The organism is Mycolicibacterium pallens, from assembly GCF_019456675.1.
GTDB classification, from domain to species: Bacteria; Actinomycetota; Actinomycetes; order Mycobacteriales; family Mycobacteriaceae; genus Mycobacterium; species Mycobacterium crocinum.
The window spans coordinates 803,456-857,395 of the sequence record NZ_CP080333.1 but is presented as its reverse complement, the minus strand read 5'-3'; the positions used below and the strand labels follow the sequence as shown (position 1 = coordinate 857,395).

Below are 53,940 nucleotides of genomic sequence, written 5' to 3'. Positions count from 1 at the left end.
GGGAAACATCCGCGACGGCACCCGGTGCACCCGGATCCCGTCGTAGATCCGGTCGGCCGCCGGCTCACCACGCGGGGTGTCCGGGGCGATGACGAGCCCTTCATGACCGGTGCGGCGCAGATGCTCGAGCACCCGCAGCACCGAGTTGGTGACTCCGTTGACGTTGGGCAGGAACGACTCAGCGACAATGGCAACGCGCACGATTTCACTGTGGCAGCGGCGCCTGTCAGCGAGGTTGCGCCCAGGCATACACGACACGAAAAGCAGGTGGAACGCGGTACCGTGCGAGCATGCGGATCTGGTCTGTGCTCGTGGTGGCGCTGGTCGTCCTGGTTACCGGTTGTAGCAGGGAAATTACCGGTGTGGCACAGGTGGATCCGCATGGGCCGCCGACAGCGCTGAGTAAGGACGGTTTCGGCATCATGGCCGGTGATCCCAATGCGCGGATTCACATCGAGCTGTACACCGAACCGCAATGCAGCCACTGCGCCGATCTGCAGAAGGATTTCGGCGACGAGTTGGCCAGCTACATCAACCTCGGCCAGCTTGTCGTCACCTACCGCCCGTTGACATTTCTCGACGACAAGCCGGGCGGTTACTCCGACCGGGTGAGCAACGCGCTGTTCCTGGCGGCAGCCGGACCGAACACGTCGGCCAAGGCGTTTCAGGCGTTCGTACAAGACCTTTGGGGACACCAGGATTCACACGGCAAGGGGCCCAGCGACGCTCAGATCGCCGATATGGCCCGCGACAGCGGTATCCCCGCCGCAGCGGTCGATGCGATGCGTGCGGGTAAGACTGCGCTGGACGTCCAGGAGATGGCGGACACCAACTTCGAATACCTCTACGAGATCGACCCGGTGAACACCGGAACGCCAACGGTATTCGACCTGACCACCAATGAGAAGCTCGACATCTACGACAACAACTGGCTGTCCAAGCTGATGTCGACCTGATTGACCCGGCGCTCCACCAGAACCAGTCCCGTGAGCACGAGCCCGCCGATCAGCCACGCCACCACCGCGATCGAACCGGCCGGGATGATCGCGAGCGCAGCCGTACGGTGTTGCACCCGAACGAGATCCGGGTTGTTCCGGTCGTACTCGACGTAGATCCGCATTCCCTCCGCGAGCTCCGACGGATAGAGCACACCGAGCTCGGGGCGGTAGGTCACGCGATCCGGGGTGACGAACTCGATCGTCGAGCGCCGCGGGCCGGCGGACAACACCTCGGCCTGCGCGACACCCATGTTGCGTTCGATCTGCCGATCATTGCGCCAGGCGCCGGCCACCAGCAGCAGCGACTGCAGGGTGACCAGACCGATGAGGATCCACACCGCACACTTGCTCCAGCGCAACACTTTTCGCCGAGTGGTGTCGACGACATCTGGATCACGCCGAGGCAGTGCGGCTTTGAGCAGGGCGAGGAGCCTGCTGATCACAGTGCCGCCCTGATCGCGGCATGCAGTTGCCGCAGCGACGACCGGTCGGCCTTGACTTCCAACACCCGCATGCCCTCGTGCGGCTCGTCGATGGCTGCAGCCAGCTGGTCGACCTCGATCTGCCAGGCTTCGATGTGATAGGCCCGGCACAGCGCGCCGACGTCGACGTCGTGCGGGGTGCCGAAGATCCGCGACGACACATCGGAGAACCGCGGGTCGCCCTGCTCGAGCAGCTCGAAGATGCCGCCGCCGTTGTCGTTGGACACCACGATCGTCAGGTCTTTCGGCGTCGGCTCGGTGGGACCGATCAGCAGTCCGGAGCTGTCGTGCACGAACGTCATGTCGCCGATCAGACCGATGGTCCTGCCGGTGTGGGCCAGGGCGGCACCGATGATCGTCGATACCGTGCCGTCGATGCCGGCCACCCCGCGGTTGGAGCGCACCTTGATGCCGTCGGTGTTCAGCCCGACCAGGGCCGCGTCGCGAACCGGATTGGAGGCGCCGAGCACCAGCTGGTCCCCCGGGCGCACCGCGTCGGCGACCGCGGCCGCGACGTGCAGGCCGGTGGTCAACGGGTGGGCGGCCAGCTGCTGACGCACGGCGGCCATCGTGTTGGCGTTGGCCTCTGCGCAGCGCTGCAGCCACGCCGGGTCGGGCGTGCCGGTGGTTTCGGCGCGGGTGCCGGTGGCCGCGGAGTTGCCGGAGACGTCCGGCCAGCGCGGTCCGGTGGTGAGGGCGAACACCGGCACCGACGGGTCGGCGAGCAGCGTCGACACCGGCCGGTGCAGCGTGGGGCGGCCCAACATGATCACCTGGCGGGGTTTCAGCAAGGGCAGCGCCAGCGGGTGCAACGGGTTGACGGCGTGCGGGGCGGTCGGCTCGGCGACGGTGGGCAGTGCGGCCAGGTTGGGGTGGACACCAGCGCCGTGTCCGGCGATCACCACGGTGTCGGGGGTGAGGTCGATCTCCAGCGGCTGGTAGAACGCCACCGGTGGGCTGTAGGTCCACGGCTTACCGTCCGGCCGACCGGGCGGAATGTCGGCCGGGCCAGGATCGGCGTCGGGTACCAGCGGCTCGCGCAGCGGGATGTCGAACTGCACCGGACCGGCGTTGGCGGTGCGAGCCCCGGTGGCGGCGGCCAGCACGCGGCAGGTCGCCGAGCGCCAATGCGCGTTGAGCCCGTCGAGCTTGTCGGCCGAGTCCTCCGCCAGACCCAGGCTGATCGCCGCGCGGACCTGGGTGCCGAAGTAGCCGAGCTGCTCGAAGGTCTGGTTCGCACCGGTGCCCAGCAGCTCGTAGGGCCGGTTGGCCGAGAGCACGATCAGCGGCACGCGGGCGTAGTTGGCCTCGACGACGGCGGGACCCATGTTGGCCACCGCGGTGCCCGACGTCATCGCCACGCACACCGGGGCGCGCTCGGCCACGGCCAGACCGATCGCCAAAAAGCCGGCGGTGCGCTCGTCGATGCGGACGTGCAGGCGCAGCCGGCCGGCCCGGTCGGCGTCGGACAGCGCGAAGGCCAGCGGGGCATTACGCGAACCCGGGCACAGCACGACGTCGCGGACGCCGCCACGAATCAATTCGTCGACGACGACGCGGGCCTGAGCCGTCGATGGGTTCACTACTACAGCGTGTCACACGCCGATCGGACCCTGCTCAAACGAGGGTGCCTGCGAAGAAGTCCAGCATCGCGTTGTTCACGGTGTCCGGGCGTTCCAGGAATCCCAGGTGGCCGGTGTGCCCGATCTGCACGTACCGGCCGTTGGGGATGGCGTCGGCGACCTCGCGGCCCAGCGCCGCCGGGGTCAGCAGGTCGTCGGCGAACCCGATCACCAGCACCTCATTGGTAATGGAACGGTAAGCGGCCAGCCGGTTCTCTTTGGGGTAGACCTCGAGCTGGGCGCGCAGGCCGGGCGTGCGCTTGATCGGGAACGCGGTGAACATCTCCACCCAGTCGCCGATCGCCTTCTCGTCGTTGATCGTCTTCGGCGAGAAGTTCTCCAGCACACGCACTTTCGCCGCGTACGCGGGCGGCAGCTGAATGCCCGCCTTGGTCAGTTCGACGTCGGCGGCGCGGAACGACTTGCGGGTGCGGTCCAGGCGCCCGCGGGTGCCCATCAACACAGCCTGGCTGACCAGTTCCGGGCGGGTCAGCATCAGCTCCTGGGCGATATAGGCGCCCATTGAGATCGCCACGATCCGGGTCGGGCCGCCGACGACGTCCTCGATGAGGGCGGCGGTGTCGGCGATCATCTGCTCCGGCGTGAAGTCACCGGCCTCCTCGGTGGCCCCGATCCCGCGATTGTCGAACGTGATGCAGCGATAGCCCGCCGCCACGAACCGCGGAATCTGGTGGATGTGCCACGTGCGGCCGGCACCGCCGGTGCCGGCGATGAACAGCACCGGATCGCCGGAGCCATTCTCCTCGTAGGCCAGGTTGATCACCTGGCAGAGGCTACGCGACCCCTTTTCCGCCGTGCCCGCGACCGCGCGGCATCGATCGCGCCGGTCCACAGCAGCCCCGTCATCGCCTTGAGCTGGGTGGGGTTGGCGATCTCTTTCGCCATCAGCGCGGTGGCGGTGGCCTTGGTGCTCGCCGAGGCCTTCGACATGTGCCCGGAGTCGAACGGCGGTTGCGGGTCGTACTCCATCGACAGCTGGATCGCCTTGGCGCGTTCCTCGCCGCCGATCTGGCCGGCCAGCCACAGCGCGAGGTCGATGCCGGCCGATACGCCCGCGCTGGTGACGATGTCGCCTTCGTGAACCACCCGCTCGTCCTTGACCGGCGTGACCCCGAGGGTCTTGAGTGCGGTGAGCGCCGCCCAGTGCGACGTCGCCCGCTTGCCCTTGAGCAGTCCGGCGGCCGCCAGGATCACCGATCCCGAGCACACCGACGTCGTCCACGTCGCGGTCTCGTGTGCCCGGCGGATCCAGTCGAGCAGCTTCTCGTCGCGGGCGTGCTCCATCGTCGTCATGCCGCCGGGCACGAGAATGACGTCAGGAGAGGGGGTTTCGTCGAAGGAATGGGTGGCGCCGACGACCAGCACACCGGAGTCCGCGGTGACCGGGCCCGCTTCGTGCCACAGGAAGCGAACCTCGGCGTCGGGCAGCCAGCGCAGCACCTCGTAGGGCCCGATGAAATCCAGGGCGGTGAAACCGGGATAGAGCACGATGGCGATCTGCATGGGATTCTCCTTTATACGAACGTCTTGCGGTATTGGTCGGGTGAGATGCCGACCCGGCGAATAAAGTTGCGGCGCATGGTTTCCGATGTTCCGAAACCACACCGTGCGGCGATGGTGACGACGGTGTCGTCGGTCTCTTCGAGCTGACGGCGGGCGGCTTCGGTGCGGACCCGCTCGACGTAGGCACCGGGCGCCTCCCCCACCTCGTCGGTGAACACCCGGGTGAAGTGGCGCGGGCTCATCGCCGCGCGACGAGCGAGGTCGGTAATGCTATGGGCTGCACCGGGTTCGGCTTCAATGGCTTCTTGGACCTCACGGATCGGCTGGCGGCGCGCTCGCGGCATCCACACCGGCGCGGCGAACTGCGTCTGTCCACCGGGGCGGCGCAGATAGAGCACCAGGTAGCGCGCGACGGTCTGAGCGACCTCGGTGCCGTAGTCGTCCTCGACGAGGGCCAAGGACAGGTCGATGCCCGACGTCACCCCGGCCGCCGTCCAGACGGTGGCCGAGCTGCGCAGGAAAATCGGCTCGCGGTCGACGGTCACATCGGGGAACTCGCGGGCCATCCGGTCGGCGAACGCCCAGTGCGTGGTAGCGCGGCAGCCGTCGAGCAGGCCGGCCTGGGCGGCCAGGAACGACCCGGTGCAGACGCTGACGACGCGCCGGGAATTGGCGGCTGCCGTGCGGATCCAGGCCATGGTCGCAGGGTCACGCCGGGCGTCGTCGACACCCGCACCGCCGGGCAGGACCAGGGTGTCGATGTCCTGCGGGTCGGGCATCGCCTCGGCGACGAACGCCAGACTCGTGTTGGTGGTCACCGGCAGGCCGTCGCGCGAGGCGACGGTGACCCGGTATCCGCCCTCGGTGAGCATCGCGGCCCCCGTGAACACATCATGCGGCCCGACCAGGTCCAGCGCCTGCACGCCCGGGAACCCGAGGATCACCACCGATCGCGCCATGAGTCTCAGTGTCGAGGTTCGCGGGGATGGCGTCTAGGCCATGGACCCCACAGATCAGGACAGCCTTGTCGCGCCGAGACTGCAGTTGTTCACGCGGCCTCTCGCGTTTTACGTACAACAACTGCAGTTTCGGCGCAGCCCTCAGAAGTAGTGCCGATCGAGGTCCTCGAGCAGTCCGATGCCGGTGGGCTGCCAGCCGAATCGCTCGCGGGTGACGGCGCTGCTGGCCGGCATGTCGAGACCGAAGAACGCACCGATCCAGCCGAAGTGCTCCATCGCGTTGTCGGCCGGGATGCTCGTCACCGGTACGCCGAGATTGCGCCCGATGGTCTCGGCGATGTCGCGGGTCGCGACGCCCTCCTCACCGATCGCATGCAGCACGGTCCCGGTGGGCGCGCCTTCGACGGCCAGCCGGAACAGGCGCGCGGCGTCGTCGCGGTGTACGGTCGACCACCGATTGGCCCCGTCGCCGATGTAGGCCGAAATGCCCTGCTCGCGAGCAACTTCGACGAGACGCGGGACGAACCCATAGTCGCCGTTGCCGTGCACTGACGGCGCCAGCCGCACGATCGACACCCGCACACCGCGATCGGTGAATGCCAGCGCGGCGTGCTCAGAGACCCGCGGAGAGTGCGGATTGGCGGCCTGGTCCTCGGTGAGGACCTGACCCGGCGCGTGCCCGGCCGTCCCGCTCGTGACGACCAGCGGCCGGCCGGAGTCGGCGAGGGCCTCACCGAGTGCGGTGATCGCGTCGCGATCAAGTTCGCCTGCATTGGTGAAGTTGTCGAAATCATGGTGGAACGCGAGGTGGATGACGCCGTCGGCGCTTTCGGCGCCGCGGCGCAGACTGTCGAGGTCGCCGAGATCACCGCGATGAACGTCGGCGCCCTGCGCTTCGAGCGCAGCGGCGGACTTGTCCGAGCGGGCCAGACCGAGCAGGTGATGGCCGGCGGCGAGCAACTCGGGCACGACCGCCGAGCCGACCCAGCCGGATGCACCGGTCACGAAAATCTTCATGGGAGAACCTCCATGTCAGTCGCTGTCATCAAACCGTAGCGCTGATGTCAGCAACTGTCATCCCGCTAAAATTCCCGCATGGGCCGCTGGGAGCCGGATGCGCAGGGCCGCCTGCAACAGGCGGCCATGGCGCTCTACACCGAGCGCGGATTCGACCAGACGACGGTGGCCGAGATCGCCGAGCGGGCCGGGCTGACCGAACGCACCTTCTTCCGCTACTTCGCCGACAAGCGTGAAGTGCTCTTCGGCGGCCAGCGTCAGCTGCTGGAGCAGTTGACGAAAAGTGTTGCGGAAGACTCTGATTCGGCCACTCCCCTGGACGCTATCAGCGCGGCGTTACAGGAGGCAGCCGCGATCTTCGACGACCGGCGCGACGGGTCACGACAGCGGCAGGCGGTGATCGACGCCAACCCGGCGCTCCAGGAGCGTGAGCGGACCAAGCGTTTCGCCCTGGCCGCTGCGATGGCCGACGGACTAGTCAGCCGCGGTGTCGCCGAGGCGACGGCCCGTTTGACCGCCGAGGCCGGGGCGGCGGTGTTCCAACTCGCCTTCGAACAGTGGCTGGCCGACGACACGCACGACCTGGCTTACTTCGTGCGCCGCGCGGTCGCCGATCTGAAGGCGAGTTTGTAGCGCCGAGATCGACGTTGTGCAGGGGTTTACTCGCGATTGTTCTGCGATTCGGCGGTTTGGGCGAAGAGGCTCACAGCAGCGGGAAGCAGGCTCGCACCCGCTCGATCCACCAGTCGCGGCGGTCGGCCGGCGCGGCGAGCCCGGCCAGGCGCGCCGGGTCGGGCACGACGTCACCGACGGGCAAGCCACCGTCGACGGGCACGATCTCGGCGACGTCCTCCACGAACAGTCCGCCGGTGCCCAGTCCGCAGGCATGCTCCAGCCGCGGCAGCGCGGCCGCCGCGGCCAGTCCGGCCGCGATGCCGACCGCGGTGTCCAGCGCACTGGAAATCACCACCGGGATGTCGATATCGGCGGCGATGTCCAGCAGCGCCCGCACACCGCCGAGCGGCGGCACCTTCAGCACGGCGATGTCGGCCGCCCGGGCGTGTACCACGGCCAGCGGGTCGGCGGCCTTGCGGATGCTTTCATCGGCGGCCACCGCGACGTCCACCCGGGTGCGCACCTCGGCCAGTTCCGGCACCGTCTTGCAGGGCTGCTCAAGGTATTCCAGCGGACCATCGGCAGTCAGCGCGGCCGCGGCAGCCACCGCCTCCTCGACCGTCCACCCGCCGTTGGCGTCCACCCGCACCGTGGGGATCACGGCGCGCACGGCGTTCACGCGGGCGACGTCGTCGGCCAGGGTCTGCCCGGGCTCGGCCACCTTCACCTTCGCCGTGCGCGTCCCGGGAAAGCGCGCCAGCACCTCCGACACCTGTTCAGCAGGCACCGCGGGCACCGTCGCGTTGATCGGCACCACACCCCGAACTACGGAAGGCCTTGAGCCGTAGGCAGATTCGATGCCGGATGCCAGCCAGTGCGCGGCCTCGGGCGGCTCGTACTCGACGAACGCACCGAACTCACCCCAGCCGGCCGGCCCGTCGATCAGAGCCACCTCGCGAACCATGATGCCGCGGAAGCGAACCCGCATCGGCAGCGCGAGAACGTGCAACCGGTCCAGCAGGTCGTCCAGCGCTACCGCCATCAGATCGCGCGGCCGCGGTTCTCCCAGTACGGCGTGCGCAGGTCGCGCTTGAGTAGCTTCCCGGTGGGGTTACGCGGCAGCGCCTCGGAGATCTCCACACTGCGCGGGCACTTGTAGTGCGCCAGCCGCTCGCGACACCAGGCGATCAGTTCCTCCTCGGAAGTCTCTCCGCCAAGCGACAATTCGACTACCGCCTTGACCGACTCGCCCCACTTCTCGTCGGGGATGCCGAACACCGCGGCGTCGAGCACCGCGGGATGATCGGTGAGCACCCGCTCGACCTCGACGGAGTAGATGTTCTCCCCGCCGGAGATGATCATGTCCTTGAGGCGGTCCTCGACGAACACGAAACCGTCCTCGTCGACTCGGCCGATGTCGCCGGTCCGGAACCAGCCGTCCTCGGTGATCGCCGCGGCGGTGGCCTCCGGCTTGTTGTGGTATCCGATCATCAACTGCGGTGTGCGGAACCACAATTCGCCGGGCTGACCAACCGGAACCTCGGCGAGGGTATCGGTGTCGACCACTCGCACCTCCACCTCGCGGGCCGGCTGGCCGGCGCTGACCAGCCGCTCCGGGCGGGAGTCGTCGCGATGCACCTCCGGCGAGAGCTGGGTGATCGCACCGCACACCTCGGTCAGGCCGTACACCTGGATGAAATCGGTGTCGGGCCAGGCTTTCAGCGCCGACTTCAGCAGTGCGGGCGGCATCGGCGACGCGCCGTAGACGAACGTCCGTAGCGCGCCGAACAGCTTGACCGCGTCGTCACCGGACTCCAGCACCTTGCCCAGCACGGCGGGCACCAGGAAGGTGCGGTTGGCACCCGCCAGGATCGCCCCGGCCAGCGAGGCGCCTTCGACGTCGCGCGTCATGATCGTCGGAATTCCGGCGTGGATGCCGTACTGCACATAGGCCGACCCACCGACATGGAACAGCGGCATCGCCACCAGGTTCTTGTCGCCGTCTTCGAATTCGAAAGTGCCGGCATTGATGGTGTGCGCCAGTACATTTCGGTGCGAGAGCGTGACGCCTTTGGGGCGGCCGGTGGTGCCCGAGGAGTACATGATCAGCACGGCGTCATCTGGGTCGACGTCGGCGGCGTGCCCGACCGGGCTGGCGGACGCCAGCAGGGCCTCGTACTCGTCACCATCGGTGCCCTCGGGCGTGACCTCGATGACCTCCGTGACGTGGACGAGTTTGTCCCGGATCTTGTCGATGGCGTCCTTGAGCTCGGTACCGACGATCAGCAACTTGGCGCCGCAGTCGTTGAGGACGTAGTCCATCTCGTCGGCGGCCAGCCGGAAGTTGATGACGGCGGTGGCCGCGCCGATCGACGCCGCCGCCAGCGTCAGCTCCACGCACGCCGGGTGGTTCTTGTCCAGGAACGCCACCACGTCCCCGCGGCCGATGCCACGCTCCACGAGTGCGCCGGCCAGCCGGCGGATCCGGTCGTCCCACTGCGCCCAGGTCCAGCTGCGGCCCAGGTAACTGATGGCCTCACCGTCGGGCTTGTGCTGCGCCCAGTACGCCGGCCGGTCGTCGAGGAAGCGTGGTTCGGGTGGTTGCATACCGGCCAGATTGCCATGTCCGCGAAATTCAGGTGCCGGCTCTTCGGATCCTGATCGGTCCGCGCCACTGTCCGTCCGGGTCGAGCTCCTCACCCTTCTGCGTGATCACGACGTCACCGCTGCGCGCCAGCTCGCGGGCGAGATCGCGGGTCTGATCCATCAGCTCGCGCCAGTTGTCGGGCTCCACGGCCCGGGCGGCGTCGGACGGGCAGATCGTCCGCGGAGCGCGCTCACTCGTCATCGTCAGGATCGCGGCGCGCAATCGATCACCCACGTCAGTCATCGAGACGCCCTTCCTTCCGAACTGGAACACGTTCTAATGTGGACCGCATGAGTGACGAGCTTCTTCGCCATCCCCTCCATTCTGGCCACCTGACCGTCGGCGCGCTGAAGCGCAACAAGAACAAGCCGGTGCTGCATCTCGGTGACACCACGCTGACCGGCGGTGAGCTGGCCGACCGCATCAGCCAGTACATTCAGGCGTTCGAAGCGCTCGGCGCCGGCTCCGGCGCGACGGCGGGGCTGCTGTCGCTGAACCGTCCCGAGGTGCTGATGATCATCGGCGCCGGGCAGACCCAGGGTTATCGCCGCGTGGCACTACACCCTCTTGGCTCACTCGACGACCACGCCTACGTGCTCAACGACGCCGGTGTGACGTCGCTGATCATCGACCCCAATCCGATGTTCATCGAGCGGGCGCAGGGCCTGCTGGAGAAGGTGCCCGCGCTCAAGCAGGTGCTGACCCTCGGCCCGGTCCCCGAGGCACTGGGCGACTCGGCCGTGGACCTGATCGCCGAGGCCGCCAAGTACGCACCGAAGCCGTTGGTGGCGGCTGACCTTCCGCCCGACCACGTCGGCGGCATGGCCTACACCGGCGGCACCACCGGCAAGCCGAAGGGCGTGCTCGGCACCGCGCAGTCGATCACCACGATGACGACCGTTCAGCTCGCCGAGTGGGAATGGCCGGAGAACCCGCGGTTCCTGATGTGTACGCCGCTGTCGCATGCCGGTGCCGCGTTTTTCGTGCCGACCGTCGTCAAGGGCGGCGAGCTGGTCGTGCTGACCAAGTTCGACCCGGCCGAGGTGCTGCGGGTGATCGAGGAGCAGAAGATCACCGCCACCATGCTGGTGCCGTCGATGATCTACGCACTCATGGATCATCCGGATTCACACACCCGCGACCTGTCCTCGCTGGAAACCGTCTACTACGGCGCCTCGGCGATGAACCCCGTGCGCCTGGCCGAGGCCATCCGCCGCTTCGGCCCGATCTTCGCCCAGTACTACGGGCAGTCCGAAGCCCCGATGGTGATCTCCTACCTGGGCAAGAAGGACCACGACGAGAAGCGGCTGACCTCCTGCGGACGCCCGACACTGTTCGCGCGCACAGCGCTGCTCGACGCCGACGGCAACGAGGTGCCCCAGGGTGAGGTCGGCGAGATCTGCGTGTCCGGACCGCTGCTGTCCGGCGGGTACCACAACCTGCCCGAGGAGACCGCCAAGACGTTCAAGGACGGCTGGCTGCACACCGGCGACATGGCCCGTGAAGACGAGGACGGCTACTGGTTCATCGTCGACCGGGTCAAGGACATGATCGTCACCGGCGGCTTCAACGTCTTCCCGCGTGAAGTCGAAGACGTCGTCGCCGAGCATCCGGCCGTCGCGCAGGTCTGCGTGATCGGTACGCCCGACGAGAAGTGGGGCGAGGCCGTCACCGCGGTGATCGTGCTGCGGCCCGACCATCCGAGCGATGACGACGCGGTGGCGCAGCTGACCGTCGAGATCCAGGCCGCGGTCAAGGAGCGCAAGGGCTCGGTGCAGGCGCCGAAACAGGTGATCGTCGTCGACTCGGTGCCGGTGACCGCACTCGGCAAGCCGGACAAAAAGGCCGTGCGCGCGCAGTTCTGGGAAGGATCGTCGCGCGCCGTCGGCTAGCGCCGAATTGCAGTAGTCCGCCACGCAGCGACATCGACGAGTTGCGACCCATACTTGAGTGATGTTGTCCCGGGTGATCCCGCTCGAGTCACTCAGAGAGCGCGACATCATGTTCTGGCTGCCGCCCGGCGGCGTGGACAACGATGTCTGGGCCGACACCTGGGTGATCCTCGCTGAGCTGGATCCCGCTGATGCGGCGCCGCTTCTCGCGGCGTTGGGCGACGCCGACGTCGGTGCGTACGTGGCCAACCCGAGCGGACTCAAGGGCGCGGCCAGCCCGAGCAAGCAGCTCTACGTGGACCGGGAACAGATCACTCGGGCCACCGATGTGGTGATGCTGTTCTTGCGCGGCAAGGAGCAGCCGGTCATGCCGCGGGCGGAACGGATCGCCCCGAAGATCCGCAGCAGATTCAAGATCCCCTCCGTGCCCCCGGCTGTCGCGACGGCGCTGCAACTCGCGTTCGTCGTAGGACTGATCGCCCTGGGCATGGCATTCGCGTACTACCGCGGCGCTCTGATGTTGGAGCACCGATCGCATCTTCCCGCGTCGACCTCCAATACGCCCGGCATGACGAATCCCAGTTGGACGTATCACCGGCCCTGAGCGGCGTTACTTCCGCACGCTGGCAGCATTGAGCCATGCCCGTGCGCGCTGTGCTGTTCGACTTCTCCGGCACCCTGTTTCGCCTCGAGGAGGACGACAGCTGGTTCGCCGGAATGGAACTGATCGATGACGACGGCCGCCGCGCGGTCGATGAGCATGTTCAGGCCGAGTTGATGGAGCGCCTCACCCACCCCACCGGCGGTTCGGTGACCAGAAGCGAGGAGGCTCAGCGTGCCTGGGTCAACCGCGATCTCGAACCGGCCCTGCACCGGGAGGCCTATCTGCACGCGCTGACCGACGCCGGCCTGCCGGACGAGCACGCCGAAACGCTCTATCGGCGGGCCGTCGACCCGGCGTCGTGGGTGCCCTACCCCGACACCGTCGAGGTGTTGCGGTCGCTGAGGGCGCGCGGTCTGCGCACCGGCATCGTCTCCAACATCGCCTTCGATATCCGGCCGGCCTTCCGCGCCGCCGGGGCGGACGCCGACGACTTCGTGCTCTCCTTCGAAGTCGGTGCGGTCAAACCCGATCCACGGATCTTCGAGCTCGCGCTGCAGCGTCTCGGCGTCCCGGCCGCCGACGCGGTGATGGTCGGCGACAGCGAGGAGAACGACGGCGCTGCGCGCCGGCTCGGCTGCGACTTCATCCTAGTCGACCCGCTACCGGTCGCCGAACGCCCGACCGGCCTCATCGACGCACTGCACGATCGCGGCATCGGGCGCTAGGCGTACCTTTTGGGGCATGGCCGACTCCGAGCGCATCAGACCGCCGTGGTGGCTCAAGCCGATGAACAAGATCTTCATGACGGCGATGCGACTCGGCCTCGCGCGCTTCGGTGGTGAATCCCCGGAGGTCCTGACGGTCCCCGGACGCAAATCCGGTAAGCCACGGTCGACGCCGATCACCCCGTTCACTGTCGACGGCAAGCGCTATGTGGTCGGCGGCTTCCCCGGCGCCGACTGGGTGCGCAATGTCCGCGCCGCCGGCGTCGTGACCCTGACCAAGGGACGACGGGCTCAGGCGGTGCGGGCGGTGGAGCTGTCCGCCGAGGACGCGCGGCCACTGCTGCGGGCGTTCCCCGTCTTGGTACCGACGGGTGTCAGCTTCATGAAGAACGCCGGCCTGGTCACCGAGGGCAAGCCCGAAGAGTTCGAGGCGCTCGCCGGCCGGTGCGCTGTTTTCCGATTCGATCCCCTTCACTGATGGAGTTCACAACCCTTGACTGACAATCCGTTTGACGCGTCGCAGTGGAAGTCCATCGACGGCTTCGAGGATCTGACCGATATCACCTATCACCGGCATGTCTCCGACGGGACGGTGCGGGTGGCGTTCGACCGGCCCGAGGTGCGCAACGCATTTCGCCCGCACACCGTCGATGAGCTGTACCGCGCGCTCGACCACGCCCGGATGTCGCCGGATGTCGGCGTAGTGCTGCTGACCGGCAACGGGCCCTCCCCCAAGGACGGCGGCTGGGCGTTCTGCTCTGGCGGGGACCAACGCATCCGCGGCCGCAGCGGATATCAGTACGCCGCAGGCGAAACCGCCGAGACCGTCGACCCGGCGCGCGCCGGGCGGCTGCATATTCTGGAAGTACAGCGGCTGATCCGGTTCATGCCGAAGGTCGTCATCTGTCTGGTCAACGGGTGGGCGGCCGGCGGTGGGCACAGCCTGCACGTGGTGTGCGATCTGACGCTGGCCAGCCGCGAGCACGCCCGGTTCAAGCAGACCGACGCCGATGTCGGTAGCTTCGACGGCGGTTACGGCAGTGCGTATCTGGCGCGCCAGGTGGGTCAGAAGTTCGCCCGCGAGATCTTCTTCCTGGGCCGGCCCTACACCGCCGAGCAGATGCACCACATGGGGGCGGTCAACGAAGTGGTCGACCACGCCGACCTCGAGAAGGTGGGCGTGCAGTGGGCCAAGGAGATCAACGGCAAATCACCTCAGGCGCAACGCATGCTGAAGTTCGCGTTCAACCTGCTCGACGACGGGCTGGTAGGCCAGCAACTGTTCGCCGGTGAAGCCACCCGGTTGGCGTACATGACCGACGAGGCCGTCGAGGGCCGAGACGCCTTCCTGGAAAAGCGCGATCCCGATTGGAGCCCGTTCCCGCGCTACTTCTGAGAGTCGCCAACGCCAACCGCGTGCAGGTAGAGCAAATACTTTCGAAAGCGACAAATCGAAAGACACGTTTTCCGTTTCGCGTCGGCAACCAGCGGCCCTAGCTACCATCGCCTGAGTTACGCGCGACTGCGCATCGGGTCAAGGGGGCTTCGTGGCATCAGCACGTCTTGTCGGTCAGGTCGGAACGCTCGCGTTCGGCGTCGGTGTCGGGTTCTTGGTCGCGATGGGCTGCGACGGCGCCGTCGCAGCCGCCGCCCCCGGCGATACCGGGCACTCCGGGGCCGGTTCGGCCAACTCCGCACACGCCGCCTCCTCGGGCCGGAGCCACGCGGCTCCGCAATCGGCTCTGAATACGCCCAAACCTGTTGCCGCACAGAGCTCTTCGACGATCAACTCGGTACCGACGAGTGTCTCGAAGTCGTTGGCGACCGCCAAGGCCACCCCCGCGGCGCCGCACCTACCCACACCCGTCGAGGTGCAGCAGGCAGTGACCGGCGCGGTGCAGAACGCCCGCCGCGACCTCGTCGCGCTGGAGCACCGCGTCGAAGCGGAGATCAAGCGCGACGTCACCGGCTTGAGCCGTGCGCTCGGCGTCATACCCGCGAAGCCTAGGATCTACGGCAACCTGGCCAACGCCCAGTACTGGGCGACCCAGAGCGCCGAGAACTGCGTGCTGATGGCGACCGCATCGGTGATCGGTCAGCTCAAGGGCACGATGCCGACCGAACAGCAGATCGCCGATCAGGCGACCAGCACGCAGAGTGTCGTCGATCCCACCCGCAAGATGTACCTCGGTTTGACGACCGACGACCGCGTGGCGATCGGGGACGCCGAAGAACTGTTGCGCCTCAACGGCATTGATGCGACCACCAAGACTGACTACAAGAAGACGCAGGGCCTCATCGCACTGCACGCTCTGGAACGGGACCTCAAAGCCGGCAAGGCGATCATGGTCGGCGTGAAGGCCGACGCGATCTGGAACTATCTCCACGCCACTCCCCCGCCCGGCGCCGTCGCCGAAGCCGCCGACCACGAGATCTCGGTGATCGCCATCAACGCCACGACCCGCACCGTCTACATCAACGACAGCGGCATGGACAAGGGCGGGGTGGCCGTGCCGTTGGCGGTCTTCATGCGCGCGTGGCAGGCGGACAGCTACGAGACCACCTCCGCAGTGCTGGCCGAGGCGGCCAGCGCTGCGCTCGCCGCCTGAACATCGGCGCGGTAACCGGGGCACAGCGCCGGAAACCGCGCCCGAGTCGGCGGACATAGACTCAGCAGCCGTGAACCCCCTGCGCCGCAAACTGACCGAGGCCATCGCCCTGACCGGCATGCGCCCGCCGCTGAGCCTGCCGACCGGCATCACCGTCGACCTCCGCGGCAAGCGGGTGCTGATCACCGGCGCCTCGTCCGGCATCGGTGCCGCCGGTGCCGAGCTGTTCGCCGCGGAAGGTTGCGAGGTCATCGTGGTCGCGCGGCGCGAAGAGCTGCTCGCCGAGGTTGTCGACCGCATCGCCGACGCCGGGGGTTCGGCGACGGCGATCCCCTGCGACCTGTCCGACCTCGACGCCGTCGACGCCCTGGCGCAGCAGGTGGGGGCGGTCGACATCCTGGTGAACAACGCAGGCCGTTCGATCCGCAGGCCGCTGGCCGAGTCGCTCGACCGCTGGCATGACGTCGAACGCACGATGATGCTCAACTACTTCTCGCCGCTGCGTCTCATCCGCGGTTTGGCGCCCGGGATGATCGAGCGCCGCGACGGGCACATCATCAACGTCGCAACCTGGGGTGTGTTCAGCGAAGCCTCGCCGCTGTTCGGGGTCTATAACGCGTCGAAGTCGGCGCTCAGCGCGGTCAGCCGGGTCATCGAAACCGAATGGTCCAGCCAGGGCGTGCATTCCACGACGCTGTACTACCCGCTGGTGGCCACCCCGATGATCGCGCCCACCAAGGAGTACGACGGGCTGCCGGCGCTGACCCCCGAAGAAGCCGGCCAATGGATGATCGAGGCGGCGCGGCACCGCCCGGTGCGCATCGCCCCGCGCATGGCCGTCACCGCCCGCGCGCTCGACGTGGTCGCACCCGGTGCGATGAACCGGGCCATGAAGCGTCAGCGCCTGCAGCCGAACTGAGGTAGACACGACGGCATGGAGATCCTCGCGAGTCGGATGCTGCTGCGCCCGGCGGATTACGAACGCTCGGTGGATTTCTACCGCGACGCACTCGGATTGGCGATCGCCCGCGAGTACAGCGGCGGCACCGTGTTCTACGCCGGGCAGTCGTTGATCGAGCTGGCCGGCCACGGCGCGCCCGCGAACGTACATGGCCCGTTTCCCGCCTCGCTGTGGCTGCAGGTGCGCGATCTCTACGCCACTCAGGAGGAACTGTCGGGGCGCGGAGTCGAGATCGCGCGCGAAGCCCGACGCGAACCGTGGGGCTTACACGAAATGCATGTCAACGACCCCGACGGGATCACGCTGATCTTCGTGCAGATCCCTGAGGACCACCCGCTGCGCCGCGATACGCGAGGCTGAAGGCTAGTGCGATTCGAGCGGCCAGCCGACCGAGGCCAGCCGCGCCGCAACCTGGTTCAGCTCTTCGGGATTGGGGTCCTTGGCGATGACCTCACGGACGGCTTCGCGGATCTGATCTTCGCTCACCGGGGTGTCGAAAGTGGCTGCGCGCAAGATTGATTGGGCCGCCTGAACGACCTCATCCTCCGACAGCGATCTCTTCAGCAAGGCCAGCAGGGGGTAGTAGTCCGTGGGCGGAACGCCTTCCGGATAGCCCTTGTGCAGCCAGCCGAGGACGTTCTCGAGGAAAGTGGGTTGCTGCTGAGTGGTCATCGCAATCTCACTTCTTGAGCATGGGGAAGAGGTCGACACCGAAGTGATGGATGATCGTCGCCCGGGTGATCCAGGCGACGGCCGTCACGATCACCAGCGCGACGAAGAGGAACAGCACGATCCCGACGAACTTCAGCGCCGGGTTCGGCTTGTGCATCGTGTGGTCGGCTTCCTCGCCGCCGGCGCCGGTCGAATACGCCAGCATGCCGGTCGCGAACAGTGCCGGCAGGCCCGCGCCGAGAATGAGCCCGACCACCAGCACCTTGAAGATGGCTTCGAAGTACGTCATCACGTGTCCTTAAGGCTTGTCGCGGCGAGTCAGACCGTGGCGGTCGGCTCGGCCGGCTTCGTGTCCTTGGCGGCGGCCCGGACTTCAGCGGGCACCACCGAGTTGGTCGACGTGTCCCAATCGGCATTGACGTTGCTGTGGTCGACCTTCTGCTGCTGCGCGCGCCACCACATGTAGAAGGAAGCGGCGACCAGGATCAGGAAGATCAAACCGTCGCCCATCAGCTGCGATCCGCTGACGTCCTTGACGATGTAGGACAGCCAGTAGGCCAGCGCCCCGACGAGCGCGGCGGCGGGCAGGGTGACCAGCCAGGCCACCGCCATGCGCCCGGCCACGGCCCAGCGCACCTCGGCGCCGGGCTTGCCCACGCCGCTACCCAGGATCGAGCCCGTGGCGACGTGCGTGGTGGACAGTGCCATACCGGCGGCGCTGGAGCTGAGAATGATTGCGGCAGAAGAGGCTTCGGCGGCCAGGCCCTGCGGGGACTCGATCTCGACGAGACCCTTGCCCAGCGTGCGGATGACGCGCCAGCCGCCGATGTAGGTGCCCAGCCCGATGGCCAGTGCGCAGCTCAGGATGATCCAGAACGGCAGGCCGTCCTTCTTCACGTCGCCGGTCAGGTGGCCGGTGGTGATCAGCGCCAGTGCGATGACACCCATCGTCTTCTGCGCGTCGTTGGTTCCGTGGGAGAGAGCAACCAGAGACGCCGTGGCGATCTGCCCCCAGCGGAACCCTTCTTCGCGGCGCCGCGCCAGCACCTTGCGGGTGATGCGGTAGACCAGCCAGGTGCCGGCCGCGGCGACGATGCCCGCGATCACCGGAGCGGCGACGGCGGGGATCAGCACCTTCTGAGTAACGCCCGTCCAGTTGACGCCGCTGCTACCGAGCGCCGCCAGCCCGGCGCCGATGAGGCCACCGAACAGGGCGTGCGAGGAACTCGACGGGATGCCGAACAGCCAGGTCAGCAGGTTCCAGAGGATGCCGCCGATCAGGCCGGCGAAGATGATGGTCAATCCCATCGAAGCGTCGATGCCGGACAGCAGATGGCCGGTCTTGGCGTCCTGGACCTTGAGGACCGACGTCGTCACGGTTACCGCAACCTCGACGGAGAGGAAGGCACCGACCAGATTCAGGACCCCGGCGAGCAGCACAGCAGTCTTGGGCTTGAGCGCACCGGTGGCGATCGACGTCGCCATCGCGTTGCCCGTGTCGTGGAAACCATTGGTGAAATCGAATGCCAGCGCAGTGGCAATCAATAACACCAGAATGATCATCTCGGTGCTCATGACTGAGATTCTGGTGGTTCAGAGGGTCCTTTGACCAGTTGCCAAAAGTCCCCGAACTGGGCATTTGCGAACGTCCCGCAGGTGTTCATCAGTCGTTAACCTACCAGCCGTCCATGGTTCCCCGAGGCCGACACAGCGGGGGTACACGGCGGGCGCGGCAAATCGACGCCGACTAGAATTTTCACGAGTCCACCGGGCGCCCACACGCCCCCGCACGGGAGATGCTGCGGTGACCAACTTCATCACCAAAATCGTGGCCTGGATCAAAGCCGGTTACCCCGATGGGGTTCCGCACCCCGACCAGGTTCCGCTGTTTGCCCTGCTGCGGCGGCGGTTGAGCGACGACGAAGTCCTTGCGGTGGCCAACGCACTACTCGAGCGAGGCGCGTTCGATCACATCGACATCGGGGTATTGATCACCGAGATCACCGATGCGTTGCCCACTCCGGAGGACATCGACCGGGTCCATGACAGGCTGTCCACGTTCGGCTGGCCGCTGGACGATCCGCGAGACAGTGAGGACGTCGAATAACAACTCTGCGAGCACTCGCCATCCCGCCGGGCCCGTCGGCGCAGTCGTTGATGGCCGCCCTGGATGGCGTCCTCGACGGACGAGATGCGCCCCTGGTGCCGATCCCCGCGGGTGACTTGCGCGAAAGCGAGTTGCTGACAACGTCTTTACGAGTCGGCGAAGAGATCGACGACGACGTCGCGCTGGTGGTGTCGACGTCGGGCACCACCGGAACGCCCAAGGGCGCGATGCTGACGCCGGCGGCGTTGATCGCCAGCGCGTCGGCCACCCTGGACCACCTCGGCGGCCCGGGCACCTGGTTGTTGGCGTTACCGACTCACCACATCGCGGGAATACAGGTGCTGGTTCGCAGTCTGCAAGCCGGCACGGTACCCGTCGAGCTCGACATCTCCGCAGGCTTCGATGTCAGCCAGGTACCCACGGCCGTCGCGCAGTTGGGCTCCGGCCGCAGGTACACCGCGTTGGTCGCCACCCAGCTCGCCAAGGCGTTGCTGGACCCAGAGGCCACCGCGGCACTGGCCGAACTCGACGCCGTGCTGCTCGGTGGCGGCCCCGCGCCGCGACCGGTGCTAGAGGGCGCGGCGGCCGCCGGGATCGAGGTGGTGCGTACGTACGGCTCCAGCGAGACCGCAGGCGGGTGCGTCTACGACGGCGTACCCCTGAGCGGGGTGACGATCCGGCTTGATGACGGCGCCGAACCGGGCGAGGGTCGCATTGTGATCGGCGGACCGACACTGGCCATGGGCTATCGGAATCCACCGGATCCGGATCCGTTCGCCGAACCCGGCTGGTTCCGGACCGACGACCTGGGCACCGTGGACGACGACGGCCGCCTGCGGGTGCTGGGCCGGGTCGACGAAGCGATCAGCACCGGTGGGCTGACGGTGATGCCCGCACCGGTCGAGGCGGTGCTCTCCCAGCATCCGGCGATCGCCGACTGCGCGGTGTTCGGGATCGAGGACGACCGGCTCGGCGAGCGGGTCGTGGCCGCAGTGGTGCTTCTCACTGGCGCGCTCGAACCCAGCCTGGACGACATCCGGGAGTACCTCACGCAGTTCGTGGATTCGACGGCCGCACCGCGTGAGCTGCACATTCTCGAGGAGCTGCCGCGCCGCGGCATCGGCAAGCTGGACCGCCGCGCGTTGCGTGAGCGGTTCGCCAACGGCGGTGACCTGCCCGGCGGGTAGGGCTGGTGAACAATGGTTTGCGCAGCCACATAAAGGGGACAGGACAGTACATGGACGAGCTGAAATATCTCGACCTGCACGGCGACCGGGTGGCCTACCTGGACGAGGGCCAGGGTGAGGTGATCCTGCTGCTGCACGGCATGGCCGGCAGCTCGCAGACCTGGCGTTCGGTGGTGCGGCCGCTGTCGCGAAAATACCGGGTGATCGCGCCCGACCTGCTCGGTCACGGTCACTCCGCCAAGCCGCGCAGCGACTACTCGCTGGGCGCGTTCGCGGTGTGGTTGCGCGACCTGCTCGACGAGCTCGGCGTGACGCGCGCGACGATCGTCGGGCATTCGCTCGGCGGCGGCGTGGCCATGCAGTTCCTGTACCAGCACCCGGACTACTGCCACCGGCTGATCCTCGTGAACAGCGGCGGCCTGGGGCCCGACGTCGGTTGGACGCTGCGACTGCTGTCGGCGCCCGGCGCGGAGCTGATCATGCCGATCATCGCTCCCCCGCCGGTGCTGGCCCTCGGCGAGAAGGTGCGGTCCTGGTTCGGCAAGGCCGGCATCACGTCGCCCCGAGGCGCGGAGATCTGGAATGCCTACAGTTCGTTCTCCGACGCCGCGACCCGCTCAGCCTTCCTGCGCACGCTGCGCTCGGTGGTCGATTACCGCGGGCAGGCGGTCAGCGCGTTGAACCGGCTGCACGTGAAGGCCGATATGCCGATCATGGCCATCTGGGGTGATTCAGACGCGATCATCCCCGTCGAACACGCGTACTCCGCGCACGAGGCGCGCCCCGATGTCCGGCTCGAGGTGCTGACCGGTGTCGGCCACTTCCCCCAAGTGGAGCGCCCGACCGAAGTGGTCGAGCTGATCGACGACTTCATCGCCAGCACCGCAGGCACCGATATTCACCAGCCCGCCACCCGGGCGTGACGGAGGCGGCCGACCGGTTCGCGGCCGCGAAGGTGGCCCGGCTGGCCACCGTGACCCCGGACGGTCCCCCGCACGTGGTGCCGATCGTGTTCGCTCTTGCCGAGTCCACCATCTACACCGCGGTGGACGGCAAGCCGAAATCCACGCACCGGTTGCGGCGGTTGGCCAACATCGAGGCCAACCCACGGGTGAGCATTCTGGTCGACCATTACGACGACGACTGGTCTCAGCTGTGGTGGGTACGGGCCGACGGTATTGCGACGATCCACCGTGATGGTTGGCCGTTCGAGCGCGGCTGCGAGCTGTTGCGCGCGAAATATCCTCAGTATGAGTCTGTTTCGATCGACGGCCCGATGATCGCGGTGGACGTCGATCAGTGGTCGTCCTGGGGCTGACCCTGCCGCTGGGCGTGTCTGTCACCGAAATCGACGTGATGGCTGCGAATCTCGCGATGTCACAACCCTGTAGTCGATCTCGCGACGGGAATGACGTGAGCCACCCGTACGCTGGGGTCTTGTGAGCATCGGGCGCAAAGAAGCGGTCGCGGTGACCGTCGGCGTACTGCTGGTGACGGCAGCGTTCGTCGTTCCGCAACTGCATCTAGGCATCGTCACTCCGCTGATCAACAGCACGCCCGCCCAGATCAAGAGTTTCGCCGACACGGCGCCGATCTTCGGCTGGTGGAATGCCCACATCGGGTGGGGTACCGTCCCGGCGATCCTCATCGGTGCTGCGGCCGTGATGTGGGGACCCTCGATAGCCCGGCGGCTGCCCTGGCGGGCGTTGACGCTCACAACGTGGGCGACATCGATGCTGTGGGCGTTCGCGCTCGCGATGATCGACGGCTGGCAGCGCGGTTTCGCCGGCCGGCTCACCGCCCGCCACGAATACCTCAATCAGGTACCGACGATCACCGACATCCCCGAGGCCGTCCGCACCTTCGCCAGCCGCATCCTTGATTTCCAACCGAATTCGTGGATCACCCATGTCTCCGGCCATCCGCCCGGCGCGCTGCTGACGTTCGTCTGGCTGGACCGCATCGGCCTCGGCGGCGGGGCCTGGGCGGGGCTGTGGTGTCTGGTGGTCGGATCGTCGGCGGCAGCGGCCGTCCTGGTCGCGGTGAAGGCACTCAGTGGCGAGGAGACCGCGCGCCTGGTGGCGCCGTTCGTCGCCGTCGCACCGACCGCGATCTGGATCGCGGTCTCCGCCGACGGCTACTTCGCGGGGGTCGCGGCATGGGGTATTGCGTTGCTGGCCTTGGCGGTTCGCCGGTCAGTTCGATGGCCGTTGCTCGCCGCCGTGGCCGCGGGACTGGTGCTGGGATGGGCGATCTTCCTCAACTACGGGCTGGCGCTGATGGCCGTGCTCGCAGTCGCCGTCCTCATGTGCGCGTCGTCGTGGCGCGATGCGGTCCGGGCGCTGATCCCGGCTGCGGTGGGCGCCTTGGCGGTGGTCGGTGTGTTCGCGATCGCCGGGTTCTGGTGGTTCGACGGCTACACGCTTGTGCAGCAGCGCTATTGGCAGGGCATCGCGCTGAACCGGCCGTTCCAGTATTGGAGCTGGGCCAACCTTGCGTCGGTGGTCTGCGCGATCGGGCTGGGCAGCGTCGCCGGGATCGGCCGGGTATTCGACCGTGCGGCGATCACACGTCGATCCGGGCTGCACCTGCTCATCCTCGCTGCTTTGGCGGCGATCCTGTTCGCCGACCTGTCGATGCTGTCGAAGGCCGAGACCGAACGGATCTGGCTACCGTTCGAGGTGTGGCTCACCGCTGCCGGTGCTCTGCTGCCCGTCCGGGCCCACCGATGGTGGTTGAGCCTCAACGTCATCGGGGCGCTGCTGCTCAACCACCTCATTCTCACCAACTGGTAGCACCCGGTCGCCGACGAGGTACAGCAGCGCCGCACCCCACACCACAGCCAGCGCAATCCAGAATCCTGTCTCGTAATCGCGGTCCAGCACCGTGAGATTGTCCAGATGCAGACCTGGCTTGTCGTAGACCGGAATCGCCAGCAGCACCAGCACCACCGTCAGCAGCGCGGCCACCAGCACCGGCGTCCACCACTTGTGCGGCAGCAGCCGCCGGCCGGCGAAACCGAGCGCGACGCACACGGGCGCGAACACCGCATCGTGCAGTAAGACGCCGATCAGTGCCCACACCACGATGCGGATGATGACATCAGTTGAGTTCTCGGCAACCAGAACGACGCCGTAGACGCCAACCGCCAGCCCGAGGGCCACCAGGAATAGTCTCGTCGCCGTCACGTCACCACCTCGATCCTGGACAGCCATTTGGTCTGCAGCACACCGGGTCTGGTGGGAGCGATGAGTCGACAGGGGTAGCCGTGGTCAAGATCGAGCGTCTCGCCGTTGAGCTTCACCGCGATCAGCGTCTGCGAGTCACGCGTATGCCGGGCGGGCAGCACCGTGCGCGAGTACGGGCCCGGCGGCTCGAGCGAGATCATTCGTACGTCTGAATCCGGCTGCGCTCCAACCGCTCTGAGCAGGTCACCAAGTACGACGCCGGTCCAGTCCGCGGTGGCGCTCCACCCCTCGACGCAGGCGATCGGCAGCCGGTGCGTGGCCTGCGGCATCGCCGCAAGCTCGTCGACTGTGAACGCCTTGACGACTGCACCGTTGACAACGGTCAACCGGTAATCCGGCGAGCGCGCGCTGTCCAGCACTCCGGCGGCGAACGCTGACCGGTTCACCGACACTCCCTGGGGGCCCCGGCCGGACCGCGGTCCCAGCAGCGAAACCTGCCGAAGCCACGGAATCGTCTGCCCGGCAGTCACAATCGTCGCCGCACCGACCGCCAACCAGGTGCCGGCCAGCACTGCGCGGCGGCTGGGCCCGACGCGCAGTTCGCCGGTCGGGGCATCCTCGAGCGGTTCACCGAGCGCCCGCCGGATCACCGGCAGTTTCACACCGATGTGCACCAGGACCGCTCCGCCGGCGACGTAAGCCATCGCGTAATGACTGGTGGTGAAGAAGAACTTGAACGCGTACCACTGCGCGATGTTCATGATGCCGGTGGACAGCTGAAAGATCATCGATCCCACAAGGACCAGAATCGACGCACGTTCGATCTGCCGCGTCAGGCCGCCGATGATGGGCCGCTCGAACAGCTTGGGGTACACCGACCAGAGCTTGACCAGAAGCAGTGGGATGGCGGCGATCCCGGAAATCACGTGCAATCCCTGGGTCAGCTGATACAGCCAGACCGGACGCGTCGGCCAGAAGAACCACGGCTGCGGATGCTGGATGAAGTGGCTGATCAATCCCGTGACGAAGCAGACGGCCACGGCGATACCGAGGGCGACCCCGACCCGAGCCGTCACTGCTGTTCCACGCAAGGAAGCCTTGGTGGTTGTTCCCATCTGCGGCCTCACGTCAGCGTGAGTGTAGCCACCACGCGCTCGCCGATCGGGTGAATCCCGACCAACGCCAGGCCGACTTCTTCGGCCAGCGCGGCAGCGCAATCGACCCCCACGGTCGCCCATTTGAACCAGGGCCCGATGGTCCGCGAGGACTCCAGCCGGACCCAGCCGGTGCGGACTCCAACTGTGCCCGGATCGAATTCGGCCACACAGCGACCGCCCGCGCGCAGCAGCTCCGCGGCCCGACCCAGGACCCGACGCGGATCTCCGGCCAGGCCGACATTTCCGTCCGCGAGCAGCACCGTCTGCCAACGCCCGGTGCCGGGCAGCGGCTCGAACACATCGCGTAGCAGCGCCGGCGCGCCACTGCGCCGAGCCAGGCGGACCGCTGTCGGCGACTGGTCGACGCCGAGGGCCGGAATCCCACGCTGGATCAGATCGGCCACCAATCGGCCTGGGCCGCAACCCAAGTCGATCGTCGGCCCGTCACACAACGACACGATGGCCGAGTCGAACACGGTGTCGGCACCATGCCCACCCAGCCAGCTGTTGACCGGAAGACGGTGGCGCCGGCCATCGCCGTGGCGCAGCCAACATCGTTCGCCGTCGAGTGCTTTGTCGTAGAGCTGTCCCAGCATTTCAGACCCCTCGGGTTACTTCGGCGAATCGGCTCGACGACTGGCAGGCGGCGCGGACCGCGGGGATGTCGTCGATGGTGTCGACGTCATGCAATTCCTCGACAAGAGTCACGGACATACCGGTGTCCTCGAGGGCGGCAAGCGTTACAGCCCCGGTGTCGGCCTGCGACATCGGCACGTCGCGTAGGCATTCAGCCATCCCGCCGTCTGCCACCCCGAGCACCCACCACCCGCCGTCACGGGCCATGCCCAGCACGGCCGGGGCGGTCAGCAGCCGGCGGGCGCAGGCCCCGAGAAGCTGCGGGCTCACCTGTGGAGTGTCCATACCGATCTGCAGCACCGGCTGACCGGCGGCCGCGGCGTCGGCTTGGGCATTGATCAGCCGCTCGGCGAAGCCGTCACCGCGCTGCTGGACCACCGTGAAGTCCTGCAAGCGGGTCTGCAGCTGATCGGCCCGGCACGCCTTGTCGAGATCGCCGGTCATCGCGACCACCCGGTGCGTCACCGGGGTCGTGACGACCGCGTCGAGGGTGTCCAACAGTGCGGCGGCCGCGATGTCGGCGGCGGCCTGCTCCCCGACTGTTGCGGCCAGTCGCGTCTTGGCCAGGCCGGGTACCGGAGCCTTCGCTACCACCAGCAGGGTGACCGCTACGGGTCCCGGCCTTGGTGTCACGAAATGACCTTCCAGAAGTCGACGGCGGCGGTGACGCTCCCTCGCACCGACCCGCTGACTTTCGACTTCCCGCCGACCCGCGGGCCGTAGTCGACGTCGACCTCCACCACGCGCCATCCTGCGGCCGCGGCACGGACCAGTAGTTCCAGCGGATACCCCGAACGCCGGTCAGCAACCCCCAGCGTCAGTAAGGCGTCACGGTTGACCACGCGCATCGGGGCGATGTCGTGGACCGGCAGCCCGTGCCGGGTGCGCAGCCGCCAGCACACCGCAGCGGTGCCCATCCGCGCATGCCACGGCCATTTCAGCCCGCGGACCGGCCTGCGGCGGCCGGTCACCATGTCGGCGCCGCGTTCCAGCTCTCTGACCAGCCGCGGCAGGTCTCCCGGGTTCAGCGAACCGTCGCCGTCGAGCACGGCCACGATCGGCGTTCGGGCCGCCTCGACCCCGGCGTGAACGGCCGACCCATAGCCCGGACGGCTTTCCCTGACCACCTCAGCGCCGTGGCGCCGGGCCACCTCCGCCGTCCCGTCGGTGCTGTTGTTGTCCACGACCAAAGCGCGATAACCAGGCGGTATGGCGGCGAGCACGGTGGGCAGCGAGTCGGCTTCGTTGAGACAGGGCAGCACCACCGTGACCGGACACTCGGGCATAGGAGCCAACCTAGGTGAGCTTCGGCGCCCGTGCGCGGGAGGGAATGACAAAACCGTGACGTTGGTGCAGGTGGAGGCTGGTGTTGGCTAACATTTTCCTATGCCGGCCCGCGTACTCATTGCCGACGACGACACCGTCGTGCGTGATGTCGTGCGCCGATACCTCGAGCGCGACGGCCTGGAAGTGGCCGTTGCCGGGGACGGCAGCGAGGCGCTGCGGGTGCTGGGAACCCAGCGCATCGACGTCGCCGTGCTGGACGTGATGATGCCCGGGCCCAACGGTCTGTCGCTCTGCCGCACCCTGCGCCAGCACGGCGACTACAGCGTGCCGGTGATCCTGCTGACCGCGCTCGGTGAGGAGGACGACCGCATCGCGGGGCTCGAGGCCGGCGCCGACGACTACCTGACCAAGCCGTTCAGCCCGCGCGAACTGGCGCTGCGAGTGCGGTCGGTGTTGCGGCGTGCACCGGCGCCCGCGGCGGCTCTGCCCCTGGAGATGACGGTCGGTGACCTGACGGTCTCGACGGCGGCACGCGCGGTGCAGATCGACGGCAAGCCGGTGGGGTTGACCAACCGCGAATTCGATCTGCTGCTGTTTTTCCTGACCCACACCGACACCGTCTTCTCCCGCGAGGAGCTGCTGCAGCAGGTGTGGCACTGGGACTTCGGTGACCTGTCGACGGTCACTGTTCACGTCAAGCGTTTGCGGTCCAAGCTCGGCGAACATCACCGCGTACAAACGGTCTGGGGCCGTGGGTATCTGTGGCGCGGTGAAGCCGGCGGCGGTGACCGTGCCACCGCGTGACCTAGCTCAGATCGCGATACTGGCGCTGGCTTGCTCGCTGCCGGTTGTTTTATTGGGCGCGTTGGTGATTCGGCTGGCCCGATCGTGGTCGATGACCGTCACGATGGTGGCTCTGGTGTTGATCCCGACGCTGGCCACGCTGACCGGTGTGCTGGGCGCCAGCGGATTCATGATCACCAGCACGTTTGCGCCGATCGCCGTCGTGCTCCTGATCGTGGCGATCGTGACACTGCCCGCGGCGGTGATGCTGGCGCGCTATCAGGCCCGCCGGACGGTGTGGGAGCAGGAGATTCACGACGCCGAGCGGATGGCCGAGCAGTCCCGTCGCCGGTTGGTGGCGTTCGTCAGCCATGACCTGCGCACGCCGCTGGCCGGTATCCGCGCGCTGGCCGAGGCCATTGCCGACGGTGTGGTCAGCGACGGTGAGGTCCGGGTGCAGGCCAAACACATTGAGCAGGAATCGGTTCGGCTCTCGGAGATGGTCGACGACCTGTTCGAGATGTCGAAGATCAACGCCGGGGCGGTGCACGCGCCGTACGAGAAGGTCGCGCTCGACGAGGTCGTCGACGACGTGATCGCCGCCCACAAGATCACTGCCGAGCGCGCCGGGGTGCAGCTGTTGGCGTCCGTTCCGGCGGACCCGGTGCGGGTGATCGGCAGCGATCGCGCGCTGGTGCGGGTGCTGTCCAATCTGGTGGCGAACGCGATCGCGCACACACCTTCGGGCGGGGCGGTGACACTGGCGCTGGGCAGTGACGCGGGCGGGGCGTGGGCCCGGGTGGACGACACCGGCGTCGGCATCGACGAGGCGGACCTGCCGCGAGTCTTCGACGTCGCCTATCGCGGGTCGAACGGCCGTGTGCCGCGCGAGGATTCGTCGCTGCCGAGCGGATCCGGCCTGGGGCTCGCGATCGCGGCCGGGCTGGTACACGCCCACCACGGCACACTGTCGGCGCACAACACCGCGCACGGGGCTCGCTTCGAGGTTCGACTGCCACTGTCTGAGTGAATGCGTTCGCCGAGATCGACGTTGTGCACGGATCTACTCGAACTTCTCCAGCCAAACGTCGGTTGGGCGTAGTAGTAGCGTGGGCTCGTCGACAGTCGCCGACCGATGGAGATCGAGATGTCCGTAGCCCAGCGTGAACGTGCCGCCCTCATCGCCGCCCTGCGCGACGTCGGACCCGACGCGCCGACCTTGTGCGAAGGCTGGACGGCCCGAGACCTGGCCGCGCACTTGATGGTTCGCGAATACCGCGTCGATGCCGCTCCCGGCATCCTCATCCCACTGTTCGCCGGGCACACCGCCAAGGTGCAGGACGCCGTCGCGAACAACACCCAGTGGGACGCGCTTGTGGAGAAGGTGGCCGAAGGTCCGCCGATCTACTCGCCGCTCAAGCTGGTCGATTCGGTGGCCAACGTCGCCGAGATGTTCATCCACCACGAGGACATTCGCCGCGCCCAGCCGGGCTGGGAACCGCGCACCCTTGATGCGGAGCTGACCGGAAAGCTTCGTCGCACGCTCGGGATGATGGCCCGACTGACACTGGCCAAGATGCCGGCCCGGGTGCAGCTGCGGACCCCGGATGGGAAAACCGTCCTGACCGCCGGCCACGGTCCGGCCGTGACGGTGACCGGTCCGCCCGAAGAGCTGCTGCTGTTCGCCACCGGACGGCCGGCGCACGTCGACTTCAGCGGTGACCCCTCGGACGTGCAAGCGGTGAAGGCAGCGCCCAAGGGCCTGTAGATCAGTCGTCGAGCGACCGACTGAGCCGCTCGGCGGCGGCCAGGTAATCCTCAATGAACTCCAGGACGACCTCGCGCGCCGGCTTGACCTTGTTCATCAGCCCGACGCCCTGGCCGACGAAGTAGGTCGCCAACTTCTGAGCGCCCGGATGGCCGCCCTCGGCCAACTTGTCGATCCGGCGCAACACCGGCTCGGCGATCATGTTCTGCAGCGGCAACGGCAGCGGTTGACGGCCGCCCTCGTGCGGAGCCCATGCATCGGTCCAGTCCGAAACCAATTGGCGCGACGGCTTTCCCGTGCGCCCGGCCGACCGGACCGTGTCGCGCGACGTCGCGGCCAGGAACTTCTGCACCGTGTACGGGGCCGTCTCGGCCTCCTCAGTGGTCAGCCACACCGAACCGGTCCAGGCACCCGCCGCACCCAGCGCCACCGACGCCGCCATCTGCCTGCCCGTCACGATTCCGCCGGCCGCCAGGACCGGCACTTCACGGATCGGCTTGATCGCCTCGATGACTTCGGGGATGAGCACCAGCGTGGTCACCTCACCGCAGTGACCGCCGGCCTCGGTGCCCTGCGCGACGATCAGGTCGACGCCGGCATTGACCTGTTTGATGGCGTGCTCCTTGGCGCCGACCAGCGCCGCGACCGGGATGCCGGTCTGCTTGCCGGCCTCGATCATGTAGTCCGGCGGAACACCAAGTGCGTTGGCCATCAACTTGATCGGATGGTTCAGTGCGACGTCGAGCAGGCTCGCGCCGGTGTCGCCACTCAGCGAGGACGCGGCCATCCGGGGCTGGTCGCTGATGTCGATGTCGTGGGCGGCCAACAGGTCGTTGATGAAGCCGCGGAAGTCGTCGGGAATCCGATCGGCGAGCTGACCGAACGACAGGTTTTCGCCCTTGCCTTCGAACTTCGCCGGAACGATGATGTCCACGCCGTACGGCTTGCCCTTGACCTGCTCGTCGATCCAGGTGAGTTCCTGGTGGAGCTGATCGGGGGTGTACGCGGTGCCACCGAGCACGCCGAAGCCGCCCGCGTTGGTGACCGCGGCGACAACATCGCGGCAGTGGCTGAAAGCGAATAGCGGGAACTCGATGCCGAACTGGTCGCAGATCTCAGTCTTCACCGGCCCAGTATGCGCTCGACCCCCCTCCCGACCAACTACCGGGTTGGGAAGGGGGTCGAGCGGTGATTCGATCAGGCGGTCGCCAGCGCCTGCGTCGTGAGCAGGGCCTGCGCGACACCAGACACGATCGATGCGAGGCGGATGGCTTCAAAGATCACCGTCCGCGAGACGTCGGCGTCCCGGAGTTCCTTCTCATGGGCAGCCAGGCACTGATCGCATCCGTTGATCGCGGACACAGCAAGCGACCACAGCTCGAAGTCGGCCTTGGCCACACCGGGATTGGCGATGATGTTCATCCGCAGCCCGGCCCGCAGGTCGTCGTAGCGACCCTCGAGCTGGTGCTTGGTGCGATAGAAGACGTTGTTCATCCCCATGATCGCGGCGGCACCCAACGCGGCGTGATACGCCTCTTCGGTCAAGACATCCAGCGCGTCCTCGGTGATCTCGCGCAGCAGCTGCTCGGACTTGGTCGCCGCGGCGGTCGCCACCAGCGCGCCCCACAGCTGCTGTTCGGTCAGCTCGGTCGAGCGCACGATGCTGCCCAGGTTCAGCTTGAGATCCTTGGCGTACTCGGGCAACGCCTCTTTGACGGCGTCGATGCTCATGCTCAGACCGCCTCGGCCAGCAGCTCGCCGGCGTCGATGGTCGGGTCGCCCTTCTTCCAGTTGCAGGCGCACAACTCGTCGGACTGCAGCGCATCGAGCACTCGCAGCACCTCATCGACGTTGCGCCCGACCGAGCCAGCGGTCACCGAGACGAACTGGATCTCGTTGTTCGGGTCGACGATGAAGGTGGCACGGTCGGCCACACCGTCGGCGTTGAGCACGCCGGTGGCCAAGCACAGTTCGCGCTTGAGATCGGACACCATCGGGAACGGCAGCTTCTTGAGATCCTCATGCTGGGCCCGCCACTGGAAGTGCACGAACTCGTTGTCCACCGAGACGCCGAGTACCTGCGCGTCGCGATCCTCGAACTCGTCGTTGAGCTTGCCGAAAGCGGCAATCTCGGTCGGGCAGACGAACGTGAAGTCCTTGGGCCAGAAGAAGATAATGCGCCACTTGCCGGGGTTGTCCGAGTTGGTCACCTGAATGAAATAATCGTCGGGCTGCTTGGCGTCGACCTTGGACAGGTCACCGCCGACAACCGCCTTGAGGTCGTAAGCCGGGAACTGATCCCCGATTGTCAACAGAGCCATGATTGTCACCACTCCTTGAATAGCTAAATTGGAACTATTCCAGATTCTGCCAGGTAGTCCGCGGTAAGTCAGGTCTCCGCAGCCGGAAGGTGACGATTGTCACCAGTTTCAGGGACGGCGGTCATCGCGGGCTAAATACCCACGGAGCGAAGGGATTTAAGGTGTGGCGCCGGTCACGCCCGCAGGGGTGCGAACGCAAAGTCCCGCAGACCCTGGTCCGGGTCGACTCGAGCGCGGAAGCCCAACGACTCGGCGGCCTGCGCCGGATCGGCGACGATGTGGCGGACGTCGCCGCTGCGGTACTGGCCAGTGACCACCGGCGCCGGACCGCCCCGGGCTTCGCAGATCCGGTTCGCGACGGTCATGATCGAGATCGGCCGCCCCGAACAGACGTTGACGGCCAGAAATCCGCCGGCCTCCGAGCGCACGGACACGACATTGGCAGCCGCGACATCGTGGACGTGGACGAAATCCCGCATCTGCCCACCGTCTTCGAAAACCCTTGGCGGCTCGCCCTTTTCGAGCGAAGACCGAAAGATCGCGGCCACCCCGGAATAGGGGGTGTCCCGCGGCATGCCCGGGCCGTACACGTTGTGATAGCGCAGCGCGACGACCGAGCCACCGGTCGATTCAGCCCACGCCAGCGCGTAATGCTCCTGAGCGGCCTTGCTGGCGGCGTACAGACTGCGTGGGCGCAGTGCTGCCTCCTCGCCGACCAGCTGCCAGGCCAGCTCTTCTCCGCCGAGCGGGCAACGGTGTTCGAACACACCGGCGTCGAGATCGGCGCGGGTGCGCGGTAACGGATCGACGACGCCGTGCTCCGGGCACCGGTACCCGCCCTGGCCGTACACCACCATCGACGACGCAAGGACCAGCCGCTGGACGCCGGCGGCGAACATCTGCGCCAGCAGCACCGCGGTGCCGTAGTCGTTGTGACCGGCATAGGACGGCGCGTCGGCGGCATTGACACCGGCGCCCACCACGGCGGCCTGGTGACACACCACGTCGATCCCGGACAGCAAGGGCGCCAACGCATCCGCGTCACGCACGTCGACCCGGTGGATGTCGTCGGGCAGTTCGGCACCGGGGCCGTGGGCGGCGTCGAGCATGACGTCGGCCGCGACCACCTCATGGCCGTCGGCCAGCAGCGCGGCGCGAACTCGGCTGCCGATGAACCCGGCCGCGCCGGTGAGCAGAACCCTCACGGCAGGTCGAAGGGCAGCTCGACACCTTCGTGCGCAAGGCAATGTCCGCATACACGTTCGGTGGCCACCTGGTCGATCGCCTCGAGCACCAGCTGCTTGAACGGCCCCATGTTCTTCTCGAACTCCGCGAAGACGTCGATCGCGCGCACGCCCGCTCCGACATCGACGCCGGCGTCCAGATCGGTCACCAAAGCGATTGCCGCATAACACATTTCCAGCTCACGAGCCAGGACCGCCTCGGGGTAGCCGGTCATGTTGATCAGGCTGAACCCCTCCCGCGCGAACCACTGACTCTCGGCGCGGGTGGAGAACCGCGGCCCCTGCACCACCACCATCGTGCCGCCGTCGACCACACCGGGCAGGCCGGTGACGGCCGAGCGCAGCGTCGGGCAGTACGGGTCGGCGAAGCCGACATGGATGCCGCCCGAATCGAAATAGGTGTCGAGCCGGCCGCGGGTTCGGTCCACCAACTGATCGGGGACCACGATGGCGCCGGGACCGAACTCCGGTGTCAGGCTGCCAACCGCACACGGCCCGAACACCCGTCGCACACCCAGGGCGCGCAGGGCCCACATATTGGCCCGGTACGGCACCTTGTGGGGCGAGAACTCGTGGCTCAGACCATGCCGGGGAAGGAAGGCCACCTCGTGCTGGCCGACGCGTCCGACCGTGATCGGGGCACTCGGCTCGCCATAGGGCGTATCCAGGTTGACGCTACGCGCGTCGGATCCGAAGAAGGTGTAGAAACCGCTGCCGCCGATGACTCCGAGCATTCGACCATTGTGCAGGGCCGACAGTCCGACGTTCGTTGCGGTCCAGACGTCTTCCCGGTCGGTGCGTACGGTCAGATACACGAGCTCGGCATGTTCGAGCACCTGCAGCGCTTCGCGAATCGGGCCTCCCCCGCCGCGCCGCAACCGCGTCGAGCACACGACGCGCTGGCGACGGTCGGCGAAGTCGTAGCGGTCCAGCCACCATTCGCGGAGATCGTTCAGGGTCAGCGGCTTGCCGCGTTTGGGCCCGTCGGGACCGAAGGCGGCCATCAGCTCGGTCGCGATGTCGGCGACCGGTGGGAAGTCCATGACTCTGGCGAATTCTTGGTCCATGTCCGCGCCCGCCTGAGCCCACGCGTCTTTGAAGCTCTTCTTGAACAGAGGCATGCGGGCACCTTAAATCGGCGGCCGCGACATCACTGGGTGTCCGACGAGTCCACCGATGCGCCGACCGCCTTCAACCGCGCGCTGATCCGTCGGCAACCGTCGCCGAGGGCGATCATCTGATTCCTGCTCAGCTCATCGAGGAAGTGCGCCCGCACCACGCGGGCGTAGGTCTCCAGCGACGCCACAGTCAGCCGCAGCCCGTCTCGGGTGATTGTTGCCAACACGCGTCGCCCGTCGTCGCTGCTGGCCTCTCGGTGCACCAGCCGGCGCCGTTCGAGACGCTGAATCTGTTGGGTGAGCGCGCTCGGGGTGACCATCAGCAGCTCGGCGAGCGCACCCATCGCGCTCGGGCCATGTCCTTTCAGATGCGCCAGCAGTTGAACGTCGGCCAGACTCAGTTGGTGGTGATGCGCCAACGCGCGGTTGACTGCCGAGTGCAAGGCGATCGCCACCGATTCGAAATGCACCCACGCACCGGCCTCGACGTCATCGAAGCCGAGCTGCACAAATCGCTGATGGGTCGACCTCGAGACCGTGTCCGACGGCCGAAACACAGGGCGCGGCAGCGGGTCCCCCGCCCAGTGGACAGAGGACCCGCGATCCGCATCGTCGTGATGCATCGAGTGGCTACTCGGCTGCGCTCCCACCGCCACCGTGGCCAGAGCCCTTTGACGGCCGCGCGCTCTTGGCTCCGGTCGACTTCTTGGCACCCGTCGGCTTCTTGGCAGCGGTCGCGGTCTTGGCACCGGTCTTCGCGTTCGCCTTCGATCCGCCGACCGAGGATTTCGGCGCCGAGGGTTGCGCCTTGGTGTCGGTCGCCTCGGTCAAGTCGGAGGCTTCCGTCGCGTCCGCACTCGCCGCCTTGAGGCTCGCGGCGGGCCGCGTGACGGGGGCTGGGGCCGTCGCCCCGAGCGCGGTGGCGATGGCCCGCGGAATGGAGACCAGCAGGGTGTAGCCCAGGCCCGCGTTGATGCCCTGATCGTCCGGCGGGGTGAGAAGACCCGGATACAGGGTGCCGTCGGTGGTCGTGTAGCCGTTGATGATGGCGGTCACGATATTCGGGGCGACGTCGAAGACGGCCTGGGCAGCGGCGTTGTAGTCCTTCTCATTGACCGCATCGAGGAACTGTTGGGCCGTGTCACCGACCGCTCGGATCACACCGCCCACCGGTCCGGCGGCACCGAGCACCAGACCGAAAAGCGAGTTGATGTCGGTGGCGGCGAGGACGGCCTTGTTCAGGTTCTCGGTGATCTGACCCGGAATGGCGGCGAGCGGAAACAGCGGCGCACCGACATAGAGGATCGTCCCGAGGACGGCATCGCTGAGGGTGGAACCGGCCGCCGACAGTTGACCGTCTCGGATCTGCTGGAAGGCCGTCTGCAGCGCTTGCGGGAACGTCGTACCGAAGTAATCGATGGCGCCCTGGACCGCATCACGGAGCGCGGTCGCGGTGGTCTGGCCATATCCGATCCAGTTCAACGCCAGCTGCCGCGCGACCGGTGCGGGGTCCTCGAGCCACGCCGATCCCAGCGCGCCCGCGTTGGTGACGGCGGTCGTGAAGACGTTGACCCACGGCGTGATGGGGTTGGGCAGCGCCGCGAGTTCGACCTCCATGGTCGAAACAGCAGCGGGCACATTGATTTCCGACAACGGCAGGGCGACCGGGCCGACTGGATGAATCGGGGCCAGGGCGATGGCACCGGCTCCCACCATCGCTACCCCGGTCGCAACGGTTGACCGCACAGCTATGTGCATGATTTCTCCCGTCAGAGCACTCACTTGGACGCGGCAAACCATAACTGAGCAAATGCTGAGAACTCCCCGCATTATTTGAAGTGCTGACGTGTCCGTCAGGGTGGTTCAACTTTGCGCAATCGTCGCGGGCGGCAGATGCGCAGGTGAACGGTTTGCTAGATGGCTGCAGCAAACAATGTCGTGTGCCTAAATTACTTTAGAACCGCAAGTACACCCGAGGTCACTGAAACTTGTTACCGGACGCACTTTGGTTAACTACACGGTGCCAAAAACCTGCCACCTCTGTCTATGAGGCTAGGTTTACTTTGCTGATTTAGCACAGTCCCGAATCGCCGTCGTACATCCGCGCCGGCTCAGTCCGGCCCCCGTCCGCTATCGCATCAGTCGACCGATGGGCAAAGTCGACTACGCCTGCTGTCAGAGTTTCAGCAGCGGCGCATTCCGCTCGGATCGGGATCGACGACGCGCTCGGCTAATTCGCGGCGGGTGACCTGCGGTCGTCGTCAGCAACCTTTGAAGACTCGGCAGCGCCGAGATCGGGCAAACGCCGGTTCGCCCGCGACGGTGCCCCGGCGGCCGCTTTCGCCGCGCGTGGGACGATTGCGGCATGGCAAGCATCGCGCAATGGGTCGAGGGGGCCAGGCCCAGAACTCTGCCCAACGCGGTGGCGCCGGTGATCGCGGGTACGGGCGCGGCAGCGTGGCTGGACGCGGCCGTGTGGTGGAAGGCGCTGCTGGCACTTGCTGTTTCGCTGGCGTTGATCGTCGGAGTCAACTTCGCCAACGATTACTCCGACGGCATTCGCGGCACCGATGACGAACGGGCCGGGCCGCTGCGGCTGGTCGGTTCGAAACTCGCGTCGCCGCGCGCGGTGCTGACGGCGGCCGTCGTCAGCCTCACCGTGGGCGCGGTCGCCGGGCTGGCGCTGGCCATCGTCAGCGCGCCGTGGGTGATCGCGGTCGGGGCGGTGTGCATCGCGGGCGCCTGGCTGTACACCGGCGGGTCGCGGCCCTACGGGTACGCCGGCCTGGGCGAGGTCGCGGTGTTCGTGTTCTTCGGGCTCGTCGCGGTGTTGGGCACGCAGTACACCCAGGCACTGCGGGTGGACTGGGTCGGCCTGGTCTTGGCGGTCGCGACGGGTGCGCTGTCCTCGGCGGTGCTGGTGGCCAACAACCTGCGTGACATCCCGACCGACCGGGTGGCGGGCAAGATGACATTGGCGGTACGCCTCGGCGACACCCGAACCCGAGTGCTCTACCAGTCCCTGCTGGCGGTGACCGGCGTACTGACTCTGGTCCTCATGCTCGCCACACCGTGGGCCGCGGTCGGTCTGGTCGCGGCGCCATTGGCAGTGCGGGCGGCCCGCCTGGTGCGCCGCGGACTCGGCGGCCGCGAACTCATCCCGGTGTTGCGCGATACCGGCCTGACGATGCTGGTCTGGGCGATCGCCGTCGCACTGGCTCTCGCGCTGGGTTAGTCCTTCTCCGGCTTCTTGTCTTGCCCACGCAGCCTGGCCTGCAGCTGCTCGCGGTCGCGCCGTCGCCGCTCATCGACCGACGCGATGCTCGCGGTCGCGCGCTTGCGCAGTGGGGCCAACAGCCAGATGCCCAACGGCAGAGCGAGCACGATCGCGAACAACAGCGCCACGATGAGCGGGAACTCGGAGATGCCGATCAGCTTCGCGATGTAATAGATGGCAGCCGTCAGAGCGACCACCAAGACAAGCCGCGCGAAGGTGTACACGACGACGTCGAGTACCAAGCGGCCGCCGGTGGCCTGGGTCTGATTGTCCGAATTGTCCGACACCGCGCCGAGCCTACCGACGCGCGTATATTCGGACAAAGGAGGTTTTCGTGCTGTACCTGCTGTTGGTTCTCATCATCGCCGCGGCCGTCTACGTCGGCTGGCGTGCGGTTCGCGCCCAGGCGCACCGGCCGAAGACCAGGGTTGTCGGCCCGGACGACGATCCCGACTTCCTGTGGCGACTGAGCCACGGCGACAACAACCCTCGCTAGCCGAACCGCTCGTTGACGTCGACGGCCGGAAATCCGTCGGCGACCACGGCCGCAAGCTGAACCAACGCTTCGCGGGTCTTCGGCTTCAACCGATCCAGGTCGATCTCGGCGCCCTCTTCGAGGTGCGGGTCGAACGGCACGACGCACACCGCGCGGCAGCGCCGCGAGAAATGGTCCACCACCTTCTGCATGTCGACCTTGCCCGAGCGCGGCCGAACCGCATTGATCACGCACACCGACCGGCGCACCAGGTCCTGGTGACCGTGGGCGTCCAGCCAGTCCAGCGTCGCCGACGCGCTGCGCGCGCCGTCCACCGAACCCGAGCTCACCACGATCAGTGAATCGGCCTGGGACAGCACCGACGACATCGCCGAGTTCAGCAAGCCGGTTCCGCAGTCGGTGAGCACCAGGCTGTAGAACCGCTCCAGCACCGCGAGGGCCTTGTCGTAGTCCGCGGCGCTGAACGCCTCGGATACCGCGGGGTCGCTCTCGGAGGCCAGCACCTCCAGTCGGCTCGGGCCCTGTGAGGTGTAGCCGCGGACATCGCTGTAGCGCTCGATACCTTCGGCGTCGCGCAGCAGGTGCCGCACGGTGGCCGGCGTCTCCAGCGGGACCTTCTGGCTCAACGTTCCGCGGTCGGGATTGGCGTCGACGGCCACCACCCGATCGCCTCGGATCGAGGCGATCGTGCCGCCCAGGGTGGCGGTGATCGTCGTCTTGCCGACACCGCCCTTGAGCGACAGCAGCGCGATCTTGTAGCAGCCCTTGAGCGGGCGGTTCACCTGCGCGACGAGGTTGGTGTGGTGCGCGGCTCGCTGTCCCTCACCGACGTTGATGAGTTTGCCCGACGCCAGATAGAGCCACCTGCGCCAGCCGCTTGTGGGGGCCGGCTTGGCCTGACGCAGCAGCGCGCCGGTCGACAGATCCGGGTACGGGGTCTGCGGAACCGACGGCCGGTAGGACGGCACCGGATGCTCGGCGACGTACTGGTTGAACAGCGGCGCGGCCGGTGTCAGCGGATCCATCGGGATGCCGATGGGCGGCGTGGACGCCAGCCAGTCGGGCTCGGATTCGGGTGCGGCAGTAGCCGGATCGGTGAACCGCTGTTCGGTGCGGAATACCGTTGTCGCATCAGTTAATTCATGGCCCTGGCGGGACCCATGAGGAGTGGACACGTGCACTTCCCCCTGACATATCGTTTCGGGTCGAGTGGTTATTCGTGGGTCCTTTGAACCCTAGCGCACAGCCGCGTCAGCTCACTCCGGCGTACGAGTGCAGGCCGACTGTCACCAGGTTGATGAAGAACAGATTGAAGACCATCGCGACGAAGCCCACGACGTTGATCCACGCGGCTTTCTTGTCGCGCCAGCCCGCCGTCGAGCGGGCATGCAGGTATGCGGCGTAGACCACCCAGGCGATGAACGACACCGTCTCCTTGGGATCCCAGCCCCAGTACCGGCCCCAGGCCTCCTCGGCCCAGATGGCGCCGAAGATGACGCCGAAGCCGAAGATCGGGAACGCGAAAATCGTGGTGCGGTAAGCGATTCGGTCCAGGGTCTGGGCGTCGGGCAGCCGCTGCACGATCTGCGCCAGCCGACCTTCCCGACCAGGGTCGGACAGCGGTGACATCTTCAACAGGAACAGGATGCTCGCCACACCGGCGACCAGGAAGACACCCGAACCGAGGCTGACCACCGAGACGTGAATGGGCAGCCAGTACGACTGCAGCGCAGGCATCACCGGCGCGGCATTGGTGTAGAGCCAGCGGCCCGAGACGGTCAGCAGAATGAGCACAGGAACGAGTACGAAAACCCACAGCGTGCGGTACTGCGGCCTGCGCAAGACGATCGAGGCTGCGATCAGACCGCAGAAGCTCGTGAGGTTGATGAACTCGTACATGTTGCCCCACGGCACACGGGCGGTGGCCAGCCCGCGCAACACGATGCAGACGAACAACAGCGCGATGCCGACGTAGACCAGCGACAGGCCGGCCTTGCCGATGCGCTCGTCGGCGGAGCGTTTCTGGTTCTCGACGACGACGCCAGGGCGGTCGCTGTCGGCGGTGACTCCGGCGGAGACCAGCTCGCGGGCCTCGACCTTGCGGCCTCGGCTGTAGGCCAGTTCGACGGCCAGCAGCAGCAGCGCCAGGACCAGGACAACCACCGACGACGTGAACGCCCAGTCCGAATAGCGGGCCAGCCCGATGTCGATGTGCTCGGTGTTCATGCGCGTGCGACCTTCTCTTTCGACGGCTCCTGTTCCGGCAGGTCCGGCAACATTCGCTCAGTGAGCTTCTCGAACTCGCTGCCCCACCCGGAGTTGTCGGTGCGGGCCAGACCGCCCAGCTCGACGTTTACGGTACCGGGCGTTTCTCCTGGTGAAATCTTCGCCCACACCCTGCGCCGACGCACAATCAGCGACACCAGCAGCCCGCCCATCATCGACATCGCGAACACCAGCACCCACACCTGACCGGGATCGTGCGAGACCTGCAGGTTGACGAACGGGGTGGCGCCATCGAAGCGGACCACGGTGCCGTCGTCGAGCTTGACCTCCTCGCCCTGCTTCAGATTGATGCGCTTGACCTTGGTGAGGCGCTTCTGCTCGATGAGCCGCGGGTCGAGGGTGAACAGTGACTGCGGCCGCCCGGTGTCCAGGCCGGTGTCACCACGGTAGATGTCGACGGCCACGGCCGGGTCGTTGGCCGCCGGATACTTCGACGACAGCAGGGTGCCGGCGAGCTCGGCGGTGGGCGCGAACAGGCCCATGATCGCCAGCTGATGCTTGCGCCGCTCGGTGGCGTCCGGGTACATGCCGCCGGGCGGATCGACGCGGATCACGCCGGAGGACAGCAGCGTGCGCGGATCATCGGGGCGCCACTGCAGGGTCTGGGTGCGCTGCTGACCGTTCGGGAAGGTGACGGTGAACGTCGGCGCATAACCGTGGCCTTGCAGGTAGACCCGGTCGCCGCCGATGCGCAGCGGATGGTTGACCTCGAGCCGGTAAGGCCGCCACGTGCCGGCGGCCAGGTCGTCGCCGGCCTGGTAGTCGATGTTCGACGCGAACGACAGGGCCTGCCCATTGGGCAGGTAGTGGGCCTGGAAGTCATTGACGCGCAGGCACATCGGATACAGGGAGGTGCCGTCGACGCTGTTGCCGGCGCGGAACGAGTCGAATGCCGCCGGTGACGCCGAACAGAAACCGGGTCCACCGTTGGCGATGACGATGACGTTGCCCTCGTAGCCGAACAGCTTGCCGACCGCGATCGCCACCAGCAGGCCGAGCAGCGAGAAGTGGAAAACGATGTTGCCGAATTCGCGCAGGTAGCCCTTCTCGGCCGAGATCTCCGTGACGTCGTCGGTCTGACGGGTGACGCGCCGCCAGCCTTTGAGCCGTCCGGAGATGTTGTCGGCGACGGTGTCCGGTGTACCGGTGACCTCGGCGGTGGCGTACTTGGGCAGCCGGGACAGGTTGCGCGGGGCCGCAACCGGCACCGCGCGCAGGCTTTTGACGTGTTCGATCATCCGCGGCGTCAGACAGCCCACCAGCGAGATGAACAGCAGCACATAGATGGCCGTGAACCAGAAGCTGGAGAACACCTCGAAGAACTGCAGGCGATTGAGCCACGGCCCGATGATGTTGTGCTCGGCGATGTACTGCTCGACCTTCGCGTCATTGAGGCTGCGCTGCGGCAGCAGCGCGCCGGGCACCGCGGCGAGCGCGAGCAGGAACAGCAGCACCAGGGCGGTGCCCATGGAGGTCAGCGCCCGCCAGAGGGTGCGGATCAGTGTGACGACGGATTTCAAATCGGCAGCCTCACGTCGGAGACGAAGGCGTCGCGCACCCACGAGATGAAGTCGTTCCACAAGCCGGTGACCAGCGCCAGCCCGACGGCGATCAACAGCACACCACCGATGATCTGAATTGTCCGGGTGTGACGGCGCAACCAGCCCAATCCGTTGGTCGCCCAGCTCGATCCGAGCGCCAGCACCACGAACGGGATACCGAGGCCTAGGCAGTACGCGATCACCAGGGCGACACCACGGGCAACGCTGGCGCCGTCGGTGGCCGAGGCGACGGTGATCACGCCGGTCAGCGTCGGGCCCAGGCAGGGCGTCCAGCCCAGCCCGAACACCGCGCCCAGCAGCGGGGCGCCCGCCACACCGGCGAGCCGTTTCGGCGTGAAGCGTGCCTGCCGCTGCAGCGCGGGGATGAAGCCGATGAACGCCAGGCCCATGACGATCGTCAGCACCCCGCCGACCCGCTGCAGCACAAGCTGATTGGTGATCAAAGAGGTGGTCATGCCCAGCACCGCGACCGTGCCGAGCACGAACACCACGGTGAAGCCGGCCACGAACAACAGCGCCGACCCGGCCACTCGCAGGCGCTGTGTCCGCAGCGCCACCGGCCCGGCCGTGTCGTCCACCCCGACGACCGCCGCCAGGTAGGACAGGTAACCGGGCACCAGCGGCACCACACACGGCGAGGCGAACGACACCAGCCCCGCGAGCACGCACACGCCCAGGGCCAGCAGAAGCGGGCCCGCGGCGGCGGTCTGGGCGAAACCGGTCATGGTGCAGCCGGTTTCGGTTCGGCGGCCAGCCGCTGCACCACCGGCAGCAGATCCTCGGCAAGGAGTTCACGCAGGAACACCGCGGCCACCCGATGCTGCCGGTCGAGCACGACCGTCGACGGGATCACCGTGGCGGGGTACTTGCCGCCGAAGGCGATCATGGTGCGCATTGCAGGGTCGTAGATCGAGGGGAACGTCACTTTGCGGTCGACGACGAAGTCCCGGGGTGCGCTGATGTCGTTGTCCCGCACGTCGATACCGAGGAACGCGACCCCCAGATCGCGGGTCTGGGTGTAGACCTGCTCCAGTTGAGTGATCTCGGACCGGCACGGCCCGCACCACTGGCCCCAGACGTTGATGACCACGACCCTGCCCTCGAAGTCCTTGAGCGACAATGTCTTCGAGGTATCCATCAACTCCGGCCCGGACACCGGTCCCGGAGTGCCACGGCTGGCGGGCGGGTCGTAGAAGATGTCGGTCTTGCCGCCGGGGGCGACGAATTCGAACGTGCCACCCTGAGCGACGGCGTCGTCACCGGTGGAGCAGCCGGCCAACACCGACGCTGCCACCAGGGAGACCAACAGCCGCTTCACTGCCCGGCGAGCTCCGCGTATCCCCAGCCGACGTAGTCGTCCCCGTCGAAGTAGAACGATGTCAGCGATGCCAGGTTGCACAGCCGCCGAGTCGGGAAGTGGTGCAGCTGCGCACCGGTCATCGATCGGCGCAGCGTCTCGACCGGAAGCTGATGGCTGACGCAGACCGCCTCGTGGCCGGCCCCCTTGACGCGGGCACGGTCCACGGCGCGCTTCATTCGCTCGGCGATCTCACGGTAGGGCTCACCCCAGGTTGGTTTGCGCGGGTCGCGCAGGTGCCACCAGTTGCGCGGATCGCGCAGCGCGCCGTCGCCCGGCGAGACCTTCTCCCCCTGAAAGACGTTGTGCGACTCGATGAGTTCGTCGTCGGTGTCGATGGCAAGGCCGTGATGGCGGGCGATCGGGGCCGCGGTTTCCTGCGCCCGCTCCAGCGGCGAGGCCACGACGTAGACGATGTCACGAGCGGCCAGCCAGCTGGCCACGGCCTCAGCCTGGGCGCGTCCCCGTTCGGAGAGGTGGAAGTCGGGCAGGCGCCCGTAGAGGATGCCCTCCGGGTTGTGAACTTCGCCGTGGCGCATCACGTGAACCGTCGTGCGTTCGGTCATTGCTTGGCTCCTGCGGCCGCGCGCGCTGCGGCCGGCAGAGCGTCGGCGATCCGGTCGAAGGCGGCATCGTCGAGTGCGGCTGAGACGAACCAGGTTTCGAAGGCGCTCGGCGGGGCGTACACGCCGGCGTCGAGCAGGGCGTGGAAGAACGCCGGGAACCGCCAGGTCTCGCTGGCCTTCGCCTCGGCGAAGTTCGTCACCGGGGAGTCGGTGAAGAACACCGACAGGAAGTTGCCGACCCGCGGAACCTGATGGGCGACACCGGCTTCGGTGAGCGCATCGGCGAGCAGGCCTGCCAACCGGTCGGCGTTGGCGTCCAGGGCCGCGTAGACCGCGTCGTCGGCATTGCGCAGGGTGGCCAGGCCGGCGGCCACCGCCACCGGGTTCCCGGACAGGGTGCCTGCTTGGTACACCGGGCCCAGCGGGGCGAGCTTCTCCATGACGTCTCTGCGGCCACCGAACGCCGCTGCGGGCAGCCCACCGCTCATCACCTTGCCGAAGGTGAACAGGTCGGCGTCGACGGGATCGATTCCATACCAACCACTTCGGCTCATCCGGAAGCCGGTCATCACTTCGTCGACGATCAGCAGGGCACCGTGCTCGGCGGTGATACGCCGCAGGGCGGCGTTGTAGCCGGGCTGCGGCGGGACGGCGCCCATGTTGCCCGGGCAGGCTTCGGTGATCACCGCGGCGATGGTGTCGCCGAACTTGCCGAACGACTCTTCGACCGCGTCGACGTCGTTGTAGGGCAACACGATCGTGTCGGCGGCGGTGGCGCCGGTGACGCCCGGGGAGGACGGCAGACCCAGGGTGGCGACGCCCGAGCCGGCGTCGGCCAGCAGGGCGTCGACGTGGCCGTGGTAGCAGCCGGAGAACTTGATGACCTTGGAGCGGCCGGTGAAGCCGCGCGCCAGGCGCACCGCGCTCATCGTGGCCTCGGTGCCGGAGTTGACCAGCCGCACCCGTTCGACCGGCTTCACCCGGGCAACGATCTCAGCGGCCAGCTCGGTCTCACCGGGAGTGGGCGCCCCGAACGACAGCCCGTCGGCGGCGGCGCGTTGCACCGCCTCGACGACGGCGGGGTGCGCGTGACCGAGGATCATCGGGCCCCAGGAGCACACCAGGTCGATGTAGCGGTTGTCGTCGGCGTCGGTCAGCCAGTAGCCCTTGGCCGAGGTGATGTAGCGGGGCGTGCCGCCGACGGAGTTGAAGGCCCGGACCGGCGAGTTCACTCCGCCGGGGATGACCGCGCAGGCGTCGGCGAACAGACCGGCCGATGCCGCCGTGGAGGCGGCCTGATCCGTACTGCTCATGGCCACCAGTGTCCCAGACTGCGGGGATGCTCAACTACAGGGTGTAGGAGTAGGGGCGAACGTCACATCCGCCACAGCCGACCTGCGTATTTCCGTGAGATTGACGCCATGCAGGAGAAGTTCGAGTGGACCTGTGTGTGAGCTCAATCTCGTGTGCCGCGGGGCTTGAGGTACGCGGTGGGTGGGAGTTTGATCGGGGCATGCAACTGCCGCAATGGCTGGCCAGGTTCAACCGGTATGTCACCAATCCTGTGCAGCGGCTGTGGGCCGGCTTCGTTCCCACGATGGGGATCCTCGAACACGTCGGACGCCGCTCCGGCACGCACTACCGCGCCCCGCTGACCGTCTTCACCACCGACGACGGCATCGCGATCCTGCTGACCTATGGACCCAATCGCGACTGGTTGAAGAACATCACCGCCGCCGGCGGAGGCCGGCTCAAGCGTTATGGCCGGACTTTCACCGTCAGCAATCCACGGATGATGCCCAAAGCCGAAGCCGCTCCTCACGTTTCGGGCCCATGGCGGCTACTGTTCAGGATGCTGCCGTTCGAGAACGCGGTACTGCTGAGCCGGTCCTGAACAGCGACCACGCACACAGAACCACGGTGATCGCCTCGGCGAGCACGCTGATCAGTGCATGGGGTGCGGGCTGCCAGCCGTGCTCGAGGAATCCCTGCAGCCCGACGGTCCGCGACAGTGCGAAGGCCCCAAGCGAACCGACCCCACCCACCAACGCGACTGCGCGCAACCACGCGGGGCCGCCGACGGCGATCAGGATCGCCAGCGCCACGAAGACACTCGTCAGCACCAGGAATCCCCGTCCGATGCCCGGGATATAGGAGTAGCCGTGCAGGTAGAGGTATCCGTGGCTGGCCGCACTGACGAGCAGGCTGGCGGCGATTCCGAAATTGACCAGACGGGTCATTGCAGCGTCTCCTCCTTCAGCGCCAGCATGGTCTGGCCCTTGGTGTAGCTGACCTCGCGGATGCCAAGGGCGTCGTGGAGCTGGCCAGCAGGCAGGGTGAGCGGCTTGGGCGCGGGCCCGTCGCCCGGATGCGGCAGCGGATAGGCGGTGGTCGTACCGCTGTAGAACGTGACATTGTCTTCGGTCTTCGAAAACAGCTGGTGCACATGGCCGTTCAGACAGGTCACCGACGAGAACCGGCGCAGGTAGCTCAGCGCCTGGGTGGCGTCGTCGGTGCCCCAGCCCCAGTCCGGGTACATCGCGAACAGCGGGATGTGACTGAACACGATGATCGGAGTGTCCGACGACAGCGGCGCCACGTCCTTCTCGATGAACTCCAACTGGTCGGCTCCCAGGTGCCCGAGCTTCTTGAGGTTCAGCGTGTTGACCAACCCGATGACGTGCACACCGGCGATGTCGAAGCTGTACCAGCCGTCGCCGCGGGTGCCCGCACCGAAGACCGCCCGGTACTTCTGCCCGGCGTCGTCCACCGAGTCATGCTCACCGGGGACGGTGAACACATGCGGGGTGTTCAGGCCGCCCATCATCTGGTTGACCTGATCGAACTGGGCCGGCGTTGCCAGATGGGTCAGGTCACCGGTGTGGATGACGAAATCCGGGGTGTATCCGAGGCTGTTGATCTGCCGGATGGCCCGCTCGAAGGATCCCGTGACGTCGGGGTTGGCGCTGCCGGTGAACCCGATGTGGCTGTCGCTGATCTGGGCGAATCGGAGGGTGGGTCGGGTGTCGGTGGCCGCCGGAGCGGTCGCGACGTGGGACAGCACCTCGCCGCCGACGACGGCCAGCCCGACTGCCGCGCCGAACGAGGCGCCGTGGCGGATCAGCTGCCGCCGGCTCATCTGGTGGGGGTCGCCGGTCATGCGTTCACCACCACGGTGCCGTGCATGAACGGGTGGATGCCGCAGATGTAGTCGAAGCTGCCCGTCTTGGTGAACGTGTAGCTGTAGGTGGCATTCGAGTCCATGCCCGGCGAACGGAAGGACCCGTCGTTGGCGACGACGTTGTGTGGTTCCTCGTCCTTGTTCGTCCACGTGACGGTCTCGCCGACCTTGACCGTGAGGGTGGCCGGCGCGAACGCGAAGTTGGTGATGTTCACCGCCGTCCCGGCGACGGGCGGCGCGACCGTTGTTGCCTGCGGCATCGTGCCCGGCATCCCGGGCATGCTCGACATGCCTGGCATGCCGACCGACGTCCCGCCGTTGGGTCCGAAGTCGACCGACGGTGGTGGGGCCTTCGCCGGTGTGGAGCATGCGGCGACGCCGACGGCGACCGCTGCGCACGCCAGCGCCATACGGATGTGGTGCATGAAACCTGCCTCCTCGGCTGAACCAAGTCCGCGGCGCGGACCGTCTCATCAAGAGGTAGGGCAGTGGTTACACACCCGAGTCGTGTAACCCCGCCGCCTATCTCTTATCGATGAGCGGAAGGCACACCACGATGGCGGCCGAGGACGATCGACGCCCGCGACCAGATCTACGTCTGGTCGCCGAAGCGCGCTATCCGAATTGGGAAGCCGTCTACGACGACAACATCACCTGGGTCTACCGGCTGATCTTCGGCCGGGTGGGAAATCGCGCCGACGCCGAGGACCTGACCTCGGAGGTGTTCCTGGCCGCGATGCGCCCACTGCGCCTGACGGCCAGCATCGCCGAAGTGCGCGCGTATCTGCGCGCCACCGCTCGCACCGTATTGGCGGCGCATTGGCGGGCAACCCTGGGCACCGAGATCACCACCATCGAGGACGTCCCCGCCACCGTCTTCGGCCCAGCCGCACCGAGCACCGCCCCGCAGCGCGTCGCCGTGCTGCTGAATGCACTGCCCGACAACTACCGCCGCGTCCTGGAACTGCGCTTTCTCCAAGGCTGTTCGGTGCGGGAAGCGGCCAGTACGCTCGGCATCAGCGTCGCGAACGCCAAAGTGCTGCAACATCGAGCGTTGCGGCTGGCCGCGCAGATCAGCGAGGGGGCATTGCCATGACCCGCCGCAATCTTGCCCGCTACATCGACGACATGCTCGCCGGCCGTCAGCCGAAGCCGTTCACCCCCGATGAGTTCGAGGCGGCGCAGCTGCGCACAGCGATCGACCTGACCGCCGCCCGTGAAGACGCCGGCGAACCGCGACCGGAATTCGTCGACAGTCTGAAGGCGCGGTTGGCCGCCGAAATGTCCTCGGATACGGCATCTTTGACGAACACACCACCGCCGAAGACACGCATGTCGGCCACTCGCCGGCAGGTGATTGTCGGCACGTCCGCGGCGGCAACGGCTGCGGTGGCGGGCGTGTCGGTGGACCGGCTGGTCGTCCGGCCGCGCACCGATGACCAGCAAGCCGCCGACTCGGAGCTGGTTCCCACCGACGGATCCTGGCAGACCGTGACGGCCAGCGGCGACCTACCCGAAGGAGCGGTGCACGCCTTCGACTTGGGCTCGGTCAGCGGCTTCGTCCGCCGGGTCAACGGCCGGGTCGATGCCGTGTCAGGCGTGTGCACCCATCAGGGCTGCAAGCTGTGGTTCGACCAGGGGGACGACCGGTTGCGCTGCCCGTGCCACTCGACGTCGTTCTCCCCGGCCGGCGTGGTGATCACCCACGCTCTGCCGATTGCACCGAAGCCGTTGCCGCACTTTGAAGTTCGTGAGCGCAACGGAGTCGTCGAGGTCCTGGCCCCACCCAAGAGCACGTAGGGGTTGTAACCTCCATACCTATCTAAAGGTATGTACAGCAACCTCATTGCGGCAGCACTCGTCAGCGTCGCGCACATCGTGTCCTCGTCGGGAACCGGTTCGGCGCCCGACGTCATCAGCCAACTACAGGCCCAGGGCTACCAGGTGCAGTTCAACGGGCAATCCAACGGAGATTTGGGCCAGTGCACCGTCACCGATGTGCACCGATCATCACCTACCGCCTATGTAGATCTGGACTGCCCCTCCGGTAACTAGACCGGCACGGCGCGCAGCGCTTCGGGCAGGCTGGGCAGAAAGTGCTTGGTCGCGAAAGCCCTTATATCGTCGGCAGTTTCGAGCGGCACCGGGCTGGGCAGCAACATCGCCATCAAAGCGTAGCGCCAGATGTTGTCGGCGAGTTCATGGACGGCTTGCGGCCCGATCCGCTCGGAAAAGCCGGGCGGGAAGATCACCTGCAGCGCCGCCTCGATGCGCTGCACCGCGGCAGCGTAGTGCCGGCGAGCCAGTTCCAAGGTCAGCGCGGGCTCATCCAGCACCATCCGGTTGAGCACTCGGTGCCGACGAGTTCGCAGGATCGCCTGCGTGAAAGCTTCGACATAGTAATTCGACTGCGGGCGTGCAGTTTTGAGCTCGTCAGCGATATCGGCGAAGAGGCGCAGGTTCTCCCGATCCATAACGGCAGACACCAGATCGTCCTTGTTGGCGAAGCGGCGGTAGATCGTCGTCCGGCTCACCCCCGCGCGGCGCGCCACATCGTCGAGAGCGACCCGGCGGATGCCATGCTGGTCGAACTCGACGAGCGCGGCGTCGAGGATCGCTTCGGTCGATTGGTCAGGCATGCCCCGCCCGCGCGAATCCCGCTCTGGCGTAACCGTTGTAGCGGACATTCATCGGAAGATGATCCCACAGCCAGTTCACCGGACGCGAGCGCCAAAACGCCGCGAACCGTTGATAGTTGCGTTCCTTGCGCTCGCTCCACGGCAGGCCGAGGATCTCGCGGGTGCGCGGCGGCATGCCACCGGTGGTCAGGAACGCCGCCACCGGGTTGAACACCGGTGCCACCAGACGCCAGACGATCGGGTTGACCGCCTTGGGCTTCGGGAATCCCTTGGTGACGTAGCCGACCCCGTATTTCGCCGTGGAGTGGGCGACCAGAACCTCGTTGATCATCCGGTCCCAGTAGCGCTCGAACTCGGCGTAGTCGGCGGGCATCGGGCGATCGCTGACGCCGTAGCGGCGGTACCAGGTCTTGGACTCCAGGTACATCTGCTCCTTCTCCGCGCGCGACAGCTTCTTGACGAACGTGTCGGCGAAGTAGAGCGCCTGGTCGAAGAACGTGGCGTGCGCCCAGAAGTAGGTATCGGGGTCCAGCGCGTGGTAGCGGCTTCCGTCGGGCATATCACCCTTGATGTTGTGGTGGAAGTCGCGGACCTGGGTTCCGGCGTTGTCGTCCTCGCTGCCGTAGACAGTGCGGAAGATCGGCGGCAACGAGCGCTTCACCCGGGCGGCGGTGTCGGCGAAGAACACCGAATGGTCCAGGACGCCCTGGCCGAGCTCGGCCAGCATGTTCTGCAGCACCGCCGGGCGCGGTCCGATCAGGAACATCCGGTTGTCACCGAAGTAGCGCCACACCAGAGACTGCGGGCCCAGCGGTAGTGCGTCGGTCGCGGAGTCAGATTCGGCGAGGTCGGTCATGTGCAACAGTGTTACAGATTCCGCACTTTGTACCAACGGGTTCGTGACCAGCGTCACTCCTCGCCGAGATCGACGTTCTGCATGCCTCGTCTCGCACTTTCCCTGCCGATCGTCGGTTTGGGCGAGATCAGCGGAAGCGCTTGAGGCGCAGGCTGTTGGTCACCACCAGCACCGAGGAGAACGCCATCGCGGCGCCGGCGATCATCGGGTTCAGCAGGCCCAGCGCCGCCAGCGGTATGGCCGCGACGTTGTAGCCGAACGCCCAGAACAGGTTCTGCTTGATGATCCGCAGCGTGCGCGACGACAGCCGCAGCGCGGTCGGCACGGTCCTCAGGTCCCCGCGGACCAGCGTGATGTCGCCCGCCTCGATCGCGGCGTCGGTGCCGGTTCCCATCGCCATGCCGACATCGGCAGTAGCCAGCGCCACCGAATCGTTGACCCCGTCACCGACCATCGCGACCTTGCGCCCCTGCGCCTGCAACCGGCTGATCGCGTCAGCCTTCTGCGAGGGCAGCACCCCCGCGATGACGTTCTCGGCCGCGATGCCGACCTCCGCGGCCACCCGTGCCGCGACCGCCGGGTTGTCACCGGTCAACAAGATCGGCGTGATGCCCATCGCCTTCAGCTCGGCGATGGCCTCGGCACTCGTCGGCTTGACCGCGTCGACCAGTCGGATCACCCCTTGCCGGGTGCCGTCGGTGATGACCTCGACGCTGGTGCGCCCGTCATCGTCGGAGGCGCGGGCCACCCGCACCCGGATCCCGTCGACAACCCCGCTGACCCCGGTGCCGGGGTCGTTGGCGAAATCGGCCACCGCAGGCACGGCCACGCCGCGCTCGCGGGCGGCAGCGACGATCGCCGCGGCCACCGGGTGCTCGGACGCGGATTCGACTGCCGCAGCCTGAGCCAGCACGTCGGCGGCATCGGCGCCGGACTCGGTCTCGACGTCCGCGACGGCCATCGTGCCGGTGGTCACCGTGCCGGTCTTGTCGAGGACGACAGCGTCGATGCCGGTGACGGTTTCGAGGACTTGCGGTTCCTTGATCAGCACCCCGAGCTGTGCGCCGCGGCCGGTGCCGACCAGGATCGCGGTCGGCGTCGCGAGGCCGAGCGCGCACGGGCAGGCGATGATCAGCACGGCCACCGCCGCGGTGAACGCCGCCGTGGCCGAACCGCCGAGCAGCAGCCACGCACCCAGGGTGACCGCCGCGATGACCAACACGACCGGCACGAAGACCGCCGACACCCGGTCGGCCAGCCGCTGGATGGATGCCTTCCCGCTCTGCGCGTCCGCAACCATCCGGGCCATCCGGGCCAGCTGCGTGTCGGCGCCAACTCGCTTGGCGCGCACCAGAATCCGACCGTAGGTGTTCACCGCCCCGCCGAGCACCTCGTCACCGGCGCGCACATCGACGGGCACCGACTCGCCGGTCATCGCCGAGGTGTCCAGTGCCGAAGCACCGTCCACGACGACACCGTCGGTAGCCACCCGTTCACCGGGCCGAACCACGATCACGTCGTCAACGTGCAACTCCCCCACTGGGATTCGCACCTCAGTGTCGTCGCGCATCACCGTGGCGTCCTTGACCCCCAAGGACAGCAGCGCGCGCAACGCGGCGCCCGCTGACCGCTTGGCCTTTGCCTCGGCATAACGGCCGGCCAACAGGAACACCGTCACCGCGGCGGCCACTTCGAAATACACATGACCGTGACCGTGCGCGGCGGCCCCGGTCAGGATTGCGTACAGCGACCACAGGTAGGCGGCCAGCGTGCCGAGCGATACCAGGGTATCCATCGTCGAGGCCCCATGCCGAGCACTGTTGATCGCCGCCTTGTGGAACGGATAGCCGCCCCAGAACACGATCGGCGTGGTCAGCGCCAGGACCACCCACAACCAGCCGTTGAACTGCCACGGCATCACCATCGACAGCGCCACCACGGGGACCGCCAGCACCGCCGACCCAATCAGCCTGGGCCGCAACTGTTCTGCGGGGACGTCATGGTCCATGTGGTTCTGCCCGTGACCGGAGTGGTCGATCACCGAGGCGCCGTATCCGGTGGATTCGACGGCATGGATCAGATCGTGCTCCGACACCTGTGGCCCGTGTTCGATGTGCGCGCGCTCGACGGCGAAGTTCACCGTGGCCTGCACGCCCTCCAGGTCATTGAGGCCGCGTTCGATCCGGGCCGCGCACGACGCGCAGCTCATGCCGCTCAACTGAAGATCGGTCGTCGTCATACGTCGATGATACCCCTAGGGGGTATATTGTCCAGTGCCTACCGAATCACCACAGCAGCACCTGGGTGTCCTCCTCCGGAGGGTCGGGATCGTCGGTGTCCGGCGGCTCGGCATCGTCGTCCGAACTACTCGGCAGGGGCACCGACCACAGTCGCCTGGGCTCGCTCCCGGTCACGGTGATCCACCCGCCATGCCCGGTTGGCACCCGCGGTGATGCCGGATCGTTTCGATCAACCCGGAGACGGGCACCAGAGCGCCGGTCGCGAATTCGTCGAGCCGATCCCAGTCGTGGACGTCGGCGGCCAACTCGGCCACACCGGGCAGCTCGGCCAGCACGGCGAGCAGCCCGCATGCCAGTGACCAGGGCTCCGCCGGGAGGCCCGCGATCGCGTTGCGGACCGCTGCGCTCACTTTGTCGGCCAAGGCGCGGACGCGGGAATCGTCATACGGCTCGAGGCACGCATCGGAGACGACGCACCCGGGGTGTCGTCGGGTCCGCAGCCAGCCCTCGTTGACCAGCTGCTCGCGGACCGCGCAGATCGCCTCCTGCGCATTGCCGACCACCAGCTGCGCCCAGGTCGCGCGATTGTGCACCCCCACCTGGGCAAATGCCGCACGCAAGATCGCGTTATCGGGACTTGCCGCCCGCGCCGGGACGGGCCAGCCGGCGCGCTCCATCAAAAAACCCCGGACAAGAAGGTCAGTCAGCATCGCGGTACGCAGGGCGAAGCCGAAGACCGTGGCGTCATAACCGTCGAATCGACGGCTCTTCGGATCGAAAGCCAGCAGAAACAGCTGGCCATGAAGGGTCGACGGCACCCGCGAGAACTCAGACGACGCATCGCCCATGTGGCCCATGCCCCCTCCTCGCTCCCCGCATTCCACTGTGAACGACGGAGCAGGAGACGACATACGTAGGCGACTACTCAATTTTTCGGCCCAAGCGCCGTGCCCTGAAGTGGGACAATGGATACACCGACGACGAAGAGATGACCCGGATGACTCTGACCCACATCGAACAGCGGTCAGCACCGACCGAACACGTGGCGGTGCGGTGTGTGGATTCCGACGTCCACCCGGTTCCACGCCGGGGCGTACTGATCGACTACATCCCCGAGCCCTGGCGCACGAAGTACTTTCTCTCCCACCCCATCGGCGAGCAGATCTACTACGACGCCCCCGATTACGCGCACGCCTACGCGATGCGCACCGACACCTTCCCGCCCGACGGTGAGTTCGCCGGCAGCGACCCTGACCTGGCCTTTCGCCAGCTCGTCATGGAGGCCGGCGCCGATATCTGCATTCTGGAGCCGCTGGCTCCGGGGGGACGGCTACCCGAGGCGTCCCACGCGTCGGCC

The 53,940-nt window shown here is 67.2% G+C and carries 65 protein-coding genes (2 of these 65 only partly in view); 25 read left to right on the top strand and 40 right to left on the bottom strand.

Annotated features, from left to right (window positions below; genetic code table 11):
* Positions 1-201: the beginning of a glycosyltransferase family 4 protein gene (locus K0O64_RS04070; protein ID WP_071947646.1), read on the bottom strand. The gene continues 930 nt to the left of window position 1, outside the view; the window shows 201 of its 1,131 coding nt (coding positions 1-201); it begins with the start codon at positions 199-201; its stop codon lies beyond the left edge, outside the window.
* Between the two features lie 89 nt (positions 202-290).
* Here K0O64_RS04070 and K0O64_RS04065 point away from each other — a divergent pair, with 89 nt between their 5' ends.
* Positions 291-956: a DsbA family protein gene (locus K0O64_RS04065; RefSeq protein WP_071947647.1), complete on the top strand. Its 666-nt coding sequence runs from the start codon at positions 291-293 to the stop codon at positions 954-956.
* Here the strand turns inward: K0O64_RS04065 and K0O64_RS04060 are convergent.
* From K0O64_RS04060 to K0O64_RS04035, 6 genes are all read right to left on the bottom strand, one after another.
* The gene (locus K0O64_RS04060; protein ID WP_071950096.1) at positions 917-1,438 is read right to left on the bottom strand and encodes a DUF3592 domain-containing protein; all 522 of its coding nucleotides are present in this window, start codon (positions 1,436-1,438) and stop codon (positions 917-919) included. The genes K0O64_RS04065 and K0O64_RS04060 overlap by 40 nt on opposite strands.
* Entirely contained in the window at positions 1,438-3,063 is a 1,626-nt protein-coding gene (menD, locus tag K0O64_RS04055; protein WP_220046072.1) for a 2-succinyl-5-enolpyruvyl-6-hydroxy-3-cyclohexene-1-carboxylic-acid synthase, read from the bottom strand. The genes K0O64_RS04060 and menD overlap by 1 nt, the downstream gene beginning before the upstream one ends.
* 34 nt (positions 3,064-3,097) lie before the next feature.
* Positions 3,098-3,886: an alpha/beta fold hydrolase gene (locus tag K0O64_RS04050; RefSeq protein ID WP_071947649.1), complete on the bottom strand. Its 789-nt coding sequence runs from the start codon at positions 3,884-3,886 to the stop codon at positions 3,098-3,100.
* Positions 3,883-4,626, bottom strand: coding sequence for a DJ-1/PfpI family protein (locus tag K0O64_RS04045; protein ID WP_071947650.1), 744 nt, complete (start codon positions 4,624-4,626; stop codon positions 3,883-3,885). The genes K0O64_RS04050 and K0O64_RS04045 overlap by 4 nt, the downstream gene beginning before the upstream one ends.
* Positions 4,627-4,637: 11 nt before the next feature.
* On the bottom strand, positions 4,638-5,585 hold the full coding sequence (locus K0O64_RS04040) for a GlxA family transcriptional regulator (protein WP_071947651.1): 948 nt from the start codon (positions 5,583-5,585) through the stop codon (positions 4,638-4,640).
* Between the two features lie 141 nt (positions 5,586-5,726).
* On the bottom strand, positions 5,727-6,602 hold the full coding sequence (locus tag K0O64_RS04035) for an SDR family oxidoreductase (RefSeq protein ID WP_220046071.1): 876 nt from the start codon (positions 6,600-6,602) through the stop codon (positions 5,727-5,729).
* Between the two features lie 78 nt (positions 6,603-6,680).
* On the opposite strand from K0O64_RS04035, the gene K0O64_RS04030 reads away from it, so the two are divergent.
* A complete protein-coding gene (locus K0O64_RS04030; protein ID WP_220046070.1) occupies positions 6,681-7,235 on the top strand; it encodes a TetR family transcriptional regulator in 555 nt (184 codons plus the stop codon).
* 70 nt (positions 7,236-7,305) lie between these two features.
* Here the strand turns inward: K0O64_RS04030 and K0O64_RS04025 are convergent, their stop codons facing one another.
* Genes K0O64_RS04025 through K0O64_RS04015 form a run of 3 tightly spaced genes read right to left on the bottom strand, consistent with a single transcriptional unit; the run spans position 7,306 to position 10,107 of the window.
* Positions 7,306-8,259, bottom strand: coding sequence for an o-succinylbenzoate synthase (locus K0O64_RS04025; protein WP_220046069.1), 954 nt, complete (start codon positions 8,257-8,259; stop codon positions 7,306-7,308).
* Positions 8,259-9,824 (bottom strand): long-chain-fatty-acid--CoA ligase, encoded by a 1,566-nt coding sequence (locus tag K0O64_RS04020; protein WP_220046068.1) that lies wholly within the window; start codon positions 9,822-9,824, stop codon positions 8,259-8,261. Before K0O64_RS04020 ends, K0O64_RS04025 begins: the two co-directional genes overlap by 1 nt.
* Before the next feature lie 28 nt (positions 9,825-9,852).
* On the bottom strand, positions 9,853-10,107 hold the full coding sequence (locus K0O64_RS04015; RefSeq protein WP_220046067.1) for a DUF3253 domain-containing protein: 255 nt from the start codon (positions 10,105-10,107) through the stop codon (positions 9,853-9,855).
* A 47-nt stretch (positions 10,108-10,154) separates the two neighbouring features.
* Here K0O64_RS04015 and fadD8 point away from each other — a divergent pair, with 47 nt between their 5' ends.
* The 8 genes from fadD8 (at position 10,155) to K0O64_RS03975 (ending at position 17,015) form a co-directional block, all read left to right on the top strand.
* Positions 10,155-11,756, top strand: a complete 1,602-nt coding sequence (gene fadD8, locus K0O64_RS04010) for a fatty-acid--CoA ligase FadD8 (protein ID WP_071947657.1) — start codon at positions 10,155-10,157, stop codon at positions 11,754-11,756.
* A gap of 61 nt (positions 11,757-11,817) precedes the next feature.
* The gene (locus tag K0O64_RS04005; RefSeq protein ID WP_220046066.1) at positions 11,818-12,360 is read left to right on the top strand and encodes a hypothetical protein; all 543 of its coding nucleotides are present in this window, start codon (positions 11,818-11,820) and stop codon (positions 12,358-12,360) included.
* A 35-nt stretch (positions 12,361-12,395) separates the two neighbouring features.
* Positions 12,396-13,085, top strand: coding sequence for an HAD family hydrolase (locus tag K0O64_RS04000; protein ID WP_220046065.1), 690 nt, complete (start codon positions 12,396-12,398; stop codon positions 13,083-13,085).
* Positions 13,086-13,101: 16 nt separating this feature from the next.
* On the top strand, positions 13,102-13,563 hold the full coding sequence (locus K0O64_RS03995) for a nitroreductase family deazaflavin-dependent oxidoreductase (RefSeq protein WP_220046064.1): 462 nt from the start codon (positions 13,102-13,104) through the stop codon (positions 13,561-13,563).
* A gap of 15 nt (positions 13,564-13,578) precedes the next feature.
* Complete coding sequence (locus tag K0O64_RS03990) at positions 13,579-14,481, top strand: 1,4-dihydroxy-2-naphthoyl-CoA synthase (protein WP_071947661.1); 903 nt, start codon at positions 13,579-13,581, stop codon at positions 14,479-14,481.
* A 151-nt stretch (positions 14,482-14,632) separates the two neighbouring features.
* Positions 14,633-15,694 (top strand): hypothetical protein, encoded by a 1,062-nt coding sequence (locus tag K0O64_RS03985; RefSeq protein ID WP_071947662.1) that lies wholly within the window; start codon positions 14,633-14,635, stop codon positions 15,692-15,694.
* Between the two features lie 70 nt (positions 15,695-15,764).
* Positions 15,765-16,613, top strand: coding sequence for an SDR family oxidoreductase (locus tag K0O64_RS03980; RefSeq protein WP_071947663.1), 849 nt, complete (start codon positions 15,765-15,767; stop codon positions 16,611-16,613).
* Between the two features lie 15 nt (positions 16,614-16,628).
* Positions 16,629-17,015 (top strand): VOC family protein, encoded by a 387-nt coding sequence (locus tag K0O64_RS03975; protein WP_071947664.1) that lies wholly within the window; start codon positions 16,629-16,631, stop codon positions 17,013-17,015.
* A 3-nt stretch (positions 17,016-17,018) separates the two neighbouring features.
* On the opposite strand, the gene K0O64_RS03970 is transcribed toward K0O64_RS03975, so the two are convergent.
* From K0O64_RS03970 to K0O64_RS03960, 3 genes are read right to left on the bottom strand one after another with little or no spacing between them, the layout of a single operon-like run.
* Positions 17,019-17,327: a DUF3349 domain-containing protein gene (locus tag K0O64_RS03970; RefSeq protein WP_220046063.1), complete on the bottom strand. Its 309-nt coding sequence runs from the start codon at positions 17,325-17,327 to the stop codon at positions 17,019-17,021.
* A gap of 7 nt (positions 17,328-17,334) precedes the next feature.
* Complete coding sequence (locus tag K0O64_RS03965; RefSeq protein WP_071947666.1) at positions 17,335-17,616, bottom strand: hypothetical protein; 282 nt, start codon at positions 17,614-17,616, stop codon at positions 17,335-17,337.
* Positions 17,617-17,645: 29 nt separating this feature from the next.
* Positions 17,646-18,902 (bottom strand): inorganic phosphate transporter, encoded by a 1,257-nt coding sequence (locus K0O64_RS03960; RefSeq protein ID WP_220046062.1) that lies wholly within the window; start codon positions 18,900-18,902, stop codon positions 17,646-17,648.
* Positions 18,903-19,131: 229 nt separating this feature from the next.
* On the opposite strand from K0O64_RS03960, the gene K0O64_RS03955 reads away from it, so the two are divergent.
* The 5 genes from K0O64_RS03955 (at position 19,132) to K0O64_RS03935 (ending at position 23,416) form a co-directional block, all read left to right on the top strand.
* On the top strand, positions 19,132-19,434 hold the full coding sequence (locus tag K0O64_RS03955) for a DUF3349 domain-containing protein (protein ID WP_071947668.1): 303 nt from the start codon (positions 19,132-19,134) through the stop codon (positions 19,432-19,434).
* A 50-nt stretch (positions 19,435-19,484) separates the two neighbouring features.
* The gene (gene menE, locus K0O64_RS03950) at positions 19,485-20,621 is read left to right on the top strand and encodes an o-succinylbenzoate--CoA ligase (protein WP_220046061.1); all 1,137 of its coding nucleotides are present in this window, start codon (positions 19,485-19,487) and stop codon (positions 20,619-20,621) included.
* A gap of 50 nt (positions 20,622-20,671) precedes the next feature.
* On the top strand, positions 20,672-21,544 hold the full coding sequence (locus K0O64_RS03945) for an alpha/beta fold hydrolase (protein WP_071947670.1): 873 nt from the start codon (positions 20,672-20,674) through the stop codon (positions 21,542-21,544).
* Positions 21,541-21,939: a TIGR03668 family PPOX class F420-dependent oxidoreductase gene (locus K0O64_RS03940; protein WP_220046060.1), complete on the top strand. Its 399-nt coding sequence runs from the start codon at positions 21,541-21,543 to the stop codon at positions 21,937-21,939. Before K0O64_RS03945 ends, K0O64_RS03940 begins: the two co-directional genes overlap by 4 nt.
* 121 nt (positions 21,940-22,060) lie before the next feature.
* Positions 22,061-23,416, top strand: coding sequence for a hypothetical protein (locus tag K0O64_RS03935; RefSeq protein ID WP_220046059.1), 1,356 nt, complete (start codon positions 22,061-22,063; stop codon positions 23,414-23,416).
* Positions 23,417-23,805: 389 nt separating this feature from the next.
* On the opposite strand, the gene K0O64_RS03930 is transcribed toward K0O64_RS03935, so the two are convergent.
* Genes K0O64_RS03930 through K0O64_RS03915 form a run of 4 tightly spaced genes read right to left on the bottom strand, consistent with a single transcriptional unit; the run spans position 23,806 to position 26,888 of the window.
* Complete coding sequence (locus K0O64_RS03930) at positions 23,806-24,924, bottom strand: molybdopterin-dependent oxidoreductase (protein WP_220046058.1); 1,119 nt, start codon at positions 24,922-24,924, stop codon at positions 23,806-23,808.
* Between the two features lie 8 nt (positions 24,925-24,932).
* The gene (locus K0O64_RS03925) at positions 24,933-25,562 is read right to left on the bottom strand and encodes a methyltransferase domain-containing protein (protein WP_071947674.1); all 630 of its coding nucleotides are present in this window, start codon (positions 25,560-25,562) and stop codon (positions 24,933-24,935) included.
* A 1-nt stretch (position 25,563) separates the two neighbouring features.
* Positions 25,564-26,235 (bottom strand): TIGR04282 family arsenosugar biosynthesis glycosyltransferase, encoded by a 672-nt coding sequence (locus tag K0O64_RS03920; protein WP_220046549.1) that lies wholly within the window; start codon positions 26,233-26,235, stop codon positions 25,564-25,566.
* Positions 26,232-26,888: a glycosyltransferase family 2 protein gene (locus tag K0O64_RS03915; RefSeq protein WP_083542724.1), complete on the bottom strand. Its 657-nt coding sequence runs from the start codon at positions 26,886-26,888 to the stop codon at positions 26,232-26,234. Before K0O64_RS03915 ends, K0O64_RS03920 begins: the two co-directional genes overlap by 4 nt.
* Positions 26,889-26,988: 100 nt before the next feature.
* Between K0O64_RS03915 and K0O64_RS03910 the strand changes: the two genes are divergently transcribed.
* The 3 genes from K0O64_RS03910 (at position 26,989) to K0O64_RS03900 (ending at position 29,440) form a co-directional block, all read left to right on the top strand.
* Positions 26,989-27,693: a response regulator transcription factor gene (locus K0O64_RS03910; protein ID WP_071947676.1), complete on the top strand. Its 705-nt coding sequence runs from the start codon at positions 26,989-26,991 to the stop codon at positions 27,691-27,693.
* A complete protein-coding gene (locus tag K0O64_RS03905; RefSeq protein WP_071950099.1) occupies positions 27,680-28,702 on the top strand; it encodes a sensor histidine kinase in 1,023 nt (340 codons plus the stop codon). The genes K0O64_RS03910 and K0O64_RS03905 overlap by 14 nt, the downstream gene beginning before the upstream one ends.
* Before the next feature lie 117 nt (positions 28,703-28,819).
* Complete coding sequence (locus K0O64_RS03900) at positions 28,820-29,440, top strand: TIGR03085 family metal-binding protein (protein ID WP_071950100.1); 621 nt, start codon at positions 28,820-28,822, stop codon at positions 29,438-29,440.
* A gap of 1 nt (position 29,441) precedes the next feature.
* Here K0O64_RS03900 and K0O64_RS03895 read toward each other — a convergent pair whose 3' ends face one another.
* From K0O64_RS03895 to K0O64_RS03865, 7 genes are all read right to left on the bottom strand, one after another.
* Positions 29,442-30,566, bottom strand: a complete 1,125-nt coding sequence (locus tag K0O64_RS03895) for an NAD(P)H-dependent flavin oxidoreductase (protein WP_071947677.1) — start codon at positions 30,564-30,566, stop codon at positions 29,442-29,444.
* Between the two features lie 71 nt (positions 30,567-30,637).
* The gene (ahpD, locus tag K0O64_RS03890; RefSeq protein WP_096309914.1) at positions 30,638-31,171 is read right to left on the bottom strand and encodes an alkyl hydroperoxide reductase AhpD; all 534 of its coding nucleotides are present in this window, start codon (positions 31,169-31,171) and stop codon (positions 30,638-30,640) included.
* A gap of 2 nt (positions 31,172-31,173) precedes the next feature.
* Positions 31,174-31,761: a peroxiredoxin gene (locus K0O64_RS03885; RefSeq protein ID WP_071947679.1), complete on the bottom strand. Its 588-nt coding sequence runs from the start codon at positions 31,759-31,761 to the stop codon at positions 31,174-31,176.
* 173 nt (positions 31,762-31,934) lie between these two features.
* Complete coding sequence (locus K0O64_RS03880) at positions 31,935-32,966, bottom strand: NAD-dependent epimerase/dehydratase family protein (protein ID WP_096309912.1); 1,032 nt, start codon at positions 32,964-32,966, stop codon at positions 31,935-31,937.
* Complete coding sequence (locus K0O64_RS03875) at positions 32,963-33,739, bottom strand: S-methyl-5'-thioadenosine phosphorylase (protein WP_096312679.1); 777 nt, start codon at positions 33,737-33,739, stop codon at positions 32,963-32,965. The genes K0O64_RS03880 and K0O64_RS03875 overlap by 4 nt, the downstream gene beginning before the upstream one ends.
* A 416-nt stretch (positions 33,740-34,155) precedes the next feature.
* On the bottom strand, positions 34,156-34,632 hold the full coding sequence (locus K0O64_RS03870) for a MarR family winged helix-turn-helix transcriptional regulator (RefSeq protein ID WP_225933615.1): 477 nt from the start codon (positions 34,630-34,632) through the stop codon (positions 34,156-34,158).
* Between the two features lie 121 nt (positions 34,633-34,753).
* Positions 34,754-35,881, bottom strand: coding sequence for a hypothetical protein (locus K0O64_RS03865; RefSeq protein WP_220046057.1), 1,128 nt, complete (start codon positions 35,879-35,881; stop codon positions 34,754-34,756).
* Positions 35,882-36,488: 607 nt separating this feature from the next.
* Here K0O64_RS03865 and K0O64_RS03860 point away from each other — a divergent pair.
* Positions 36,489-37,358, top strand: a complete 870-nt coding sequence (locus K0O64_RS03860; protein WP_220046056.1) for a 1,4-dihydroxy-2-naphthoate polyprenyltransferase — start codon at positions 36,489-36,491, stop codon at positions 37,356-37,358.
* Here the strand turns inward: K0O64_RS03860 and K0O64_RS03855 are convergent.
* Positions 37,355-37,687: a DUF4229 domain-containing protein gene (locus K0O64_RS03855; protein ID WP_071947684.1), complete on the bottom strand. Its 333-nt coding sequence runs from the start codon at positions 37,685-37,687 to the stop codon at positions 37,355-37,357. The genes K0O64_RS03860 and K0O64_RS03855 overlap by 4 nt on opposite strands.
* 47 nt (positions 37,688-37,734) lie before the next feature.
* On the opposite strand from K0O64_RS03855, the gene K0O64_RS03850 reads away from it, so the two are divergent.
* On the top strand, positions 37,735-37,896 hold the full coding sequence (locus tag K0O64_RS03850) for a hypothetical protein (protein ID WP_096309908.1): 162 nt from the start codon (positions 37,735-37,737) through the stop codon (positions 37,894-37,896).
* Here the strand turns inward: K0O64_RS03850 and K0O64_RS03845 are convergent.
* The 7 genes from K0O64_RS03845 to hemL all read right to left on the bottom strand — a co-directional run bounded on the left by K0O64_RS03845 (position 37,893) and on the right by hemL (position 44,980).
* Positions 37,893-39,071 carry a MinD/ParA family ATP-binding protein gene (locus K0O64_RS03845; protein ID WP_220046055.1) on the bottom strand — a complete coding sequence of 393 codons (1,179 nt, stop codon included), beginning with the start codon at positions 39,069-39,071 and terminating at the stop codon, positions 37,893-37,895. The genes K0O64_RS03850 and K0O64_RS03845 overlap by 4 nt on opposite strands.
* 76 nt (positions 39,072-39,147) lie before the next feature.
* Positions 39,148-40,122, bottom strand: a complete 975-nt coding sequence (gene ccsB, locus K0O64_RS03840) for a c-type cytochrome biogenesis protein CcsB (RefSeq protein WP_071947685.1) — start codon at positions 40,120-40,122, stop codon at positions 39,148-39,150.
* Positions 40,119-41,651 carry a cytochrome c biogenesis protein ResB gene (gene resB / locus K0O64_RS03835; RefSeq protein WP_220046467.1) on the bottom strand — a complete coding sequence of 511 codons (1,533 nt, stop codon included), beginning with the start codon at positions 41,649-41,651 and terminating at the stop codon, positions 40,119-40,121. Before resB ends, ccsB begins: the two co-directional genes overlap by 4 nt.
* Positions 41,652-41,698: 47 nt before the next feature.
* On the bottom strand, positions 41,699-42,469 hold the full coding sequence (locus tag K0O64_RS03830; RefSeq protein ID WP_220046054.1) for a cytochrome c biogenesis CcdA family protein: 771 nt from the start codon (positions 42,467-42,469) through the stop codon (positions 41,699-41,701).
* Positions 42,466-43,062 (bottom strand): TlpA disulfide reductase family protein, encoded by a 597-nt coding sequence (locus K0O64_RS03825; RefSeq protein WP_096309902.1) that lies wholly within the window; start codon positions 43,060-43,062, stop codon positions 42,466-42,468. Before K0O64_RS03825 ends, K0O64_RS03830 begins: the two co-directional genes overlap by 4 nt.
* Positions 43,059-43,667 (bottom strand): histidine phosphatase family protein, encoded by a 609-nt coding sequence (locus K0O64_RS03820; RefSeq protein ID WP_220046053.1) that lies wholly within the window; start codon positions 43,665-43,667, stop codon positions 43,059-43,061. The genes K0O64_RS03825 and K0O64_RS03820 overlap by 4 nt, the downstream gene beginning before the upstream one ends.
* Entirely contained in the window at positions 43,664-44,980 is a 1,317-nt protein-coding gene (gene hemL / locus K0O64_RS03815) for a glutamate-1-semialdehyde 2,1-aminomutase (RefSeq protein WP_220046052.1), read from the bottom strand. The genes K0O64_RS03820 and hemL overlap by 4 nt, the downstream gene beginning before the upstream one ends.
* Before the next feature lie 200 nt (positions 44,981-45,180).
* Here hemL and K0O64_RS03810 point away from each other — a divergent pair, with 200 nt between their 5' ends.
* Positions 45,181-45,561, top strand: coding sequence for a nitroreductase family deazaflavin-dependent oxidoreductase (locus tag K0O64_RS03810; RefSeq protein WP_220046051.1), 381 nt, complete (start codon positions 45,181-45,183; stop codon positions 45,559-45,561).
* Here the strand turns inward: K0O64_RS03810 and K0O64_RS03805 are convergent.
* Genes K0O64_RS03805 through K0O64_RS03795 form a run of 3 tightly spaced genes read right to left on the bottom strand, consistent with a single transcriptional unit; the run spans position 45,515 to position 47,273 of the window.
* Positions 45,515-45,907, bottom strand: a complete 393-nt coding sequence (locus K0O64_RS03805; protein WP_071947692.1) for a hypothetical protein — start codon at positions 45,905-45,907, stop codon at positions 45,515-45,517. The genes K0O64_RS03810 and K0O64_RS03805 overlap by 47 nt on opposite strands.
* The gene (locus K0O64_RS03800) at positions 45,904-46,827 is read right to left on the bottom strand and encodes a metallophosphoesterase family protein (RefSeq protein ID WP_220046050.1); all 924 of its coding nucleotides are present in this window, start codon (positions 46,825-46,827) and stop codon (positions 45,904-45,906) included. Before K0O64_RS03800 ends, K0O64_RS03805 begins: the two co-directional genes overlap by 4 nt.
* Positions 46,824-47,273, bottom strand: coding sequence for a cupredoxin domain-containing protein (locus K0O64_RS03795; RefSeq protein WP_071947694.1), 450 nt, complete (start codon positions 47,271-47,273; stop codon positions 46,824-46,826). Before K0O64_RS03795 ends, K0O64_RS03800 begins: the two co-directional genes overlap by 4 nt.
* Positions 47,274-47,404: 131 nt before the next feature.
* Here K0O64_RS03795 and K0O64_RS03790 point away from each other — a divergent pair, with 131 nt between their 5' ends.
* From K0O64_RS03790 to K0O64_RS03780, 3 genes are read left to right on the top strand one after another with little or no spacing between them, the layout of a single operon-like run.
* Complete coding sequence (locus K0O64_RS03790) at positions 47,405-47,944, top strand: RNA polymerase sigma factor (protein WP_071947695.1); 540 nt, start codon at positions 47,405-47,407, stop codon at positions 47,942-47,944.
* The gene (locus tag K0O64_RS03785) at positions 47,941-48,648 is read left to right on the top strand and encodes a Rieske (2Fe-2S) protein (RefSeq protein ID WP_071947696.1); all 708 of its coding nucleotides are present in this window, start codon (positions 47,941-47,943) and stop codon (positions 48,646-48,648) included. The genes K0O64_RS03790 and K0O64_RS03785 overlap by 4 nt, the downstream gene beginning before the upstream one ends.
* 30 nt (positions 48,649-48,678) lie before the next feature.
* Positions 48,679-48,903 carry a hypothetical protein gene (locus K0O64_RS03780; RefSeq protein ID WP_071947697.1) on the top strand — a complete coding sequence of 75 codons (225 nt, stop codon included), beginning with the start codon at positions 48,679-48,681 and terminating at the stop codon, positions 48,901-48,903.
* Here the strand turns inward: K0O64_RS03780 and K0O64_RS03775 are convergent.
* From K0O64_RS03775 to K0O64_RS03760, 5 genes are all read right to left on the bottom strand, one after another.
* The gene (locus K0O64_RS03775; protein ID WP_425574744.1) at positions 48,900-49,535 is read right to left on the bottom strand and encodes a TetR/AcrR family transcriptional regulator; all 636 of its coding nucleotides are present in this window, start codon (positions 49,533-49,535) and stop codon (positions 48,900-48,902) included. The two genes, K0O64_RS03780 and K0O64_RS03775, sit on opposite strands and share 4 nt — an antisense overlap.
* Positions 49,480-50,343: an oxygenase MpaB family protein gene (locus K0O64_RS03770; RefSeq protein WP_220046049.1), complete on the bottom strand. Its 864-nt coding sequence runs from the start codon at positions 50,341-50,343 to the stop codon at positions 49,480-49,482. The genes K0O64_RS03775 and K0O64_RS03770 overlap by 56 nt, the downstream gene beginning before the upstream one ends.
* A gap of 127 nt (positions 50,344-50,470) precedes the next feature.
* Positions 50,471-52,582: a heavy metal translocating P-type ATPase gene (locus K0O64_RS03765; protein WP_220046048.1), complete on the bottom strand. Its 2,112-nt coding sequence runs from the start codon at positions 52,580-52,582 to the stop codon at positions 50,471-50,473.
* A gap of 46 nt (positions 52,583-52,628) precedes the next feature.
* Entirely contained in the window at positions 52,629-52,757 is a 129-nt protein-coding gene (locus K0O64_RS30130; protein WP_256385472.1) for a hypothetical protein, read from the bottom strand.
* Positions 52,754-53,440: a GOLPH3/VPS74 family protein gene (locus K0O64_RS03760; protein ID WP_220046047.1), complete on the bottom strand. Its 687-nt coding sequence runs from the start codon at positions 53,438-53,440 to the stop codon at positions 52,754-52,756. Before K0O64_RS03760 ends, K0O64_RS30130 begins: the two co-directional genes overlap by 4 nt.
* Positions 53,441-53,580: 140 nt before the next feature.
* Here K0O64_RS03760 and K0O64_RS03755 point away from each other — a divergent pair, with 140 nt between their 5' ends.
* Positions 53,581-53,940, top strand: partial view of an amidohydrolase family protein gene (locus tag K0O64_RS03755; RefSeq protein ID WP_220046046.1) — the 5' end (the start) only. Its footprint extends 786 nt past the window's final position; the window shows 360 of its 1,146 coding nt (coding positions 1-360); it begins with the start codon at positions 53,581-53,583; its stop codon lies beyond the right edge, outside the window.

Bases quoted from the DNA above. Each gene is read 5' to 3' on its own strand.
- K0O64_RS04065 (WP_071947647.1), top strand. From the start codon at position 291: ATGCGGATCTGGTCTGTGCTCGTGGTGGCGCTGGTCGTCCTGGTTACC.
- K0O64_RS03915 (WP_083542724.1), bottom strand. From the start codon at position 26,888: ATGCCCGAGTGTCCGGTCACGGTGGTGCTGCCCTGTCTCAACGAAGCC.
- K0O64_RS03770 (WP_220046049.1), bottom strand. From the start codon at position 50,343: ATGACCGACCTCGCCGAATCTGACTCCGCGACCGACGCACTACCGCTG.
- K0O64_RS03765 (WP_220046048.1), bottom strand. From the start codon at position 52,582: ATGACGACGACCGATCTTCAGTTGAGCGGCATGAGCTGCGCGTCGTGC.
- K0O64_RS04000 (WP_220046065.1), top strand. From the start codon at position 12,396: ATGCCCGTGCGCGCTGTGCTGTTCGACTTCTCCGGCACCCTGTTTCGC.
- K0O64_RS04005 (WP_220046066.1), top strand. From the start codon at position 11,818: ATGTTGTCCCGGGTGATCCCGCTCGAGTCACTCAGAGAGCGCGACATC.
- K0O64_RS04020 (WP_220046068.1), bottom strand. From the start codon at position 9,824: ATGCAACCACCCGAACCACGCTTCCTCGACGACCGGCCGGCGTACTGG.
- K0O64_RS03860 (WP_220046056.1), top strand. From the start codon at position 36,489: ATGGCAAGCATCGCGCAATGGGTCGAGGGGGCCAGGCCCAGAACTCTG.
- K0O64_RS03965 (WP_071947666.1), bottom strand. From the start codon at position 17,616: ATGACGTACTTCGAAGCCATCTTCAAGGTGCTGGTGGTCGGGCTCATT.
- K0O64_RS03785 (WP_071947696.1), top strand. From the start codon at position 47,941: ATGACCCGCCGCAATCTTGCCCGCTACATCGACGACATGCTCGCCGGC.
- fadD8 (WP_071947657.1), top strand. From the start codon at position 10,155: ATGAGTGACGAGCTTCTTCGCCATCCCCTCCATTCTGGCCACCTGACC.
- K0O64_RS03820 (WP_220046053.1), bottom strand. From the start codon at position 43,667: ATGACCGAACGCACGACGGTTCACGTGATGCGCCACGGCGAAGTTCAC.
- K0O64_RS03925 (WP_071947674.1), bottom strand. From the start codon at position 25,562: ATGCTGGGACAGCTCTACGACAAAGCACTCGACGGCGAACGATGTTGG.
- K0O64_RS04030 (WP_220046070.1), top strand. From the start codon at position 6,681: ATGGGCCGCTGGGAGCCGGATGCGCAGGGCCGCCTGCAACAGGCGGCC.
- K0O64_RS04025 (WP_220046069.1), bottom strand. From the start codon at position 8,259: ATGGCGGTAGCGCTGGACGACCTGCTGGACCGGTTGCACGTTCTCGCG.
- hemL (WP_220046052.1), bottom strand. From the start codon at position 44,980: ATGAGCAGTACGGATCAGGCCGCCTCCACGGCGGCATCGGCCGGTCTG.
- K0O64_RS03885 (WP_071947679.1), bottom strand. From the start codon at position 31,761: ATGGCTCTGTTGACAATCGGGGATCAGTTCCCGGCTTACGACCTCAAG.
- K0O64_RS03970 (WP_220046063.1), bottom strand. From the start codon at position 17,327: ATGACCACTCAGCAGCAACCCACTTTCCTCGAGAACGTCCTCGGCTGG.
- K0O64_RS04040 (WP_071947651.1), bottom strand. From the start codon at position 5,585: ATGGCGCGATCGGTGGTGATCCTCGGGTTCCCGGGCGTGCAGGCGCTG.
- K0O64_RS03945 (WP_071947670.1), top strand. From the start codon at position 20,672: ATGGACGAGCTGAAATATCTCGACCTGCACGGCGACCGGGTGGCCTAC.
- K0O64_RS03910 (WP_071947676.1), top strand. From the start codon at position 26,989: ATGCCGGCCCGCGTACTCATTGCCGACGACGACACCGTCGTGCGTGAT.
- K0O64_RS03805 (WP_071947692.1), bottom strand. From the start codon at position 45,907: ATGACCCGTCTGGTCAATTTCGGAATCGCCGCCAGCCTGCTCGTCAGT.
- K0O64_RS03930 (WP_220046058.1), bottom strand. From the start codon at position 24,924: ATGGGAACAACCACCAAGGCTTCCTTGCGTGGAACAGCAGTGACGGCT.
- ahpD (WP_096309914.1), bottom strand. From the start codon at position 31,171: ATGAGCATCGACGCCGTCAAAGAGGCGTTGCCCGAGTACGCCAAGGAT.
- K0O64_RS04045 (WP_071947650.1), bottom strand. From the start codon at position 4,626: ATGCAGATCGCCATCGTGCTCTATCCCGGTTTCACCGCCCTGGATTTC.
- menE (WP_220046061.1), top strand. From the start codon at position 19,485: ATGGCCGCCCTGGATGGCGTCCTCGACGGACGAGATGCGCCCCTGGTG.
- K0O64_RS03795 (WP_071947694.1), bottom strand. From the start codon at position 47,273: ATGCACCACATCCGTATGGCGCTGGCGTGCGCAGCGGTCGCCGTCGGC.
- ccsB (WP_071947685.1), bottom strand. From the start codon at position 40,122: ATGAACACCGAGCACATCGACATCGGGCTGGCCCGCTATTCGGACTGG.
- K0O64_RS03865 (WP_220046057.1), bottom strand. From the start codon at position 35,881: ATGCACATAGCTGTGCGGTCAACCGTTGCGACCGGGGTAGCGATGGTG.
- K0O64_RS03760 (WP_220046047.1), bottom strand. From the start codon at position 53,440: ATGGGCCACATGGGCGATGCGTCGTCTGAGTTCTCGCGGGTGCCGTCG.
- K0O64_RS03995 (WP_220046064.1), top strand. From the start codon at position 13,102: ATGGCCGACTCCGAGCGCATCAGACCGCCGTGGTGGCTCAAGCCGATG.
- K0O64_RS03780 (WP_071947697.1), top strand. From the start codon at position 48,679: ATGTACAGCAACCTCATTGCGGCAGCACTCGTCAGCGTCGCGCACATC.
- K0O64_RS03790 (WP_071947695.1), top strand. From the start codon at position 47,405: ATGGCGGCCGAGGACGATCGACGCCCGCGACCAGATCTACGTCTGGTC.
- K0O64_RS03960 (WP_220046062.1), bottom strand. From the start codon at position 18,902: ATGAGCACCGAGATGATCATTCTGGTGTTATTGATTGCCACTGCGCTG.
- K0O64_RS03775 (WP_425574744.1), bottom strand. From the start codon at position 49,535: ATGTCCGCTACAACGGTTACGCCAGAGCGGGATTCGCGCGGGCGGGGC.
- K0O64_RS03810 (WP_220046051.1), top strand. From the start codon at position 45,181: ATGCAACTGCCGCAATGGCTGGCCAGGTTCAACCGGTATGTCACCAAT.
- K0O64_RS03975 (WP_071947664.1), top strand. From the start codon at position 16,629: ATGGAGATCCTCGCGAGTCGGATGCTGCTGCGCCCGGCGGATTACGAA.
- K0O64_RS04015 (WP_220046067.1), bottom strand. From the start codon at position 10,107: ATGACTGACGTGGGTGATCGATTGCGCGCCGCGATCCTGACGATGACG.
- resB (WP_220046467.1), bottom strand. From the start codon at position 41,651: ATGGGCACCGCCCTGGTGCTGCTGTTCCTGCTCGCGCTCGCCGCGGTG.
- K0O64_RS04035 (WP_220046071.1), bottom strand. From the start codon at position 6,602: ATGAAGATTTTCGTGACCGGTGCATCCGGCTGGGTCGGCTCGGCGGTC.
- K0O64_RS03800 (WP_220046050.1), bottom strand. From the start codon at position 46,827: ATGACCGGCGACCCCCACCAGATGAGCCGGCGGCAGCTGATCCGCCAC.
- K0O64_RS03830 (WP_220046054.1), bottom strand. From the start codon at position 42,469: ATGACCGGTTTCGCCCAGACCGCCGCCGCGGGCCCGCTTCTGCTGGCC.
- K0O64_RS03875 (WP_096312679.1), bottom strand. From the start codon at position 33,739: ATGCTCGGAGTCATCGGCGGCAGCGGTTTCTACACCTTCTTCGGATCC.
- K0O64_RS03900 (WP_071950100.1), top strand. From the start codon at position 28,820: ATGTCCGTAGCCCAGCGTGAACGTGCCGCCCTCATCGCCGCCCTGCGC.